Below are 57,671 nucleotides of genomic sequence, written 5' to 3'. Positions count from 1 at the left end.
CTTGACTGCGGTCTTGACACCGGACTTGATGGCTTTGTTTCTTGCGTTTCTGACCTCAGCAATCAGAACGCGCTTTTTTGCGGACTTGATGTTTGCCAAAACGTACACCTCCAGACAAATGTCTACATTGTAATAGATAAATAGATAATCAAAAATGAAACCACGTGTGCGCGAGAGAACGGACACGGACGTATCGGCACACATTCGAAGTTATTCTAATCCGCGGGGATTGCCTTGTCAACAGATAGGCCGGCTTTTGATTGCATTTTCATGACCTTTAGGCTACTATTAACCGGATAAGACAAAAAGAACGATGCCCGGCGGCCTGTATGCAGGCCCGCGCAGATCCATTCTGAAGAAGAGCCGGGCAGATTACGATCTTGTAGATGGTTAACCGGGGGGATCAATTTGGCTGAAATCAATATGAATCAGATTCGCAATTTCTGCATCATCGCGCATATCGATCACGGAAAAAGCACGCTCGCAGACCGGATCATTGAAAAGACAGGGGTACTGACGAAGCGTGAGATGCAGGATCAGGTTCTGGACAATATGGACATTGAGCGGGAACGGGGCATCACGATCAAGTCTCAGACCGTTCGTGCAGTCTACCACGCGAAGGATGGGAAGGAGTATGTCTTCAACCTGATCGATACACCGGGCCATGTGGATTTCAACTACGAGGTTTCCAGGGCGCTTGCCGCCTGCGATGGGGCTGTCCTTGTGGTGGACAGTACGCAGGGAATCGAAGCGCAGACGCTTGGCAATGTCTATCTTGCGCTTGACCATGATCTCGAGATCCTCCCGGTGATCAACAAGATTGATCTTCCAAGCGCGGATCCGGAGGGGACTGCGAAGGAAATCGAGGATGTCATCGGGCTTGACTGTTCCGACTGTCCGCGGATATCGGCAAAAACAGGTCTGAACGTAGAGGATGTCCTGGAGCAGATCGTTCAGAAGCTCCCCGCGCCGAAGGGTGACCGGGAGGCGCCACTCAAGGCGCTGATCTTCGATTCCCTGTACGACGCCTACCGAGGCGTCATTGTCTTCTGCCGGATCCGGGACGGAAGGCTGAAAAAGGGCATGAAGGTCCGGATGATGGGGACAAAGACGGAGGCGGAGGTGGTCGAGGTCGGCTATTTCGGTCCGGGGCAATTCATCCCCTGTGATGAGCTTCAGGCCGGGATGGTCGGTTACTTCACGGCATTTCTGAAGAATGTTGGCGATACGCGGGTCGGCGACACGGTGACGGATGCAGAGCATCCGACCGCCGAAGCGTATCCGGGCTACCGCAGGCCGCTTCCGATGGTTTACTGCGGGATCTATCCGGCGGACAGTGCAAGATATGGTGATCTCAGGGATGCGCTTGAAAAGCTCCAGCTTAATGATGCATCTCTCGAATTTGAGCCGGAGACCAGCGCTGCGCTCGGCTTCGGCTTCCGATGCGGCTTTCTCGGGCTTCTGCACCTGGAGGTTGTTACAGAGCGGCTGGAGAGGGAATACAACCTTGACCTCGTGACGACAGCCCCCGGCGTCGTCTACAAGGTTCACAAGACGGACGGAGAGGTCTTTGACCTGACGAATCCTGCAAATCTACCGGACCCTTCCTCGATTGAGTACATGGAAGAGCCGATTGTCTCAGCGGAGATCATCGTGACGACGGAGTTCATTGGTCCGATCATGCAGCTTTGTCAGGAGAGGAGAGGAATCTACAAGGAAACAGAGTATCTGGAGGCAAACCGTGCTGTGCTCCGCTATGATATGCCTCTCAATGAGATCATCTACGATTTCTTTGATGCCCTGAAGTCCAGATCAAGAGGCTATGCTTCATTTGACTATGAGATGAAGGGGTATGTGCAGTCAAAGCTGTGCAGGCTGGACATTCTGGTCAATAAAGAGCCGGTCGATGCGCTTTCTTTCATTGTATTTGAGGACAACGCATATGACAGAGGGCGCCGGATGTGTGAGAAGCTGAAGAATGAAATACCGAGACAGCTGTTCGATATTCCGATCCAGGCTGCGGTGAATGGACGTGTGATCGCCCGTGAGACCGTCAGGGCTCTTCGGAAGGATGTCCTGGCAAAGTGCTATGGAGGCGATATCTCCAGAAAGAAGAAGCTGCTCGAAAAGCAGAAGGAAGGAAAGAAGAAAATGCGCCAGATCGGATCGGTCGAGATTCCGCAGAAGGCGTTCCTCAATGTACTGAAACTGGATGATCAGAGCTGAAACGCTGAAACGAAAAAGAAGACCGGGTGCATGGGCACTCAGTCTTCTTTTTTTGTGTTGATCGGGCTGCCTTCAGCCTGGCAGCCTGCCAGTGCCTGTATCAGGCCGCCGCTTTCTATTTTTAATCCCGGTTTCCGGGCTGTATACGGGTTATGAGCCGAACAGCTCGTCGACAACGAACCGGTGGATCCGAAGGTAGGTCTGACCTGTAAAGTGCAGGCCGTCGACTGTCCGGAACCCTTCAAGCTTCAGAATGGTGGAGGAGTCGAGGTAGTGGTCCGGAAAGGCCTGCTGGATCGCCAGGTTCAGCTTTGTGATGTTCGTGTTTGTCACCAGATCGAGCGCGTCCTCGCTTGCGCCATACTCAATCATCCTGGCACGCTGCACGGGGTTGACGGATAAAAACCAGAAGGTTGTGTCAGGATATTCCGCCACCATATCCCTGTAGGCGGAGAGATACTCGTCAATCTGGTCCGGATCATTGACGCCGAAGTTCAGGACGACCGGCGCATCCGGATTCTGGCTGATTGCGTCCGCCATCAGGCTCTTTCCCTCAGACAAAAACCAGCTGCAGCCTTCTCCAACCTTCCCGACGAACACACAGTCGTCATCCGGCAGATACTTTTTCAGCGCATTCTGCATGCCAATGGTTCTGGAATCTCCCACGAATATGATTTTATGGGCGGGCAGAGTTCTTTCCTGTTCTGGCATCTCTGTCTCTGTTTCTGCAGCTTTGCCAGATCCTTCCTGGAGGTTGATTCCGGCTTCCTGTGCAGCGTTCATACCGGACGTTTCACTGGAAGCGCCGGAGGATGCGGACGGGCGCGGGCTTTCGGAGAACGCGGAGTCTGTATTTTGCTGAATGGTCTCCGGGACATCTGACTCGAGCGGGTTATTGAGACGGGGGTGGCGGCTGTCAAACTCGTCGGTCGCCTTCTTCATATAGAAAGCCAGAAGAACAAGGGCTGTAAGGGCGGCGGCTGCGCTCAGCAGCAGGATCAGAAGTCGTCTCTTCATGATTCAAAGCTCCTTCTATAATTCAGATTCAATCGCGCTTCGGCCAGGCACATTCGGGCTGCGCAGGAAGCCGGAAGGCGCACAATAAGGTCATTTTATCACAGTTCAAAAAGTTTTTTGAAAGGTATTGACAAAGGTATCCGGCAGAACTATTATAGTGCCATGGATGTTAGCACTCCACAACAACGAGTGCTAACAAGAAAAGGAAAGGAGGATTCAGATGCAGCTTGATGACAGAAAGTGGACCATTTTGAAAGCGATCATCAAGACCTATCTGGAGACAGGCGAGCCGGTTGGATCGAGAACCATCTCAAAGTTTCCGGATCTGAATCTCAGTTCCGCCACGATCCGCAATGAGATGTCCGATCTGGAAGATATGGGCCTGATCATTCAGCCTCATACATCGTCCGGACGTATTCCTTCGGATGCCGGATACCGGCTTTATGTAGACCGGCTGATGGACGAGAAGGAGGCGGAAGTCTCTCAGATGAAGAACATGATGATCCAGAGGCAGGATAAGCTGGAGATGCTTCTGAAGCAGCTTGTTCGCTATCTGGCGGTGAATACCAATTATGCCACGATGATCACCAGCCCGCAGTATCACAGAACCAGGCTGAAGTTCATTCAGCTCTCGATCATAGATGAGGGACAGATCCTGGCAACGGTGGTGACAGAAGGCAATGTGGTGAAGAACCGTGTGATCCATATCCAGCATGGTCTCACGCATGATGAAGTGCTGCAGCTCAATATTCAGCTGAACAGCAGGCTGAACGGGCTGACGATCGAGCAGATTAATCTGGATACAATCCAGAAGCTGAAAGCGGAGGCCGGTATTCATTCAAACCTGATCTCGGAAGTGCTCGATGCGGTTGCGGACGCGATCTCAAAGGAGGAGGATCTGGAGGTTTACACCTCCGGCGCGACGAATATTTTCAAATATCCGGAGCTTTCCTCTGATACGGACAAGGCGAGCGGCCTGATTGAGGCGTTTGAGGAAAAAAAGCCGCTTCTGTCACTGCTCAGCCAGAATGGCTGTGATGAGCAGGAGCATGGCATCCAGATCTCGATTGGCCGGGAGCTGAAGAACGAGAATATGGAGGATTGCAGCGTGGTCACAGCCAGCTACGATCTGGGAGACGGTGTCTTCGGAAAGATCGGCATTGTAGGCCCTAAGCGGATGGATTACGATAAGGTGGTCGGGATCCTGAAGAGTGTGACGGCGCAGCTGGATGAGACGTATGGCAGGAAGGAAAGCCCCGCAGATGAGAATGGGCTTTCTCCCGGGTCAAAAACCGATGACGGGGGCCCGGAGCAGGATGAATAGCAGAAGCAATGCGGAGGCGATAAGATGACAGAGAAGGAAAGACAGGAAAACAGCCCTGGAGGAGAAGACAGGGGCGTCCGGATTGAGATACATGGCGAAGAGCCGGATGTGAAAGAAAAGAAGCAGGAAGAGAGCAGAAGGCCGGATCAGAACCCGGAGAAAGAACATGCGGCGGAAGGTCCCGACGGACAGGAAGACGCTGCAAAGACCGATCAGAACCGTAACCCGGATGCGGAGGCGGACAAGCCCGCGGACGCATCTGATGCCGGAGAGGATTCTCCCTCTGAAAGCGGCACAGGTGGGGGAAAAGGGTTCTTCGGTTTCAAAGGAAGGAAAGAGAAGGACCAGAGAGATCAGAAGATCGAGGAGCTGACCGATCAGGTCAGGCGCCAGATGGCGGAATTCGATAACTTCCGGAAGCGGACAGACCGCGAGAAGGCGACGATGTTCGACATGGGGAAGCGAGATGTGATCGAGCAGATTCTTCCGGTTGTGGACAGCTTCGAGAGAGGCCTTGGAGACATGAAGGAAGAGAGCGAGGATCCGTTCCGCCAGGGCATGCAGAAGATTTACAGGCAGCTGACTAAGGCACTCGAGGAACTGGGCGTCAGGCCGATTGAGGCGGTCGGAAAACCATTTGATCCGAACTTCCACAATGCGGTCATGCATTGTGAGGATGAGTCAGCCGGTGAGAACATCATCGTGCAGGAGTTCCAGAGAGGCTACATGCTGAACGATGTGGTCATCCGGCACAGCATGGTGAAGGTTGCCAACTGATCTTTGTTTTCTAATTACAAAAACCGGGACGGAAGCGTTATTCTTCCGCAATCCTGTTGACAATATCGGAACTACAGACATGTGCCGCGGATCTCCGGAGAGGAAGAGGCGGCAGAAGGACAGCAAGACCGAACAGCAGAACACCAGGAGGTTTCATTATGGGAAAGATTATAGGAATTGACCTTGGTACAACAAACAGCTGCGTGGCAGTCATGGAAGGCGGCAAGCCGACTGTCATCGCAAACAGCGAAGGAGAGCGCACAACGCCGTCCATCGTTGCATTTACAAAGAACGGCGACCGTCTGGTCGGCGAGCCGGCTAAGCGCCAGGCTGTGACGAACTCTGACAGAACCGTGTCTTCGATCAAGAGACACATGGGCTCCGATTACAGAGTTACAATTGACGATAAGAAGTATTCTCCGCAGGAGATTTCCGCGATGATTCTTCAGAAGCTGAAGGCAGATGCGGAGGGATACCTGGGCGAGAAGGTGACAGAGGCTGTCATTACCTGCCCTGCATACTTCAACGATGCACAGAGACAGGCAACAAAGGATGCCGGAAAGATCGCAGGCCTTGATGTCAAGCGGATTATCAACGAGCCGACTGCAGCCGCACTGGCATATGGCCTTGACAACGAGAAAGAGCAGAAGATCATGGTGTATGACCTCGGCGGCGGCACCTTCGATGTGTCTGTCATCGAGATCGGTGACGGTGTCATCGAGGTTCTGGCAACCAACGGCAACAACCATCTGGGCGGCGATGATTTCGATAAGAGAATCGTCGACTACATGCTGAAGGATTTCAAGGCAAAGGAAGGCATTGACCTCTCCGGCGATAAGATGGCGATGCAGAGACTGAAGGAGGCTGCCGAGAAGGCAAAGAAGGAGCTGTCCTCCTCCACGACAACCAACATCAACCTGCCGTTCATTACGGCTAATGAGACCGGACCGAAGCACTTCGAGATGGATCTCACAAAGGCAAAGTTTGACGAGCTGACCGCAGATCTGGTTGATGCAACTGCTGAGCCTGTCAGAAAGGCACTTGCAGATGCAGGCATTACAGCCGCAGATCTTGGAAAGGTTCTGCTGGTCGGCGGTTCGACCCGTATCCCGGCTGTGCAGGACAAGGTCAGGGAACTGACCGGCAAGGAGCCGAGCAAGAATCTGAACCCGGATGAGTGCGTGGCAATCGGTGCAGCCATTCAGGGCGGCAAGCTGGCAGGGGATGCCGGCGCAGGCGATATCCTTCTGCTGGATGTCACTCCGCTGTCTCTTGCAATCGAGACGCTGGGCGGTGTGTCGACGGTCCTGATCCCGAGAAACACGACCATTCCGACCAGAAAGAGCCAGGTCTTCTCAACTGCTGAGGATAATCAGACCGCTGTCGATATCCATGTTGTACAGGGCGAGCGTCAGTTTGCCCGTGACAACAAGACCCTCGGACAGTTCCGTCTCGATGGTATCCCGCCAGCAAGAAGAGGTGTGCCGCAGATCGAGGTCACGTTTGATATCGATGCGAATGGCATCGTGAACGTTTCCGCAAAGGATCTGGGTACCGGAAAAGAGCAGCACATCACGATTACTTCCGGCTCCAACATGTCCGATGATGAGATCAACAAGGCTGTCAAAGAGGCGGCTGAGTATGAGGCACAGGACAAGAAGAAGAAGGAAGCCATCGATACGAAGAACGATGCAGATGCCATGGTCTTCCAGACGGAGAAGGCAATGCAGGAGGTCGGTGACAAGATTGATGCGGCAGACAAGGCTGCAGTTGAAGCAGATCTCAAGTCTCTGAAGGACACCATCGCAAAGTGCGGGGATGATATTACCGATGAGCAGGTCAATGAGCTGAAGGCCGGAAGAGAGAAGCTGATGAACAGTGCGCAGAAGCTGTTCGAGAAGGTATATCAGCAGACGCAGACTCAGGCAGGGCCTGGCGCAGGCGCAGGCCCGCAGGCGGGCCCGCAGAATGCAGGCGGCAGCCAGGGCGGCAAGGATGACGATGTCGTCGATGGCGACTACCGTGAGGTCTGATAGGCATTAACAGATATCTGAAACAGGAAGCTGCCGTCACGAAGTGTGTGACGGCGGCTTAAACCATGTCCGGATACGGCGGAACAGGAAAGAGTGTTCTGCGGGCAGCCGGAACAATCGGGAGATTATATGGCAGAGAAGAGAGATTACTACGAAGTGCTGGGCGTCAGCAGGAATGCCAGTGAAGAGGAGATCAAGAAGGCGTATCGCCAGCTGGCGAAGAAATATCATCCGGATATGAATCCCGGCAATGCCGAAGCGGCGGACAAGTTCAAAGAAGCTTCCGAGGCGTATGCGGTTCTCGGCAATGAAGAGAAGAGAAGACAGTATGACCAGTTCGGGATGTCGGCATTCGACGGCTCGGCCGGCGGCGGTGGGTTTGATTTTAACTCTGCTGATTTCCAGGATATCTTCAGCGACCTGGGACTTGGAGGGATTTTCGGCGATTTGTTCGGGGGCGGAAGACGAAGTGCAAATCCGAACCGCCCGATGCAGGGCGCGAATGTCCGGACGCACGTCAGCATTACGTTCATGGAGTCGATCGAAGGCTGTTCCAAGACGATCGATGTGATGATCAAGGATGAGTGCCCGAATTGCCATGGGACAGGTGCAAAGCCCGGGACTGCTCCGAAGATCTGCCCGAAGTGCAAGGGCAGAGGGCAGGTTGTGTATACGCAGCAGACCATGTTCGGGATGATGCAGAATGTTCAGCCCTGCCCGGACTGCCGCGGAACCGGCAAGGTGATCGAGGACAAGTGCCCGAACTGCCATGGAACAGGTTATGTCATGAGCAAGAAGACCATAGAGGTCCGGATACCAGCGGGAATTGACGACGGACAGGCAATCCGTATCCGGGAAAAGGGTGAGCCAGGCGTCAATGGAGGACCAAGAGGAGACCTTCTGGTGGAGGTATCCGTTGCACGTGACCCGCAGTTTGTGCGCCAGGATCTCGATCTGTTCTCAAATAAAGATATCTCGTTCGCACAGGCAGCGCTGGGGGCGGATATTATGATCCGCACGGTGGACGGAGATATTTCATATAGTGTCAAGCCGGGAACGCAGTCCGGCACAAGGGTTCGCCTGAAAGGAAAGGGTGTTCCGGACGTGCGCGGCAGGGCCGGCCGGGGGGATCAGTATGTAACGCTGATTGTCCGCACGCCGGTGAAGCTCAGCAGTGAGGCAAAGGAGCTTCTGGAGCAGTTTGACGCGGCATCGGACAGAAGTCTTTCCAGCAGTGAGGATGAAACAAAGGGAGCTTCTCCTGAGACAGGGAAGAAGAAAAAGAAAAAAAGTTTTGTTGATCGGATGAAGGATGCGCTGGATGGCTGAACCATCCGGCGGCAGAGACAGACCCCTCCATGTGGCGGAGCGGGTCTGTTTTTTTCGCCCGGAAACAACAGGACAAAAACAGGAATATTTCACAAAAACGGGTGCGGCACCGGTCTGTTCATGCTATAATGACGGCATCTGCGGGAACTGTGAGATGGAGTGCCTGTAAGGCACATCATCAGGCTGAAAGCTGGAAAGGAAAAGAACATGTACTGTTACAGAAAAGTGATGGACGACCTGTACTGGGTAGGAGCGAATGACAGGCGCCTGGCAATGTTCGAGGGAGTGTACTCTGTTCCGGATGGCGTTTCTTATAATTCTTATCTGCTCCTGGATGAGAAGACGGTTCTGTGCGACACGGTGGATGCCGCCGTCGCAACGGTGTTCTTTGAGAATGTGGAGAAGGTGCTGGACGGAAGGCATCTTGATTATGTGATTGTCCACCATATGGAACCGGATCACTCCGCAACGCTTGAGGAGCTGATCAGAAGATATCCGGATGTCCGGATCATCTGCAACAGCAAGACGAAGACGTTGATGAAGCAGTTTTTCACGTTCGATGTTGAGGACAGGGTCCATCTTGTGAAGGAAGGGGATGTCTTCTCTGCCGGCAGGCATGAGCTCACGTTTGTCAACGCGCCGATGGTTCACTGGCCGGAGGTCATGATGACCTATGACAAGACGAGCGGAACGCTGTTTTCGGCGGACGCATTCGGCACCTTCGGTGCGCTGAACGGTGCCCTGTTTGCGGATGAAGTAGACTTCATGAGGGATTACCTGGATGAAGCCAGAAGATACTACAGCAACATTGTCGGAAAATACGGAACACAGGTGACGGCTGCGCTGAAGAAGGCGTCAGGGCTTGACATCAAGTATCTGTGCCCGCTGCATGGTTTTGTATGGCGGAAGAGCATCGGAGATTATATTGACAAGTATCAGCACTGGGCAGCCTACAAGCCGGAGGAGACAGGTGTCGTCATCGCCTATGCCTCTGTCTATCATCACACCGAGAATGCTGCAGAGTGCCTGGCAGTCCGTCTGCGGGAGAAGGGCATTAAGACGGTGATGTTTGACACCTCCGTGACACCGCCGTCGGAGATTATTTCTGCCGTCTTCAAGTACAGTCATCTGGTGCTGGCGTCGACAACGTACAATGCAGGCATCTTTGTTCAGATGGAAGCTTTCCTTTATGACCTGGTTGAGCATAACATCCAGAACCGCACGGTTGCTGTCATCGAGAATGGTTCCTGGGCCCCGACCAGCGGCAAGCTGATGCGGGAACTGCTCGAGAGGTGCAAGAATCTCAACGTGCTCAACGAGACGCTGACGATCAAGTCCGCGCTGAAGGAAGATCAGCTGTCACAGCTGGATGTGATTGCGGACGCCATTGATGCGACCATTCCGAAAAAAACAGAAGTCACAAAGACAGACGAGAAGGGCGGAGGAACAGACGTCGGCGCACCGGTGCTGGACCCCAAGGCGATGTTCAAGCTCAGCTATGGTCTTTTCATTCTGACAGCGAGGGATGGGGAGAAGGATAACGGGTGCATCGTCAATACGGTGATCCAGGTTACAGAGAAGCCGAACCGGATCCAGGTGGCGGTCAACCGGAACGGCTATACGCATGATATGATCAAGAAGGCCGGGGTGTTCAATGTTTCTATTCTGGCACAGGATGCAACCTTCGATCTGTTCAGGCAATTTGGCTTCCAGAGTGGAAAGTCTGCGGACAAGTTTGCTGATTTCACGGATTACAGCCGGTCTGCGAATGGACTGACCTATGTGACAAGGGGAACGAATGCGCTCCTTTCCGCGAAGGTTGTTCAGGAAGTCGAATTTGAGACGCATACCGTCTTTATCGCAGAGGTCACGGAGTGCAGAGTTCTTTCGGATGTCCCGTCTGTGACGTATGAGTATTACTTTGCCCACATCAAGCCGAAGCCACAGCCTGTGGAAGAGAAGAAGGTGGGCTGGGTCTGCAGAATCTGCGGATATGTCTATGAGGGGGAGGTCCTTCCGCCAGACTTTATCTGCCCGATCTGCAAGCATCCGGCGAGTGATTTCGAAAAACTGCAGTGACGGCTTCAGGATTGTTTTACTTGACAAATGCTGCGCTTTAGGCAACTATACCATTATCTGAAGACAAATATGATCCAGAGTCATTCATGACCTGGAACTCAAAGATGGAACAGGAGGATCACAACATGAAAAAGGTTTGCGATGTCTGCGGCTGGGAGTATGACGAGGCAGAAGGGTATCCGGAGGGCGGAATCGCTCCTGGAACAAAGTGGGAGGATATCCCGGATGATTTTGTCTGCCCGATCTGCGGCGCAGGCAAGGATGAGTTCAGCGACGCTGACTGAGAGCTGGGCAAGAAGCAAGAGATGAAGGACCGCCGGAATTCATTTCCGGCGGCCTTTCTTGAAATGGAGGAGAAACAGAAGAATATGGACATACCCACCCGATTGCAGACGCTAGACTGGGAACGTTATACAAAGTGTGCGCGGCAGGCCGCGGCAGACGGCATCGTTCTGCTGCGCAATGAGAAGGCAGTCCTTCCGCTTCCGGAAGGGGAGACGGTGGCGCTTTTCGGGGTCAGCCAGCTGTGCTATTACAAGAGCGGGACAGGCTCAGGCGGAATGGTGAATGTCTCCCATGTGGTATCCATTCGTGAGGCGCTTGAGCATGAGCCTTCGATCAGGCTGAATCGTTCTGTTCTGCATCTGTACGACCGTTACGTGGACGAACATCCATTTGAAGCAGGGGAAGGATGGGGAAAGGACCCGTGGTCTCAGGCAGAGATGCCGCTTGACAGGGAAACTGCGAAGCAGGCAGGCCAGGACAGCCGGACGGCGATCGTTGTGATTGGAAGGACAGCAGGGGAGGACAGAGACAACAGGGCAGAGCCCGGGTCGTTTCTGCTCACGGAGACGGAGCTGGACATGCTGAGAACGGTCCGTGGAGCATTTTCAAGGATGGTCGTTCTGCTGAATACCGGAAATGTCATCGATATGCGGTTTGCGGATGAAATCAAGCCGGATGCGGTTCTTTATGTCTGGCAGGGCGGCATGGTCGGCGGCCTTGGCGTCGTGGATGTTCTGACCGGCCGTGTCAGTCCTTCCGGCCACCTGACCGATACGGTCGCGGAACGGATTGAGGACTATCCGTCTTCCGGCAGCTTCGGCACAGGCGTGAGGGATGTCTATCAGGAAGATATCTACGTGGGATACCGCTTCTTTGAGACGGTCGCAAAGGATAAGGTACTGTATCCGTTCGGATACGGGCTTTCCTATACAACGTTCAGTATCCGCGCCCGGAAAAAGCAGAGCGAGCCGCTCGCAAGACTGTCTGTCGATCTGGAAGCAGAGGTGACGAATACAGGCCATGCTGCCGGGCGGGAAGTCGTGCAGGTATATGCGCAGGCGCCCCAGGGAACGCTTGGAAAACCGGCAAGAGTGCTGGTCGGGTTTGAAAAGACGAGGCTGTTGAAGCCGGGCGAGAGCCAGACGCTTCAGATCCAGATCCCGGTCAGAAGCTTCGCCTCCTTCGATGAAAGCGGAAAAACAGCCGAGATTTCAGCCTGGGTGCTGGAGGCAGGGCGTTACGACCTGTATGTAGGAGAGAATGTCCGGGATGCGGTGATTCTGGACTCCGAGGACGGCGCCTTTACACTGTCTGAAGACTGGATGGTTCTCCAGGAAGAGGAAGCGCTGGCGCCCGTCTGCAAATTTGACCGAATGGCGATGAGCGAAGAGAGCGGGGAAGTCCACCTTGTGTACGAGGAAACGCCGCTTCGAAGCATCGATGTGGAAAAACGGATTTATGAAAATCTTCCGGGAGAGACAGCCCAGACTGGAAACCGGGGGCTGAAGCTGTCGGATGTAGAGGATGGATCCTGCAGGATGGAAGACTTCATTGCACAGCTCTCGGATGAGGACTTGTGCGCCATCATCCGTGGAGAGGGAATGGGAAGTCCCCTTGTGACGCCAGGGACGGCAGCAGCCTTCGGCGGCGTCACAAAACGCCTTCGTGATTTCGGGATCCCCGCTGTGTGCTGCGATGATGGACCGAGCGGGATGCGTCTCGACTGCGGGGACCATGCGTTTTCTCTTCCGAATGGAACGATGCTGGCATGCACATTTGACCGGGAGCTGAATGAACAGCTGTTTTCCTTCCTTGGCCTGGAAATGGTTAAAAACCGGGTGGACTGTGTTCTGGGACCAGGTGTCAACATTCACAGAAATCCGCTGAACGGAAGAAACTTCGAATATTTTTCGGAGGACCCTTATCTGGCAGGAGAGATGGCGGCTGCTCAGCTGCGCGGGCTGCATCAGAGCGGAGTAACCGGCGTTCTGAAGCATTTCTGCGCAAACAACCGTGAGACCAGGCGTCATGAGCTTGACAGTGTCGTATCCGGAAGAGCGCTGCGGGAAATCTACCTGAGACCTTTTGAGATTGCGGTCAGGGAAGGCGGAGCAGATGCGCTGATGACGACCTACGGGAAGGTAAACGGTATCCATACAGCCTCGCTCTATGATCTGACCACGACCATTCTGCGCAATGAATGGGGATTTGACGGCATTGTCATGACGGACTGGTGGGCTGCAATGAGCGAAGATCCGTCAGAGATGGATCCTTATGAGACGTCTGAGCCGGGGACAGGAAAGGCAGAGGGGGAAGATGTGCGGCGGCTTAAGCGGAGCATCGCCGGAAAAACGTATGATTTCAGTCCGATGGTCCGCGCTCAGAATGACCTGTATATGGTCGTCCCGGACGGGGAGAAGATTGTACCGTCCGAGGATGAAGAAGCCGGTGAGCCGACCACGCTTTCAGCTCTGCGGGAAGGAAGGCTGACCCGGGCGGAGCTTCAGCGCTGCGCCATGAATATATGCCGGTTTGTAATGAAGACTGAAGCCATGAGGCGCCTGCTGGGCCATCCGACTGAAGTTACAGTGGAGAGTGTCCCGGAGGGGGAGGATCTTTCTGCGGTCGAGAGTGTGACGTTTCATCCGGTTCCGCCGGAAGGACTTGAGCTTGATCTGTCTGCGGTCCTTCCACAGCGCGGAGGAGACTATCTGTTCGGCCTGCAGGTCACACCAAGAACCCGCTACCAGATTGAGCTCAAGGCTGCGTCTGCGTCCGGTGTGCTTGCCCAGATCCCGGTAAGTCTGTTCTTTACGACCATTCCGGTTGCAGAGTGGATGTTCGGGGGCGGCGAAGGAAGTGAGGCTGTAAAGACAGCGACATTCTTTTCCACAACCAGAAACAGCGTCATGAGGCTTCATTTTGGCCAGAGCGGACTGATACTGAAGAGTCTGCGGGTTCAAAGAATCTGAAACTGAGAAGAAAGAGCAGCAGGAGGATATTTTGAAAGAAGGGATCATTCTTGATGTGGATGGAACTCTTTGGGATGCCGTGCGTGCAATCAGAGACTCGTGGAATCTGTACAGAGAAGAACAGATTCCAGAGATGCCGGGACATTACACGGACGCGGACATTGAGGGAGTCCTCGGGCTGACGATGACTCAGATCGGGGACCGCCTTCTGGCGCCGCTCTCTGAGAAGCGGCGGCATCAGGCGCTTGAGGGAATGATGGATGCAGAAGTGACGTATATGTGGGAACACGGCGGCAGTGTATATCCGTCTGTCGGGCAGACGCTGACGCGTTTAAAGAAAGCAGGGTTTCACCTGTATATTGTCAGCAACTGCCAGAAGGGGTATATCGAGGATTTCCTGCATACGTCGGGGACAGGCAGCCTGATCGAGGATCACGTGTGTTTCGGGGATACTGGGAAACCGAAGGACTTCAGCATCCGCCTGTGCATGGAGAGAAATGAGCTTCAGCGTGCGCTTTATGTGGGTGACACAGCCGGTGACCTGGATGCTGCAAGAAAGGCGGGCATTCCGTTCATCTACGCAGCCTATGGATTCGGACAGGTCGACGCGGAGAAAGAGAAGGTGCCTTCGATCGACGCCTTTGCACAGCTTCCGGAGATGGTGACAGCATTGTGGGAGAAAGCAGGTAACAGAAGATGATAACGGCATCAAACTGGACAGACTATGAGATCCTCGATACCTCCTGCGGGGAGAAGCTGGAGCGCTGGGGATCTTATCTCCTCATCAGACCGGATCCGCAGGTGGTCTGGCAGACGGACAAAAAGGACCCGGGCTGGAGAAGGTGCAATGCGCACTATCACAGGTCCAGCCGGGGCGGCGGAGAATGGGAATTCTTTGATCTGCCGCAGCAGTGGACGATCGGCTACCAGGGCGGCGGACTGGATCTGAAGTTTAACCTGAAGCCTTTTTCATTCAAGCATACCGGACTCTTTCCGGAGCAGGCAGCAAACTGGGACTGGTTTGCGGAGAAAATCCGTCAGCGGATCCGTCAGGGAAAGGAAGTGAGGGTTCTGAACCTATTCGCCTACACCGGCGGGGCGACGGTTGCAGCGGCTCAGGCAGGGGCAGTCGTGACGCACGTGGACGCTTCAAAAGGGATGGTCGGCTGGGCGAAGGAGAATGCCCAGGCGTCCGGAATCGACCACTCGTCTGTCCGCTGGCTGGTGGATGACTGCAGAAAGTTTGTCGAGCGCGAGATCCGCCGCGGCAACCATTATGATGCAATCATCATGGATCCTCCCTCATACGGAAGAGGACCGAAAGGTGAGATCTGGAAGATGGAGGACTGCATCCACGAGCTTCTGAAGCTGACAACACAGATTCTCTCAAAAAAACCGCTGTTTTTCCTGCTGAATTCCTATACGACAGGACTGTCTCCATCCGTACTGACATATCTCATGAGCGTGACGCTCGTTCCCATTTTCGGGGGAACCGTATCAGCGGAGGAGATCGGACTTCCGGTCAGAGACAGCGGCCTGGTACTGCCCTGCGGTGCAGCCGGGCGCTGGGAACTGTAACGAGACTTTGTCCGAATGAGAAGACGATATCTGAAAGCGGAAGAGGCAGCGGCCGGATCGGAAGGCCGATGGCAACACGGCGGCTGCCGGGCGGGTGCTGCCTCAGGAGAGTACCTTGCTTCTGAACCAGTAGGTATAGAAGTCCTGAAATCCGAGCGACTGGTAGAGTTTTTTGGCAGCCGTGTTTCCCTTTACAACCTGCAGGTAAGCATAGCGGGCGCCCTGAAGGCGTGCTTCCTTCAGAATCGTGGAGCAGATTGCCCGGGCGTATCCGCGCCGCCAGCAGCTGGGCGATACATAGATGGCGTAGATTCCGATATAATCCCTGTCCCGGATTCCGAGACCGGTTGCCACGATCCGGCCGTCGATCTCAATGCTGGCTGCGATCGTTTCTTTCGGAATGGCCGCATACATGGAGGGGACAATCCGGCGCAGGTTCGGTTCCGAGGTCCCATTCAGATGGAAGAGCCCACGGATCCACTCGTCTGTGACGACAGCGTTCAGCTCGACAGTCAGTCCTCCTGCGTAGTGAACGAGGGTCGGCAGATTCAGACGGTTTTCAAAGATGTATTCCCGCCGTTCTTCCTTCAGCAGACTGACGTCTTTGAGATCAGCTGTCATCACTTCCGTAATGTGCCGGACTTCATAGCCGCGCTGGGAGAGCCGGTGATCAAATGAGGGATCCAGGAGAGGCTGAATCTTGAAGGAGCAGGGGCTGTTGAAGTGGTCGTAGACAGCCTCACAGTAGGCGATCTTCTCCTCGACGGGAATGGTCGAAATCCCGACCTGCTCGACGGAGTTTGTCCGGTAGGAGTAATTGTACGAGAAGCGGATCAGCCAGCCGTCATACAGCTCGATCATATAGGATGGCCAGGCATTCAGCGAGACCTCCTCCAGATATTGAATATCCTTCTCTCTTTTATCCCGCTCAGCTCTGCTCATCGGTTCCATAATGTATCGAATCCCCCTGCCTTTTATTCTTAAAGCCAGTCTCTATTGTACGAGTTCCCTGTGAATTAATCCAGTGCCCTTAAAGATTGTCAGCTTGCAAAGCTGACGCGTGTATGGTAGCATTCTTTCGATTTTGAACAGCTTAAGAAAGAGAGGCATCTCATGGGCAGTGCAGCGTATCTGATACTGGAGGACGGAACTCTACTGAAAGGAGAAAGCGTCGGTTCGAGGAGAGAGGTGATCTCGGAGATCGTGTTCAATACGTCGATGACGGGATACCTGGAGGTCCTGACAGATCCCTCCTATGCAGGCCAGGCTGTCGTTATGACCTATCCTCTTATTGGAAACTATGGCGTCAGTTTTGAGGACATGGAGTCTTCAAAGCCCTGGCTGTCTGCTTTCATCGTCCGGGAATTCTCCCGTATTCCTTCTAACTTCCGTTCGGAAGATACCATCCAGAATTTCCTCACAAGATATGATATTCCCGGGATTTCAGGCATCGATACAAGAGCGCTGACGAAGACGCTCCGGAATCGCGGAACCATGAACGGCATGATCACGACCAGAGAGTACTCTCAGGAGGAGATCCGGGACCTGCTGCCCCGGATCAAGGCATACCGGACAGGGGATGTCGTTTCGCGCGTCAGCTGCCGGGAAAGGTACGAGTTTACAGACAGCGGGATGAATGTACCGTGGCCGAACCTGGTTGGCTCCAGAGTGGAGCTGGAAGAGGAGGCAGGGAACGGACGCCGGACAGAGAAGAATCCGTCAGGCATGGCGGATGGAATCATCTCTGCGGATGATCCGGCACTTGCAGGAACGCCGATTGCCCAGAAAGCAGCGGACGAACGCGAGCAGGCTTATGTACGGCTTTCCGAGAAGGCGGCCCGCCAGCATCTTCATGTCGCGGTGATGGATTTTGGCATGAAGCGAAACATTGGCAGAAGCCTTGTACACCGGGGCTGCCGTGTCACGGTTTATCCGGCGTGGACAACCGCAGATGAGATTCTGGCGGATCAGCCGGACGGCATCATGCTGTCCAACGGTCCTGGTGATCCGAAGGACTGTGGAGAGATCATCCGTCAGGTACGCAGGCTGTATGAGAGTGATGTGCCCGTCTTTGCGATTTGTCTTGGCCATCAGCTGATGGCGCTGGCAGCAGGAGGGGATACCTACAAGCTGAAATACGGACACAGAGGCGGGAACCATCCGGTCAAGGATCTGAAGACAGGACGGGTATACATTTCCTCCCAGAACCATGGATATGCGGTAGATGAGAAAAGCCTGAGCGCAGATGTTGCGCGTCCGGCCTTCCGGAACGTGAACGATGGGACAAATGAGGGGATGGTTTACCTCGGGAAAAACATCTTTACTGTACAGTTTCACCCGGAAGCCTGCCCGGGACCGCAGGATTCCGGCTATCTGTTTGATCGTTTTGTGAGGATGATGGAGCGCGCGAAGAGCGAGAAGGAGGGAGACTGAACATGCCGAAGGATAACAGCATCAGGAAAGTGCTCGTCATAGGTTCCGGCCCGATTATCATCGGACAGGCGGCCGAGTTTGACTATGCAGGAACGCAGGCATGCAGAAGTCTGAAGGAGGAGGGCATCGAGGTTGTCCTGCTCAACAGCAATCCGGCAACCATCATGACCGACAAGGATATTGCGGATCATGTCTACATTGAACCGCTGACGACTGAGGTGGTGGAGGCGATTATCCGGAAGGAGAAGCCGGACAGCATTCTGCCGACGCTCGGGGGGCAGGCTGGGTTGAACCTGGCGATGGAGCTGGAGGAGAAGGGAATCCTGAAGAATCTGGATGTCCGCCTGATCGGAACGACTTCCCGGACAATCAGGAGGGCTGAGGACCGTCTCGAATTCAAGGAGGCCATGGAGAAGATCGGGGAGCCGGTGGCGCCCTCCCAGGTCGTCCGTAATCTCGAAGATGGAGAGAAGTTTGCACGCCGGATCGGATATCCGGTCGTGCTGCGGCCGGCTTACACCCTCGGTGGTTCCGGCGGCGGGATCGCAAACAACCAGGAGGAGCTTGACGAGATTCTCGAGAACGGTCTCCGCCTTTCACGTGTCGGCGAAGTTCTGGTCGAGAGAAGCATCGCCGGCTGGAAGGAAATTGAATATGAGGTTATGAGGGACGGTGCCGGCAATGTCATTACCGTCTGCAACATGGAAAACATTGATCCGGTCGGCGTCCACACAGGGGATTCCATCGTTGTAGCGCCGAGCCAGACGCTGGGCGACAAGGAATACCAGATGCTCCGCACCTCCGCGCTCAACATCATCACAGAGCTGGGAATTACCGGCGGCTGCAACGTCCAGTACGCCTTGAAGCCGGATTCATTTGAATACTGTGTCATCGAGGTCAACCCGCGTGTGTCAAGATCCTCGGCACTTGCATCGAAGGCGACCGGATATCCGATCGCAAAGGTTGCTGCCAAAATCGCCCTCGGGTACACGCTCGATGAGATTCGGAATGCGATTACGGGGAAAACCTATGCCAGCTTTGAGCCGATGCTGGACTACTGCGTTGTGAAGATGCCGAGGCTTCCGTTTGACAAATTCATCACAGCGAAGCGGAGCCTGTCCACACAGATGAAGGCAACTGGCGAAGTGATGAGCATCTGCACAAACTTTGAAGGTGCGCTGATGAAGGCGATCCGTTCCCTTGAGCAGCATGTCGACAGCCTCATGAGCTATGATTTCTCAGGACTCGATGACGAACAGCTTCATAAAAAGCTTCAGGACGTCGATGACCAGCGGATCTGGGTTATCGCGGAGGCCCTTCGGCGAGGGTTTACCAGGGAAGGCATCTACAAGGCGACGAAGATTGACCCCTGGTTTCTGGATAAGATCGCGCATCTGACGGAGATGGAGAAGGCGCTGAAAGAGCAGCCTCTGACGGAGGAGCTGCTGCTGGAAGCCAAGCGCATGGAATTCCCGGACAACGTGATCGCGTCTCTGGCCGGAAAGACGCAGGAGGAGATTCACCTGCTCCGGGAAAAGGCCGGTATCCATGCCTCATTCCGGATGGTGGACACCTGTGCTGCCGAGTTCGAGGCGCAGACCCCGTATTATTACTCCGTGTATGACGGCGGCGAGAATGAGGCTGCGGAGGCAGCCGGAAAACATGATAAGAAGAAGGTTCTGGTGCTGGGCTCCGGACCGATCCGGATCGGACAGGGAATCGAGTTCGATTTCTGCTCCGTCCACTGTACCTGGGCCTTCCAGAAAGCCGGCTTCGAGACCATCATCATCAACAACAATCCGGAAACGGTATCGACGGACTTCGATATTGCAGACAAGCTCTATTTTGAACCGCTGACGCCGGAGGATGTTGAGAACGTTGTCCGGCTGGAGAAGCCGGACGGTGCAGTCGTCCAGTTCGGCGGTCAGACGGCCATCAAGCTGACGAGCGCGCTCATGAAGATGGGCGTTAGGATTCTCGGCACGGATGCGGACGATGTCGATGCCGCGGAGGACAGGGAGCGGTTTGACGAGGTGCTGGAGCGGTGCGGCATCACAAGGCCGAAGGGGGAGACCGTCTTTACGGCAGACGAGGCCAAGGCTGTGGCAAACCGTCTGGGCTATCCGGTTCTTGTCCGCCCGTCCTATGTGCTGGGCGGTGCCGGGATGCGGATTGCGATCTCGGATGAGGACATTGATTCCTATATCGGGAACATCAACCGCTATGCTCAGGATCATCCGATCCTGGTTGACAAGTACATGATGGGACGTGAGATTGAGGTCGACGCGGTCTGTGACGGAACGGACATCCTGATCCCCGGTATCATGGAGCACATCGAGCGGGCGGGCATCCATTCCGGCGACTCCATCTCGGTCTACCCGGCGAAGGATCTGTCAAGGGAAGTCAAGACTGTCATTGAGTCCTACACAAGGAGCCTGGCTCAGAACCTGCATGTCATCGGGATGATGAATGTCCAGTTCATCGTTCGGGATGATGGCGTGTATATCATCGAAGTGAATCCCAGATCCTCGCGGACGGTACCCTATATCAGCAAGGTGACCGGAATTCCGATTGTTCCGCTTGCGACAAGGGTGATTCTGGGCGAAAAGATCAGAGACATGGGCTACACGCCCGGACTCCAGCCGGAGGCGGACTATTTTGCGGTCAAGATGCCAGTCTTTTCATTTGAGAAAATCCGGGATGCGGACGTTACACTCGGCCCGGAGATGAAATCGACCGGTGAATGCCTTGGCATCGCGAAGACGTTCGATGAGGCCCTGTACAAGGCATTTCTCGGTGCCGGTGTCAGGCTGCCCAGGTACAGCAACATGATCATCACGGTCTGTGACGAGGAGAAACCGGAGATGATCGACATTGCCAGACGGTTCTCCAGAATCGGGTATACGATCTACTCGACCCACGGGACGTGGAAGGCACTCCGCGCAGAAGGAATCCCGGCCCGCCAGGTCAATAAGCTGGAGAAGGATTCCCCGAACCTGATGGATCTGATCCTCGGTCATCGGATCGATCTGGTCATCGATATCCCGAACAGGGGCATCGAGCATCAGCAGGACGGATTTTTGATCCGCCGCGCGGCCATCGAGACCGGAGTCAATGTCATAACGGCTGTCGATACAGCACGGGCGCTGATCACCTCGCTCGAGGACAATTCAGTGACAAAGCTCAGTCTGGTCGATATCGCAGACATCGACAGGAGATAACGCTTGCAAAAAGACTGCTTTTCTGTACAATAGGAAAAGCGGTCTTTTTTTCACGGAAATGACCGGAATTGCCGGAGAAATACCGGGAGTGCCTCAGGCTTTGCTGTGGGGCGGCAAGGAGTTCAGGAGGATTCAGATACATGATAGCTGCAAATGATGTCACGCTGCGTCTCGGAAAGAGAGCATTGTTCGAAGATGTCAACATCAAATTCACCGAAGGCAACTGCTATGGCGTCATTGGCGCGAACGGGGCAGGAAAGTCCACATTTCTGAAAATACTGGCAGGAAAGCTGGAGACGACGTCCGGAAGTGTCACCATCACACCGGGGCAGAGACTGTCTTTCCTCGAGCAGGATCATTTCAAGTATGATGATCAGGTTGTGCTTGACACGGTTATCCAGGGCAACAGACGGCTGTACGAGATCGGCAAGGAGAAGGACGCCCTCTATGCGAAGCCGGATTTCTCGGATGAGGACGGCGTGCGGGCGTCTGAACTGGAGGCGGAGTTCGCTGAGATGAACGGCTGGGAGGCGGAGTCGGATGCGGAGTCCCTTCTGAACGGTCTGGGGATTCCGACAGAGCTCCATCAGGTGCTGATGAAGGAGCTGACCGGCTCCCAGAAGGTAAAAGTCCTTCTGGCGAGGGCTCTGTTCGGCAATCCGGACATCCTGCTTCTGGATGAGCCGACGAACCATCTGGACCTGGACGCAATCGGCTGGCTTGAGGAGTTTCTGATCAACTTCGAGAATACGGTTATCGTGGTCAGCCACGACCGGTATTTCCTGAACAAGGTCTGCACGTATATTGCGGATATTGACTATGGAAAGATTCAGCTCTACGCAGGCAACTATGACTTCTGGTACAAGTCTTCCCAGCTGCGCATCCGCCAGATGAAGGAAGCCAACAAGAAGAAGGAAGAGCAGATCAAGGAGCTGCAGGAATTCATCCAGCGCTTCTCGGCGAATGCTTCAAAGTCCAAGCAGGCGACCTCCAGGAAGCGGGCGCTGGAGAAGATTCAGCTGGACGATATCAGGCCAAGCTCGAGAAAGTATCCGTACATCGACTTCAGGCCGGAGCGGGAGATCGGGAATGAGATTCTGCAGGTTGAGAATCTGTCGAAGACGGTAAACGGCGTGAAGCTGCTGGATGATGTGACCTTCACGCTCCGCCATGATGACAAGGTTGCTTTCGTAGGCGGCAATGAGCAGGCCAAGACGATGTTCTTCCGGATTCTGATGGGGCTTGAGGAGCCGGATGAGGGCTCGTTCAAGTGGGGCGTCACGACAAAGCGGGCTTATTTCCCGAAGGATTATACCGATGAATTTGACAACGATCTGACCGTTGCCCAGTGGCTGACCCAGTATTCCGAGATCAAGGATCAGACCTATGTGAGAGGCTTTCTTGGCAGGATGCTCTTTGCGGGGGAGGATGGAGACAAGTATGTGAAGGTCCTTTCCGGAGGGGAGAAGGTACGCTGCCTGTTTTCAAAGATGATGATTTCCGCCGCGAATGTTCTGATCTTTGATGAACCGACCAACCACCTGGACATGGAATCGATCACTGCGCTCAACGACGGCATGATCAAGTTCCCCGGTGTGATGCTGTTCTCATCAAGAGACCATGAGATCGTGGAGACGACCGCGAACCGCATCATGGAAATCCTGCCGAACGGCAGGCTGATCGACAAGGTCACAACCTACGATGAGTATCTGGCATCTGATGAGATGGCGAGAAAGCGCACAGTCTACACCAGCGAGACGGATGATGAGGATTGAGAAAAAACCTGAGATACAGCATGTTAGAATTGTATAACTAATGATATAATATTAAAACATTAGTTTGTGTAAATAGAACAGATTGTCCGGTGAAAAGAACATAAAATAGTGTAATTTCACGGCGCTTCATGGACAATGCCTCCTCTGTATGCTATGATAGGTGCGAAATTCTGAGCATACAGCGGAGGCATTTTTCTTTGCTGAATTCCGCTCCGCCGGGCACCGGAGACTTCGGTGGCGGCCGGAAGAGAGCGGCAGCAGGGAAGGCTGCACATCCAACCTGCGCGCTTATAGAACGAACTTCAAGAAGGAGGAACTAAAATGGCAAGACAAATGAAGACCATGGATGGTAATCAGGCTGCCGCATATGCATCCTATGCATTTACCGATGTCGCAGCAATGTACCCGATTACCCCGTCGTCTGTTATGCCGGAGCATACAGATGAGTGGGCAACACAGGGCATGAAGAACATCTTTGGCCAGACCGTCAAGATTACTGAGATGCAGTCCGAGGCAGGTGCTTCCGGCGCCGTCCACGGCTCTCTTGCAGCAGGCGCCCTCACGACGACCTACACTGCTTCCCAGGGTCTGCTTCTGATGATCCCGAACCTTTACAAGATCGCGGGTGAAAGGCTTCCGGGCGTGTTCGATGTATCCGCGCGTGCAGTAGCTTCCCATGCACTTTCCATTTTCGGAGACCACTCCGATGTGTATGCCTGCCGTCAGACTGGCGCCTGCATGCTGTGTGAGTCTTCTGTGCAGGAGGTTATGGACCTGACACCGGTTGCGCACCTTGCAGCTATCGAGGGACGTCTTCCGTTCATCAACTTCTTCGACGGATTCCGCACATCTCATGAGATCCAGAAGATTGAGCAGTGGGATTTTGAAGACCTGAAGGAGATGTTCAACTTCAAGGCACTTCAGGAATGGAGAGACCAGTGCCTGAATCCGGATCATCCGGTAGAGAGAGGCTCCGCGCAGAACCCGGATATCTTCTTCCAGGTCCGCGAGGCGATCAACCCGTACTATGACGCGATGCCGGCCATTGTCCAGAAGTACATGGACAAGGTCAATGCAAAGCTCGGAACGGATTACAAGCTGTTCAACTACTACGGCGCACCGGATGCAGAGCACATCATCATCGCCATGGGCTCCGTCAACGATACGATCGAGGAGACCGTTGACTACCTGAACCAGGCCGGTGGCAAGTACGGTGTTGTGAAGGTCCGCCTTTACAGACCGTTCAGTGCAGAGGCACTGATCGAGGCAATTCCGGACAGCGTGAAGTATATCTCCGTGCTCGACCGCACGAAGGAGCCGGGTTCCCTCGGCGAGCCGCTGTATCTGGATGTTGTCGCAGCTCTGAGAGGATCAAAGTTCCAGAATGTTCCGATCTTCACAGGCCGTTACGGACTGGGCAGCAAGGATACGACACCTGCACAGATCATCGCCGTTTACAAGAACACCACAAAGGAAAAGTTCACCATCGGTATTGTCGATGATGTCACAGGCCTGTCTCTCGAGGAAGGCCCGGCGATTGTCACGACACCGGAGGGAACCATCAACTGCAAGTTCTGGGGACTTGGCGCAGACGGAACGGTCGGTGCAAACAAGAACTCCATCAAGATCATCGGCGACAACACCGACATGTATGCGCAGGCATACTTTGATTACGATTCCAAGAAGTCCGGCGGCGTGACGATGTCTCACCTCCGCTTCGGAAAGAAGCCGATCAAGTCCACCTACCTGATTCATCAGGCGAACTTCGTTGCATGCCACAATCCGGCATACATCCGCAAGTTCAACATGGTTCAGGAGCTGGTTGACGGCGGAACCTTCCTGCTGAACTGCCCGTGGTCCGATGAGGAACTGGAGCAGCATATCCCGGGACAGGTGAAGGCTTACATCGCAAAGCATCACATCAAGTTCTACACGATCGACGGTGTCAAGATCGGTATCGAAGTTGGCATGGGCCCGACCCGTATCAACACCATTCTTCAGTCCGCATTCTTCAAGCTGGCTGCCATCATCCCGGAGGAGAGGGCAATCGAGCTGATGAAGGCTGCAGCGAAGGCTACCTACGGCCGCAAGGGCGATGATGTCGTCAAGAAGAACTGGGCAGCCATCGATGAAGGCGCAAAGCAGGTTCATGAGGTCGCTGTGCCGGCATCCTGGGCTGACGCTGCGGATGAGGGACTTGATTTCCATAAGGTATCTGAGGGCAAGAAAGAGGTTGTCGATTTCGTCAACAACATCCAGCTGGCTGTCAGTTCCCAGGAGGGCAACAAGCTTCCTGTCTCCGCGTTCAAGGATTACGTTGACGGCACGACACCGTCCGGAACAGCTGCATATGAGAAGCGCGGCGTCGCGGTTATGGTGCCTGTCTGGAATCCGGACAACTGCATCCAGTGCACACGCTGCTCGTATGTATGCCCGCATGCCGTGATCCGTCCGTTCGCGCTGAATGCCGATGAGGCGGCCGCTCTTCCGGAGAGCCAGAAGACGCTTCCGATGCTCGGTATGAAGGACTACAAGTATGCGATCGCTGTCTCTGCTTATGACTGCACAGGCTGCGGAAGCTGCGCGAATGTCTGCCCGGGCAAGAAGGGCGAGAAGGCACTGACCATGATGCCGTTCGCAGAGCATACGGACGAGCAGGAAGGGTTCGACTACTGCGTCAAGCTGGATCCGAAGCAGGATGTTGTCGACAAGTTTAAGGAAAACACGGTCAAGGGCTCCCAGTTCAAACAGCCGCTGCTTGAATTCTCCGGCGCCTGCGGCGGATGCGGTGAGACACCGTATGCAAAGCTTGTCACACAGCTCTTCGGCGACAGAATGTACATCGCGAACGCAACCGGATGCTCCTCCATCTGGGGCAACTCCTCACCGTCCACACCGTACACGGTCAACAAGAAGGGACATGGCCCGGCATGGTCGAACTCCCTGTTCGAGGATGCGGCTGAGTTCGGGTTCGGTATGTTCCTGGCAGCTGACGCTCTCAGACAGAGCCTGAAGAGCAAGGTTGAGGCGATGATGGCCGAGGGCAAGGTTACAGCCGAGGGCCAGGCATGGCTTGATACCTATCTGGATGGAAAGACCAACGGAGCGGCAACCGATGAACTCGTGAAAGCTCTTGAGGCTGACGGCAGTGCCGAGGCTCAGGAAATCCTGAAGGACAAGGATTATCTGGCAAAGAAGTCCAACTGGATCTTCGGCGGCGACGGATGGTCCTATGATATCGGATTCGGCGGCGTTGACCATGTACTGGCATCCGGCAAGGATATCAATATCTGCGTCTTTGATACAGAGGTGTACTCCAACACAGGCGGACAGTCCTCCAAGGCTACCCCGACCGGTGCAGTCGCACAGTTTGCGGCAGCCGGCAAGGAGACCAAGAAGAAGGATCTGGCTTCCATGATGATGAGCTATGGCTATGTCTACGTCGCACAGGTTGCGATGGGCGCTGACTTCAATCAGTGCGTCAAGGCATTCGCTGAGGCTGAGGCATATCACGGACCTTCCATCGTCCTGTGCTATGCGCCTTGCATCAACCATGGTATCAAGAAGGGCATGGCAAAGGCTCAGACTGAGGAAGAGCTGGCTGTCAAGTCCGGATACTGGCATCTGTTCCGCTACAACCCGGATCTGAAGAAGGAAGGAAAGCCGGCATTCACGCTGGATTCCAAGGCTCCGACAGATGATTACAAGGAGTTCCTGAACGGAGAGGTTCGTTACAATTCTCTGAAGAGATCGAATCCGGAACGCGCCGCAAAGCTCTGGGATAAGTCCGAGAGTGAGGCGAAGGAACGCTACGACTATCTGAACAGACTGGTGAAGCTGTACAGCCCGGAAGAAGAGTAATGTTCTGAGTCAGGCGAATCGTCTGGCTGAAGAGAGAGGCCGCTGCCTGAAAAGGCAGCGGCCTTTTGCTGTCCTGTCCGGGGCTCCCGGAGGGAATGTGGGAGAAGGCTTTGAGAAGAACGCAGGAAGAGAACAGGCGGAGGATCAGGATCTTGAGCGGTACTCACTGGGAGAGATACCGAAGTAATTCCGGAAGGCTTTTGAAAAGTAGGTATTGTCAGGATAACCGACTCTGGAAGCGATCTCCGTGATCCGGATCGCCGGATCCTTCAGAAGACTGGCGGCCCGTTCCATCCGGACGGATGTGAGATATTCGGAGATACCCAGGTGATAGGTTGATTTGAACAGCCTTGACAGGTATTCATGCGAGAAAAAGTATCGATCCGCAAATTCTGAAAGCCTGATGTTGTGTGTGTAGTCCCGGTCAATTGTATCATGCAGAAGGGTGACAACCTGCTGGGCAGTGAGACTTGAACCAGAGTCTTCCCCGGAGAAGTCTTCGTCCGGGAACAGCATTTTCATGGCATGTCCGATGGCTTTGTTCAACTCATCTGCGACAACCGGCTTGAGAAGGTAGTCTGACACATGAAAGTGAATGGCCTGCTGTGCATAGCGAAAGTCATCGTAGCCGCTGATCACGATAAAGGAACATCTTTCGCATTCCTGTGTAGCCTGCTTCAGAAACTCAACACCGTCCATAACGGGCATCGACATGTCAACAAAGACAATCGAAGGTGACAGCTCCCGCATCAGCGTGAGCCCCTGTCTTCCATTCTCCGCGAACGATGGGGGTTCCAGGTGAAAACGGCTCCAGGCACCGAGCCTGCTGATCGCGATACGGACCGGCTTTTCATCATCAATGATCAATGCTTTATACATTCTTTCTGCTCCTTTGGAGGTTCATGACCATAGACACCCTGGTGCCGGTACCTTCCACGCTGTCTATCTGGAGATATGAGGCCTCAGGGGCCATCAGCTTCAGACGGCTGCTGAGATTCACAAGACCGATGCTTCCTGCATTGGTCTGGGAAAGCGGTGCTTTCAGCGAGCGGCGGATTTCCTGCAGCTTGTCTTTGGGGATACCGGCACCATCATCTGATACGGTCAGATTGAAACAGGAAGTTCCGCCGGGCGTGTCATCCTGTGCTGTTTCTCCGGCTTCGATCTGAATATGGATGGAGCTTCTGTCGCCGGTGATTCCATGGAGAATGGCGTTTTCAACCAGCAGCTGGACACAGCATTTCGGGACGGTTACATCCAGGAGATCCTCTGTGATACTGACCCTGACATCAAGTCTGTCATTCATCCGGAGTTTCTGCAGGTCAATGTAATTCTGAGTGAAGGTCATTTCCTCGCGGAGCGGGACCTGGTTTTTCGCTTTCAGCGCGTATCGGAAGATCTGCGCAAGCTTAGTCACCATATCATAGATTTCAATCTGATCACACATCAATGCCTCTGAACCGATCGCCTGGAGCGTATTGTTCAGGAAATGAGGATTCAACTGGGCTTCGAGGGCGGTCAGCTGGGCAGTTTTCTCGTTCAGGCTTGCGATGAGATTTTCGCGGATCAGCTTTTCAATCTGTGCGGACATCTGGTTGAAACTGTCACTGAGCCTTGAAACTTCCAGGGAACGCCCCAGGCGGATCTGGAGAAACTGGCCTTTTCCAAGCTTCTTCTGACTGGCAGAAAGCTGCGCGAGCGGCGCGGTCAGGAAGCGGAAGGAGAAGTAGGTCAGAAACAGAGAAACCATCAGAAACAGAAAACCTTCCAGCAGGGAGAAAGACCTGGCACGGCGAAAGCTTTCTTCTATCGAGGAGATGGGCTGAAGAGAGACGAGTCTGAACCCATAGGTTTCGTCCTGTGCAGCGCTGCAGAGGTACTGTTCATCTCCGATCTGGACCAGACCATCTTTCGGGAGGGGGCCACGGGCAAGAACGGAATCAGGTGCGTCCGGGTTTTTCAGCACCGATCCGAGCGCTCCCTTTGCGGCAGTATAAAGAAGCGTTCCTCCGCTGTACATCGTGATGTTTGTCCCCTCCATGCCGGAAAGCAGGGCGGACGGTGTAACCTCGATGACGGCAGCTGCAAGAGGGGTTCTGTCTGAAACCCGGATGATGGTATGGCTGAAGACGAACAGAGAGTCGTCGGAGGCAGGGGAGATGGAAGTGCCGCTCTTTGCTTTCAGGCACATCTCCAGTGGCTGACTTCCATCCATGTTCGGAGCAGTCTGCACCTTCATTCGCTGATCACCGTTGCTGCGCCCGATCACGAGATCCTGGTTCAGCAGGTAAAGGTGATAGGCGTTCAGATCGGTTCTGGTATAATAATAAATCTGAACCTTCTTCAGAATGTCCTGCTGTTCAGCCTCAGAAAGCGAAACGGTCTGATGAAGCTGCTGGTAGAAGGTGTTGTCAGTGACCGGAAGGACACAGAACTCGGACAGATTGTCCAGATAGGACTTCAGATTCTGTGCTTTCAGATTCAGCAGCCGTTCAGACTGCGTGTTATATTCCCTGATCGAACCGGAACGGCTGTAGTTGTAATTGAATAACGACAGCAGCAGGGTGCTTGCCAGAAGCAGCAGGCTGGTCATCAGCATGAACGAGACCCAGAGGGGCGTTCTGGCGAGACGTGCCGACAATTTTGCCTTCAGATGGGCAGTGATCTTTTTCATGGTCTTTCCTTTGCATCCGAACCTCTCAGGTTCTTTCGTTACCTTTCCTCTGTATCATACAACAACAATACGGGATGTCAAAGAGACAGGCGGATGTGCGGAATCATGATGTCAAAATAGTACAGATATCATATCAATTCTTTCCATATTATTGACAATATAACGAAGATATAATCTTGTCAGAACAAGTAATTCAGGCGTTTAGCCTGGCTGGTAAGGAGCGTGGAATGAAACGAAGCAGCATGAAAAAAAAGAAAGGGTTCGAAAATATCCTGTTCACGATTCCTGCTGTCATCCTGGTGTGCATGGTCATGTACATTCCGTTCGTGATGAGCGGGTACTATTCGCTGACCAGATGGAATGGAATCGCGAAACAGCCCGTCTTCATCGGCCTGGAAAATTTCAAAACCATCCTGAGCGGAAGCGACAGCTTCCTTTCGGCGATGTGGTTCACGATTCGCTATACATTCTTCTTTGTTATCGTCTCGAATATCGCAGCGCTGGCGCTGGCTGTTGCCCTGACGAAACGATTCCGGCTGGCGAATCTTTACAGAGGTTTGTTTTTTATTCCCTATATCATGTCGATGACCATCGTCGGCTTCATCTGGAAATTCATCTTCACGTCGGGATTCAAGAAGTTCTTTGAACTGACCGGCTGGGGATTCTGGAATCTGTCCTGGCTTGGGAATCCGGACATGGCGTTCTGGTCCGTCACAATTGTCGGAATCTGGCAGTCTCTGGGATTTTACATTGTCCTCTATATCGCCGGCCTGCAGGCAGTGCCGAAAGATATCATTGAAGCAGCCTATGTGGACGGCGCATCGAGAAGACAGACTTTCTTCAAAGTGACGGTTCCGCTGCTCGGGCCCTCGATGACGACCTGTGTATTTATGTCCCTCACGAACGGGCTGAAGGTTTTTGACATCATCCTGGCGCTGACAAAAGGTGGACCGGGGCAGTCGACGTATTCTGCGACCCTGTCCATCTACAATGAGGCGTTCACGCGGAACAATTACGGCCTTGGATCCGCACAGGCCATCCTGTACTTTGTCTTTGTCCTCGTGATCACGCAGCTGACCTTGAAAATGATGTCCAGAAAGGAGGTCGCACTCTGATGAGACGGAAAACCAGACAGAGGCTGTCACATGTCATCCTTGTGGTGATCCTGACCGTGATCGCACTGCTCTATATCTATCCGGTTGTACTGATGTTCATGAATTCAGTCAAGCCGTTCGGGGAGGTCATCGCGACGCCGGTCTCGCTTCCGAAGAAGCCGACATTCGGAAATTATCTGTATGTCGGAGAGAAGATCCAGTATTTCAGGCTTCTGTGGAACAATGTGATGATCACAGCCATCGGCATCGCCGGAATCGTGTTTTTTTCCTCTCTTTCGGCATACATCTGTGACCGAAGGAGGACAAAATACACAAAGTTCATCTATACGCTGCTGATCACACCGATGCTGATTCCGTTCCAGACCATCATGATTACCCTGCTCAAGGCGATGAACATCATCCACCTGAACAATTCGAGAATCGGTCTGGGCATCCAGTACTGGGGATTCGGCATTCCGATGGCGACCTTTATCTTCTATAACTTCATGGCGACCATTCCGAGAGATCTCGATGAAGCGGCGACAGTCGATGGCGCAACAACCTGGCAGACATACAGGATGGTGATTTTTCCGCTTCTGAAGTCGGTGACGGTGACAGTCATCGTGCTGGATGTCATGTGGATCTGGAATGATTTCCTGCTTCCGCTGCTGATGGTCAACTCGAACAACAAGACGAAGACACTGGTGCTGGCGGCATATACCTTCGTCGGACAGATGAACACCCAGTGGCAGTACGCGATGGCAGGCATGGTCATGGCTGTCTTTCCGTCCATTCTTGTCTTCATATTTCTTCAGAAATACATCGTCGAGGGCGTTGTGGCAGGTGCGGTGAAGGGCTGAAAAGCAGAAAAGCAGAAAAACGATGCGGACGGGGAAAACAGGCAGAGAGATCTGTCTTGATCAATCATATATAAACCGGGTCTGAGGACCCCAAAGCAGAAAGGAGTGTCTTTATGAAAAAGAAACTTGTATCTCTGGTCATGGCAGCAGCCATGGCGGCGTCTGTCGCCGCGCTTCCTGCATTCGCGGGGGAGACAGAGGCAGCCGGAGGAACAGAGGCGGCAGTGGACCCGTCACAGGACTCCGGAGAGATTTATATGTTCATCGCTTCGCCGGAGTATGCGGATGCCATCAACACGCTGATCGACGATTACAAGAAGGTGGCACCGAATGTCACGATCAATTATGAGACGACCCAGAATGATTATCCGACCCTTCTGAAGGCGAAGATCAACTCAGGAGATGTTCCGGACATCTTTTCCTCCACATCCGGAAAGGAGATCGATACCTATCTGGAGTATTCACTTGATCTGTCTGATCAGCCGCTGATGAAGACGATCGATCCTGGTGTTGCGTCCGCGATGGCTTCCGCGAAGGAAGGCGGCGGAATGTACGGCATCGCCATCAAGGGCAACTATTTTGGCATGATCTATAATGAGGATGTTCTCAAGGATGCCGGTGTTGACAAGGTTCCGGAAACAACGGAGGAGCTGAAGGCAGCATGCGACAAGATCAAGAGCGCAGGCTACACCCCGTTCACGACAGGGTTCATGGAATGGTGGGTTTACAAGCATGTCGCACAGCACTTTGTCGACGCTGCGGCAAAGGCGGCCGGAATCAGTGCGGCTGACCTGGTCTCCTCGATCCAGAAGGGAGAGAAGTCCCTCAAGGATTATCCGATCGCCTGCGATAATTTCTTTGACTTCATTGACTATGCAGTCAAGAACGGGGATGACAAGCCGCTTGAGACGGATCTTGCCGGTGAAGAGCAGGCATTTGCTTCCGGAAAAGTCGCCTTTATGCTCGGGCAGGGCGCATGGGTCGAAGCGGACCTGAAAAAGATCAATCCGGATCTGAAGATCGGATTTGCAGGGTATCCGGTAGATGACAAGGCAGAAGATGCGCAGGTAATCTCCGGATCCGACCAGGCACTGAGAATCAACAAGGATTCCAAGAATCTTCAGGCTGTCCTGAATTTCATCAACTGGTGGTATACTTCTGATGAAGGCCAGGCATGGTTCACGGACGTGGCAGGGGTCGTCCCGCCTGTCAAGTCAGACAAGGCATCCGATTTTGTGATCATCGAGCAGGGCAAGAAGCTTGCTGAGGAGAAGGGCTCCGGTGAGCTGGCAATTGTCGATTCCACGGATTCCTTCCACCAGGTATTCGGTGAAGCGATGCAGTCCTACATAGCAGGAACGACATCGAAGGAAGACACCATCAAGACGATCGACGAGCAGTGCGCGGCGATCGACGGACCAGACGCACAGTAAAGACAGAAAGCATTTTAATAGCCGCAGACAGGGATTTGGCCTGTCTGCGGCATAACAGACTCATCTATGAGAATGTGAGACTGCCAGACAGCCGATGACAGAACTGCAGCAGACACCACCAGAAGGCGGCCCGTGCGGAGTAATATGTGGGCGTGGCGGATCGGACAGAGCCATTCAGCAGACAGTGACAGATTAGAGGAGAAGACAACATGAAGTTTACCGAAGGGTACTGGCTCCGCAAGGAGTGTGTACAGGCAAGCTATGCATCGCAGGCATATACAATCGAACGAATTCCGCATGGAATCCGGATTGCGGCGCCGGAGCGGCCGATCAGAAGCCGGGCAGATTCACTGGACATTACCGTGCTGTATGTCGATATTGTCAGCAGCTCCCACAACGACATCGAGGTGAGGGCCTCTCATTTCATGGCGTATGATGAGAAGGAGCCGCGCTTCGAACTCCATACAGAACCGGACGACGTCGAGGTGGAAGAGCTTCAGGATGAAACGGTTCTGACGGCAGGGGACATGAAGGTCAGGGTGAGCCGGAAGGACTGGAATGTCCGGTTTGAGGCAGATGGACGGCTGCTGACCTCATGTGGTTTCCGTAATCTCGCTTACTTCAGGGTGAACAAACAGCCGACGAAGCTGAGCATGGTTCCGGATTATTTTGCGCAGGATTATGCGCCGTATATGGAAGCAGAATTGTCGGTCAAGCCGGGAGAGACCGTCTATGGTCTCGGTGAGCGCTTTACACCATTTGTCAAGAACGGGCAGGTGGTGGATATGTGGAATGAGGACGGCGGAACCTCCAGCTCTGTCAGCTATAAGAATATCCCATTCTACATGACGTCCGAGCACTATGGCGTGTTTGTGGACCATGCAGGTCAGGTCTCCTATGAGATTAATTCTGAAAAAGTGGAATATGTCGGTTTTTCTGTTCCGGGAGAGCAGCTTCGCTTTCACGTGATCTACGGCAGGACACCTGCGGATATCATTGATGTCTATACAAAACTGACGGGGCGTCCGGCGCTTCCGCCTGAGTGGAGCTTCGGGCTGTGGCTCTCGACCTCCTTCAAGCCGAGCTATGACGAGAAGACCACGGATGCTCTGGTGGAGGGCATGCAGCAGCGGGATATTCCATTTTCCGTATTTCACTTTGACTGTTACTGGCTCAGAGGGCTTCACTGGTGCGACTTTGTCTGGGATCCGGTGGCGTTTCCGGATCCGAAGCGGATCATCGACAAGTACCATAAAAAGGGACTGAAGGTCTGCTGCTGGACAAACCCTTATGTCGCTCAGAACACGGACATGTTCCGTGAAGGCGTAGAGAAGGGGTATTTCCTGATGCGTGCAGACGGGAAGGGCGTCAAGCAGGTGGACAACTGGCAGCCGGGAATGGCAATTGTAGACTTTACAAACCCGGATGCTGCGGCTTGGTTTGCCGGAAAGATCAGGGAGCTTCTTCAGACAGGCGTCGATGCGATCAAGACAGACTTCGGTGAGCGGATTCCGGTGGATGTCGTATACCACGACGGAAGCAATCCGGTCGATATGCACAACTACTATACCTTCCTCTACAATCGCACGGTGTTCCGGACAATCGAGGAGGAAAGAGGCAAGAACCAGGCCGTTCTGTTTGCCCGCTCCGCAACGGCCGGAAGCCAGCAGTTCCCGGTCCACTGGGGAGGAGACTGCTTTGCCTCATACGCCTCGATGGCGGAGACGCTCCATGCCGGACTGTCTTTCGCAATGTCCGGGTTCGCATTCTGGAGCCACGATATCTCCGGGTTTGAATCGACGGCAACGCCGGACCTGTACAAGCGCTGGGTGCAGTTTGGCATGTTCTCTACCCATTCACGTCTTCATGGCTCTGACACCTACCGCGTCCCGTGGATTTTTGATGAGGAGTCGGTCGATGTTGTGCGCACATTCAGCAGGCTGAAGTGCAGGCTGATGCCGTATATCTACCGGATGGCGGCGATTGCACATGAGAAGGGAACACCGGTCTGCAGGCCGATGCCGTTTGCGTATCCGGATGACCGTGCCTGCCAGTATCTGGATCTCCAGTACATGTTCGGTGAGAGCATCCTGGTTGCGCCGATCTTCAATGACCAGAGCATTGGAGAATGCTATCTCCCTGACGGGAAATGGATCTCTCTTCTCGACTCCGAGGTGCTCGAGGGCGGAAAGTGGCACCGGAAAAAGTACAGCTACCTGGATTTCCCGGTCTTCGTGCGGGAGAACAGCCTTCTTGCAATCGGCAGCCATGACGATCGTCCGGACTATGACTATACAGACGGTGTGACGTTCCGTTATTATCTGCCGAAGGATGGAGCCATTGCTTTCTGCGAGGTGCCGGATGAGAGCGGAAAGACAGTTCTGAGCGCAAAAGCCATTCTGGAGAATGGCGAAGTGCGGCTCGAACTGGACAGGGAAATGGAAGGTGCGGCTTTTGAGGCTGTCCTTCCGGACGGCAGCAGAAAGCATGCAAAGATAGAAGGAAAGACAGCCTTCATCCGTCTGTGAGCGCAAGGCGCCGAAAGCGGATCTGAGAGGATACCTGCAAAAATACGGAAGGCAGCTAAATTTAAAATGAAACAGCAAGAAGGGTTCCGGGAGTCCGGAGCCCTTCTTGCTGTTTTCCGGCAGTTTTCCTACAGTTTTCCGGCAGCTTTCCCGCATATTCCCGTCTTCATGGAGAGGGGATGGGTTCCGATGATGCTGTTTCCATCGTTGCCGTGCGGGAGGTGTTTTGCTATAATGAGTCTATTTCAGTAGAGAAGGCGAGGCTGGTCTGTGAGAACGAAAGAGGAACGTTTTTTTACAATCAGAGATGTGCAGCGGATATTCGTCTGTATTGCCGCTGGAACTGTGATGGCAGTGAATCTGCGGACATTTGTACATACGGGCGGGCTTCTGCCGGGCGGTATCGCAGGGCTGACGGTGCTGGTTCAGGGAATTTTTCAGCGGTTTTTCGGAATGGATGTTCCCTATGGCCGACTGTACCTTGCCCTGAATGCATTTCCAATCCTGCTGGCAGTCCGGAAGATCGGGAAAAAGTTCACAGCCTATTCCTGCATCACAATCGGAGTTGTCACAATCCTGACGGAACTTCTGCCGACGACAACGATTACCTATGATACCCTCCTGATTTCCATCTTCGGCGGGATTATCAACGGGGCTGCAATCTCGATGGCGCTGCTGGCCGGAGCGACGACAGGCGGAACGGACTTTGTCGCCATTTACCTGTCAGAGCGGTATTCGATGGACGGGTTCAATTATGTTCTGGGATTTAACGCGGTGATTTTGTGCTGTGCGGGCCTGCTGTTCGGCTGGGACAAGGCGCTGTATTCGATTATCTTCCAGTTCGCGTCCACCCAGGTCATCCATACACTGAACAACCGATACAAAAAGAACACGCTCTTCATTGTGACGGATAAGCCGGATGAGGTCGTCCGGTGCCTGAATTCAGATGTCCGGCACGGCGTGACGGAGATGCATGTCTTCGGTACCTACCGGAAGCAGGAGCGCACCATGATCTACTCGGTCATCTCGACCCCTGAGCTGAAGATGGTTCTGAAGGATCTGAAGGAGGTCGACCCGGCCGCCTTCATCAATGTCATCAAGACAGATCAGGTATCCGGCAGATTCTATATCAAACCGAATGATTGATCAGGGAAAGAAGGATATGAGACAAGAACGCAAGGCAATATTTCTGAAGGGACTCTTCTGGACACTGGTTCTGACATTGTTTCTGATCAGCTTCTCGGTTGTCTTTACCCTCTACATGGAGCCGCTTTACTGGGCGGATATCCGGCTGATGGGGCTGGAGAAGGTTTCCGGAAAAAGCGCGGAAGTCATCCGGAAGAATTACCACGCAATGGTTTCCTATATGTACCTGTGGAACCGCACACCGGTTCTGTCGCTGCCCGACTTTGCGATGTCACAGGGCGGAAAGATCCATTTTGCGGACTGCAAGCGTATCTTTGATGCAGTGCAGGTGCTCTGTGCTGTGAGCGGTTTTCTGACGATCCTCTCCGCGGTTGTACACAGGCACAGCCTGAGATACCGGTATCTCAGGGCCGCCGGGACCTTGACCATCCTCATCCCGGTCCTCCTCGGAGGGCTGGCCTATATGAACTGGAGCAAGGTCTTTCTCACCTTCCACAAGATCTTTTTCAGAAACAATTACTGGATGTTTGATCCTGCCAGTGATCCGGTGATTCTGATCCTTCCGGATGGATTCTTTCTCCAGTGCGTGATTGTGATCGCTGCTGTGCTTGTGGTCGGAGCGGCGATTCTGTTTGGAAAAGCGCACAGACGAAGCAGGAAGCTGAGAGACAGGATCGCCAGATCCAGGGCAAGAGGCAGGAGACGATAAAAGAAGAAAGCAGACTCCGGATGGCGGCTGGATGAACCATTAAAAGCAGTACAAATGATATTTCAGAAAGGACTTAACAGATCAGATGAGGTTCCAGATCCCAGATACATATCGATTGATCAGAAAGGAGACGCTCTCCGATATCGGGTCGGAGGGGTATATCCTTGAGCATGTAAAAAGCGGTGCACGGGTGATGCTCATTGCGAACAGCGATGACAACAAGGTATTTAACATCGTGTTCCGTACAACGCCGAAGGATTCCTGCGGTGAGGCACACATCATTGAGCATACGGTTCTGTGCGGAAGCCGGAAATATCCGTCCAAGGACCCGTTTGTCGAGCTTGTGAAGGGATCCATGAACACATTTCTGAATGCGATGACCTATCCGGACAAGACGATGTTCCCGGTGGCCAGCACGAATGACACCGACTTCAAAAATCTGATGGATGTCTACCTGGACGCGGTATTCTATCCGAATATTTACAAAAATGAGAACATCTTCCGGCAGGAGGGCTGGAGCTTCCAGATCGAAAAGCCGGAGGATCCGATCGTCTACAACGGGGTTGTCTACAATGAGATGAAGGGCGCCTATTCGTCGCCGGATGATGTCTGCGACCGGCTTGTCATGAACTCCCTTTTCCCGGATACAACCTACGGAGTGGATTCGGGCGGCATGCCGGAACATATTCCGGAGCTCACATACGAGCAGTTCCTGAATTTCCACAGGACGTATTATCATCCGTCCAACTCGTACATCTACCTGTACGGCGATATGGATTTTGAGGAAAGGCTGAACTACCTGGACGAGGCCTATCTGTCCCGCTTTGAACGGACAGAGGTATCGTCGGAGGTGATGCTTCAGAAGCCGTTCACGGCCCCCATCCATCTGACAGAAGCATATCCGGTCGGGGCGGAGGAGCCACTGGAAAAGCACACTTATCTGACGCGCAATACGGTGATCGGCCAGAGCACCGACTCGATGCTTTGCGTCGCGATGGATGTCCTGGAGGATGTTCTGCTGGAGGCTCCGGGCGCACCGCTGAAAATGGCGCTCCTGGATGCAGGGATCGGAACGGATGTCTACGGCTCCTTCGACTCCTCGATCCGGCAGCCTGTCTTCTCCATCACGGCGAAGAATGCCGATGAGTCCGACAGTGTACGCTTTGAGGAGATGATTGCCAGCACGCTGGAGACGATTTCGAAGAAAGGTCTGAGCCCGAAGGAGATCGAGGCTTCCATCAATTCCATGGAGTTCCGGTATCGCGAGGCGGACTATGGCGGATTCCCGAAGGGCCTCATCTACTCGATCAATGTCTTTGACAGCTGGCTGTACGATGAGGAGAAGCCGTTTGAGTATCTCAGACAGCAGGCGGTCTTCAAAGCGCTGCGCGAGCGGATCGGGACCGGTTATTTTGAAGAGCTGATCCGGAGGTATCTCATGGATAATCCGCATACCAGCTATGTCTCGATGAAGCCTGAGCGCGGCCTGACGCAGAAGGTGGAGGAAACGACTGAGAAAAAACTCGCGGAACTGAAGGCTTCATTGTCCGGAGATCAGATAGAAGACCTGATCCGGGGAACGAAGGCGCTCAGAACGTTCCAGGAGACGCCTTCGACCCAGGAGGAGCTGGAGAAAATTCCGATCCTGAAGAGGTCGGATCTGGGCAGAAGCGCCAGACCCTTCTCCAACATCGATGAGAGCAGAGATGGCATCCGGCTCATCCGCCATGACTATCAGACGAATGGGATTGTGTATGTCACGGTTCTGTTTGATCTGGCCGGGATCCGGCAGGAGGATCTTCCATATCTTGGAATCCTTCGAAATGTGCTGGGTGAGGTTGATACAGAGCACTATTCCTACAAGGAGCTGGCAACAGAAATCGGACGGAGAACGGGCGGTGTCACGCCAGGCGTATCGCTGTTCACCGATCCGGTTGATGCCGATCTGATCAAGGGTGCATTTGGCATGCAGATTGCCACTCTTCCGGATGAGATCGATTTTGCGCTCGAAATAACCGGCGAGATTCTTCTGACATCGAAGTTCAGCGATCGGAAACGGATGCGCGAAATCATTCAGAAACTGCGGTCCCGTCTGTCTGTCCAGCTGACTTCGTCGGGACATGCGACGGCGGCGCAGAGATGCCTCTCCTATTTCTCGCCTGCAGGTGTTTTCAATGACGGGATAGGCGGCATCAGCCTCTATCATGTTGTCTGTGACCTGGAAGAGCATTTTGACGAACGCTATCCGGGGCTTTGTCAGACACTTGAGCGTCTGCTGGGGAGCATTCTGAAAAAGGACAGGATGCTGACGAGCTATACCGGAAGAGACGTCTACACAAGTCAGATTCTGGCGGGATTGCGGAAACTGTCGGGGCAGCTTGGGGATGGAGAATGCACCGGGAAGCCGGCAGGCCAGAGCATGCCGTTCAGCTGTCTGGAAGGATTTGAGACGGAGAAAAAGAATGAAGGTTTCCGGACGCCCGGAAAAATTCAGTATGTGGCCGAGGGCGGACGCTTCTCCGCTGACAAGGCAACCGGAGCGCTCAGTGTTCTGAAAGTGATCATGAACTACGACTACCTGTGGCAGAATCTGAGAGTCGTTGGCGGCGCTTATGGCTGCGGCGGTTCCTTCACCAGGAGCGGGACAGCGGTCTTCTATTCCTACAGGGATCCGCACCTGCGCAATACGCTTCGCATCTATGAGGGGATCCCGGAATACCTGGAGACATTCTATGCGTCAGAGCGCGATATGACAAAGTTTGTGATCGGAACCATATCGGATTTTGACACACCGCTGACCCCGCGGATTGCCGGGACCCGTTCCATGAACGCGTTCATTTCCGGGCTGACGTATGAACAGGTGCAGCAGGAGAGAAATGAGGTTCTGGCCGCACAGCCATCGGATATCCGGGCGCTGGCACCGCTGATGAGGGAGGCTCTCTCAGGAGGAGCGCTGTGTGTGATCGGGTCTGAGAGCAAGATTGACGAAAGCAAGGCGCTTTTCAAAAGTACGGAGACGCTTTCGTGAAATGCCGCCGGGCGGCCCTGACAGAGGCTGATCTGCGGCGCGGGGTATTTTGCTGAGACAGCAGGCTGGCGCAGAATAGCGGAGGAACATGAGCGGAATAGATCTTCAGGGGATGGTGCTCCTCGCGGCGCCATCCGGGGAATATGACAGGCGGATCGTTCTGCTGACAAAAGAGCGTGGAAAAATCACGGCCTTTGCGCGATCTGCACGAAAACCAAACAGCAGTCTGCTTGCAGCGACAGTCCCGTTTTCCTTCGGAACCTTTCATCTGTATGAGGGCAGGAGTGCGTACACCTGTGTCGGAGCAGACATCACGAACTACTTTGATGAACTGAAGACGGACTTTGAAGGGGCTTACTACGGACTCTACTTCATGGAGTTCGCTGCGTATTATGCGCAGGAAAACATGGACGGAACACAGATGCTGAACCTGCTGTATGCGGCGCTCCTTGCCCTGGAGAACCCGGCGCTTGACAACCGGGCGGTGCGCTACGCCTATGAAGTCCGCCTGATGGTGCAGGGAGGAGAGTTCCCACAGGACGTGGTGAAGGATGAGAGTCTTTCAAAGGGCGCCCGGTATGCGTTCTGGTACATGATCTCCGCGCCTCTTCAGAGGCTCTTTGCATTCAGGGTCTCTGATGAGGTCCTGGGAGAGATTGAAAAAAAGCAGGATAACATCAGGGGAAAGCTGATCGACAGGACGTTCCGTTCCCTCGAAATTCTGGATTCTGTGACAAACATTCATTAAGATGGAGGGCCTCATGGCAGAGAAAAAGTTCCGGTCAGGATTTGTGGCAATTGTCGGAAGACCGAATGTCGGAAAATCCACGCTGATGAACCATCTGGTCGGACAAAAGATTGCGATCACATCCGGAAAGCCGCAGACAACCCGCAATCAGATCCGGACGATCTATACGTCCGAAACCGGTCAGATTGTCTTTCTTGATACGCCGGGCATTCACCGCGCAAAGAACCGGCTCGGCGAGTTTATGGATGACGTGGCACTTCAGACGCTGACGGAGGCTGATGTTATCCTCTGGCTGGTGGATGCGAGTGATTTTTCCGGGGAGGGTGAGCGGTACATCGCCGGGAAGCTGAAGGCAGTCCACAGACCGGTGATTCTGGTCATGAACAAGATTGACACGGTTGAGAAGAAGGATCTTGCCGTCTTTATGGAGAAGTACAGGAAGCTCTATCCGTTCGAGGAGATTATTCCGGTCTCCGCGATGAAGAGCATGAATCTGGATTCCCTGCTGGATGAGATCTTCCGGCATCTTCCGGAAGGTCCGAAATACTTTGACGAGGATGAAGTCACAGACCAGACGATGCGGCAGATTGCCGCGGAGATGATCAGGGAGAAGGCACTGAGGTGTCTGAGCGATGAGGTTCCGCATGGCATCGCTGTCCAGATTCTGTCCATGAAGGAGCGTACACGCAGAAACGCGCCGAAGGATCCGGAGAAGGTCTATGAGAATCCGGACACGATCTGGGATATCGAGGCGGCCGTGATCACCGAGAAGGAATCTCACAAGGGGATGATTATCGGGAAAGGCGGCTCAATGCTGAAGCGGATCGGCACAGGAGCCAGGATTGCAATCGAGGACATGGTCGGGGCGCAGGTCAATCTGAAGCTGTTTGTGAAAGTGAGAAAGGACTGGAGGGACAATCCGCTGATTCTGAAGAATCTGGGATATGACAAGTCAAGCCTGAAATCCTGATGCTTTATTGAAAATTTAACCGCCGCACTGTATAATGCAGAAGACTATTCGGGGAAGGAGTCTGTGAATGAAAGCAAAAAGCCTGATGGCAGGCGCTCTTGTGCTGGGTGTGACATTGGCTGTGACTGGATGCAGCGTGCTGGATCAGGTCGTGGGGCGGGATGACTGGAAGAACTGGAAGCCGACACAGACTTCTCTTCAGATATCGGCAGGCGGGAGTGTGACGGAGTCCATTTTCGACACGCTGGATCAGAATTATTACAATGCAGATGAGCTGCAGGATCTGGTTGCACGGTCGGTCAAGTCCTACAATGCGGAACATGGAGACCATGCGATCAGTGTACCGGTTTACTCGGCTGAGAACGGGAAGGTCACCCTGACGCTGGTATACCGGACACCGGAGGACTACGCATCCTACAACCAGGTTTCATTCGCGGACGGCTCGATGCTGGACGTTCAGATGAGTGGAATCACATTTCCAGATACGTTTCTGAAGGTGAATGGCTCGAGCCTGTCAGATCAGGGCGTCCCGTCGGATGAAGCGCTCTCCCATAAGGAGTACAGCGCCGCGGTGACAGTGGCCGATCATGTTGTCCAGGTTCCCGGTCAGATCCGGTATCTGAGTGTGAATGCGGAGATGGTCAATTCTCATGTAGCGCAGCCGAGGCAGCAGGAGGAGTCAGATGCGGCAGCCGAGACCGGTCTTGTGCTTCCCTCAAACGCGGTCTACTATGGGACGGAGGGCGAGACGGAGGAAGCGGAGCCGGCGGCAAAGACGCAGCAGCTGATGTACATCATTTATGAAGAAGATGCCGAGCAGTCAACCTGAACGGCTTCTTTTCCGGGTTTCCGGGAATTATAAAACCAACAATAAGGAGCACAAGACGATGGAAAAGACGATGGACAAAATCGTTGCACTGGCGAAAAACAGAGGCTTTGTTTATCCGGGCTCTGAGATTTACGGCGGACTGGCAAACACCTGGGATTACGGAAACCTCGGTGTTGAGCTGAAGAACAATGTCAAGAGAGCCTGGTGGAGAAAGTTCATCCAGGAGAGCGAGTACAACGTTGGTGTCGACTGCGCGATCCTGATGAATCCTCAGACCTGGGTGGCGTCGGGCCATCTTGGCGGGTTTTCAGATCCGCTGATGGACTGCAAGGAATGCCACGAGCGTTTCCGCGCAGATCAGCTGATCGAGGATTTCTGCAAAAAGGAAGGCATCACGCTTCAGAAGAGCGTGGACGCAATGAGCCAGGCGGAGATGAAGCAGTTCATCGATGATCACAATGTCCCGTGCCCGTCCTGCGGCAAGCACAACTTCACAGATATCCGTCAGTTCAACCTGATGTTCAAGACATTCCAGGGCGTGACGGAGGATGCGAAGAATACGGTTTATCTGCGCCCGGAGACTGCTCAGGGAATCTTCGTCAACTTCAAGAATGTTCAGCGGACGTCCAGAAAGAAGATCCCGTTTGGAATCGGCCAGATCGGGAAGTCTTTCAGAAATGAAATCACGCCGGGCAACTTCACATTCCGTACCCGTGAATTCGAGCAGATGGAGATGGAGTTCTTCTGCGAACCAGGGACGGATCTGGAGTGGTTTGAGTACTGGAGATCGTTCTGCAAGAACTGGCTGACCACCCTCGGAATTCCGGAGGATGAGCTTCGTCTGCGCGATCATGACAAGGCAGAGCTGGCCTTTTATTCAAAGGGCACGACCGACATCGAGTTCCTGTTCCCGTTCGGCTGGGGCGAGCTGTGGGGTATTGCTGACAGAACCGATTATGATCTGGGACGTCATCAGGAGGTTTCCGGCCAGGATATGACCTATTTTGATGAGAAGAGCGGCAAGAAGTACCTGCCGTATGTCATCGAACCGTCCCTCGGCGCAGACCGTGTTGTTCTGGCATTCCTCTGCGCAGCGTACGATGAGGAGGTGCTCGATGCGGAGAAGAACGATGTGAGAACAGTTCTTCATTTCCACCCGGCGCTGGCTCCGGTCAAGATCGGTGTGCTTCCGCTTTCCAAGAAACTTTCCGAACCGGCGATGAAGCTTCGGGATCAGCTGGCAAGGAAGTACAACTGTGAGTTTGACGACCGCGGGGCGATCGGGAAGCGTTACAGAAGACAGGATGAGATCGGAACGCCGTTCTGCATCACATACGATTTCGATTCAGAGACGGATCAGTCCGTCACGATCCGTGACAGGGACAGCATGGAGCAGGTCCGGGTACCGATCAGTGAGCTGGAATCCTGGTTCGGCGGTAAGTTTGACTTCTGACAGAGGACTGGATTTCTAAATATTGAGACACGAAAGAGCCGGAGACAGACCTCCGGCTCTTTTTTTCATGCGGAAAGGCGAATATTGTCAAATATGATGATGTGAATAGACAAAAACAAACCATAATTGTATAATATGCCTGATGAGCAGCGGAATGAAAGATACAATCTGCGCATATACACATCTGTTTCAAACCTGTATTCGGCAGAATGAATTTCAGCTGCATGGCAGTCTCATCATTTGTCCCGGCCTCAGGGAAGCGCAGCACGGACAGAATTGTATTAGAGCTGGCGGCTTCGGAAGGAGCGGAGACAGCAGTCACAACAGGAGGAAGGTTGGTTATGGAGAAGAAGTATGTTTACATGTTCTCGGAAGGCAACGCAGGGATGCGGAACCTTCTCGGAGGCAAGGGAGCCGGGCTTGCGGAGATGACGGGCCTCGGACTGCCGGTGCCGCAGGGTTTCACGATCACGACGGAGGCCTGCACGCGCTACTATGATGACGGACGCCAGATCGGCGACGACATCATGGAGCAGATCAAGGGCGGCATCGCAAAGATGGAGGAGATCACCGGGAAGAAGTTCGGCGACCGGGAGAACCCGCTCCTTGTCTCTGTCCGTTCAGGAGCGCGTGCTTCCATGCCGGGCATGATGGACACGATCCTGAACCTGGGACTGAACGAGGATGTTGTAGGCGTTCTTTCGAAGAAAAGCGGGAATCCCAGATGGGCATGGGACTGCTACAGAAGATTCATCCAGATGTTCTCGGATGTGGTCATGGAGGTCGGCAAGAAGTATTTTGAGGAGCTGATCGACCAGATGAAGGCCAGAAAGGGCGTGACGCAGGACATCGAGCTGGACGCGGATGATCTGCACGAGCTGGCGGATGAGTTCAAGGCGGAGTACAGGGAAAAGCTCGGGAAGGACTTCCCGGATGACCCGAAGGAACAGCTGGTCGAGGCAATCAAGGCGGTCTTCCGCTCCTGGGATAATCCGCGTGCGAATGTATACAGAAGGGACAACGACATTCCGTACTCCTGGGGGACGGCTGTCAACGTCCAGATGATGGCGTTCGGAAACATGGGCGACACCTCCGGAACGGGCGTCGCCTTCACGAGGGACCCGGCGACCGGCGAGAAGCGTCTGATGGGCGAGTTCCTCCTGAATGCGCAGGGCGAGGATGTCGTCGCAGGCATCCGGACTCCTCAGAAGATCGACCGGCTGAAGGAGCTGATGCCGGAGGTCTACGATCAGTTCACAGGAATCTGCAGAACCCTTGAGAATCATTACAAGGACATGCAGGACATGGAGTTCACAATCGAGGACAAGCATCTGTACATGCTGCAGACCCGCAATGGAAAGCGCACGGCAAAGGCTGCCCTGAAGATTGCCTGCGACCTTGTGGACGAGGGCATGATCGATGAGAAGCAGGCTGTGCTGATGATCGATCCGAGGAACCTGGACTCCCTGCTCCATCCGCAGTTCGACCCGGCTTACCTGGCGAAGGCGGATCCGATCGCAACCGGTCTCCCGGCTTCCCCGGGCGCTGCCTGCGGGCAGATCGTCTTCACGGCGGAGGACGCAAAGACCTGGAAGAGCAGGGGCAAGAAGGTCGTGCTTGTCCGCCTTGAGACCTCCCCGGAGGATATCGAGGGCATGAAGAGCGCGCAGGGCATCATCACGGTCCGGGGCGGGATGACCTCCCATGCGGCTGTCGTCGCGAGAGGCATGGGCACCTGCTGTGTCTCGGGTGTCTCCGCAATCGACATGGATGAGGACAACCGCTGCTTCACGATCGACGGCCATACCTTCCATGAAGGAGACTGGATTTCCGCAAACGGCTCCACGGGAAAGATCTATGAGGGCGTCATCCCGACTGTGGAGGCACAGATTGTCGGAGAGTTCGGCCGTATCATGGGCTGGGCGGACAAGTACAGGAGGATGAAGGTCCGCACGAATGCGGACACGCCGGCCGACGCAAAGCGTGCGCATGAGCTTGGCGCCGAGGGCATCGGTCTGTGCAGGACCGAGCATATGTTCTTTGAGAAGGACCGGATCGAGGCATTCCGCGAGATGATCTGCTCCGACACGGTGGAGGAGAGAGAGCAGGCACTGGCGAAGATCCTGCCTGTCCAGCAGAGCGATTTCGAGAAGCTCTACGAGGCGCTGGAGGGTGCGCCGGTCACGATCCGCTTCCTGGATCCGCCGCTGCATGAGTTTGTGCCGACCGAGGAGGCGGATATCCGAAAGCTGGCGGATGCCAAGCACAAGACTGTGGACGAGATCAAGTCTCTGATCAATTCGCTGCATGAGTTCAACCCGATGATGGGACACAGAGGGGTGCGTCTGGATGTCACCTACCCGGAGATCTCCAAGATGCAGACACTCGCGGTGATCCGCGCGGCGATCGCCGTCCAGAAGCGCCATCCGGACTGGACCGTGAAGCCGGAGATCATGATCCCGCTTGTCGGAGACAACAAGGAGTTCCTTTATGTCAAGAGGATCGTGGTGAAGACGGCTGACGAGGAGATCGCGAAGAGCGGAATTGCCATGCAGTACGAGGTCGGAACGATGATCGAGATTCCGCGTGCGGCGCTGACCGCGGACGAGATCGCGAAGGACGCGGACTTCTTCTGCTTCGGGACGAACGACCTGACGCAGATGACCTACGGCTTCTCGCGCGATGACGCCGGAAAGTTCCTCCAGGCCTACTACGACGCGAAGATCTTCGAGAACGACCCGTTCGCGAAGCTGGACCAGAATGGTGTCGGCAAGCTGATGGAGATGGCGATGAAGCTCGGAAAGGATGTAAACCCGAATCTGCACTGCGGAATCTGCGGGGAGCATGGCGGGGATCCGTCCTCCATCGAGTTCTGCGACCGGATCGGGCTGGACTATGTGTCGTGCTCGCCGTTCCGCGTGCCGATCGCACGGCTGTCGGCGGCGCAGGCATCCATCCGGACCGGAGAGGTCTGAGGACAGGCGGGTTTGAAGAGCTGAGGACACAGGAATGATCGGTACCTCTGGCGGCTTATGGTTTTTGTATTCAGATGCCGCCAGGGGTTCTTTGCTGATTGGAGAAGAATAAGAATATGCAGTCCATACGTGAAATCTATAAAATCGGAAAAGGGCCCTCCAGCTCTCATACGATGGGTCCGGAGAGAGCTGCCAGAATATTCAAGGCGGAGCATCCGGATGCGGATCAGTACAGGGTTAATCTGTATGGATCGCTGAGCAAAACCGGAAAAGGACATGGGACAGACCGGGTCCTTTACGAGGTGCTTGCGCCGGCGAAGGTTGAGGTCCTCTTTTCTGATGAAATCCCGGAGGGAATGACACACCCAAATACGCTCGACTTTTTTGCCTTGAAAGAGGGAAAGGAGATCGGCCGGATGCGTGCGGCATCGATCGGCGGCGGTGATATCCGGATCGAGGGCAGGCAGGAGCCGGAGGAAGAGGAGGTGTATCCGGAGAATTCATTTGCGGAAGTGGAGGAATTCTGCCGGTTCAGGAGTCTCGATCTGGCTGAGTATGTATTTCTCACAGAGAAACCCGGAATCAGGGAATTTCTTGCAGGCGTCTGGAACCAGATGAAACAGACGATCAAGGAAGGCCTTGAGACAGAAGGGTATCTTCCGGGACCGCTCAAGGTTGAACGGAAGGCCATGAAGCTGTATGATTTCGAGATGGAACACTTTCATCCCCAGGTAGAGGAATGCCGTCTGATCTCTGCCTATGCCTACGCGACGGCAGAACAGAATGCGGACTGCGGGACGGTTGTGACGGCACCAACCTGCGGAGCCTGCGGGGTTGTACCGGCAGCATTTCTGTATGTCCAGAAGCGCCGGAATCTTTCGGATGAAGAGATGGTGAAGGGACTTGCGGTGGCCGGACTGATCGGAAACCTGATCAAGCACAATGCCTCCATTTCCGGGGCAGAATGCGGCTGTCAGGCGGAGATTGGTTCCGCCTGCGCGATGGCGGCGGCCGGTCTTGATTACCTGTATGGTCTGTCCACGAACCAGATCCAGTATGCCGCTGAGATTGCACTCGAGCATCATCTGGGGCTGACCTGCGACCCGATTCTCGGCCTTGTCCAGGTGCCCTGCATTGAGCGGAATGCGGTCGCGGCCATGCGGGCGATGAACTGCTGCAATCTGTCCTTCTTCCTGTCCGATACCCAGCGGATTTCGTTTGACATCGCGGTCAGAACCATGTATGAGACAGGAAAGAGCATCAACCGGCGTTTCCGCGAAACCTCCGAGGGCGGACTTGCAAAGATGTACGGACGAAGAAACCAGCTGTAAGAAAGGAAAGGGAACATGAAACTGCTTGTAGCATCAGACATCCACGGTTCGGCCTATTACTGCAGAAAGCTGCTGGAAGCCAGGGAGCGGGAAGGGGCCCCGCGCATGCTTCTTCTCGGCGACATTCTCTATCATGGGCCAAGAAATGATCTTCCGAGGGACTATGCGCCGAAGGATGTCATCGCCATGCTGAATCCGCTGAAGGATGAGCTGTACTGTGTCCGCGGAAACTGTGAGGCAGAGGTGGATCAGATGGTGCTGGAATTTCCGGTGCTTGCTGATTATTGCCTGATCCCGCTCGGCAGCCAGATGATCTTCTGTACCCACGGACATATCTTCAACGAGAAACACCTTCCGCCGATGAAGAACGGGGATATCCTTCTGCATGGGCACACCCACGTGCCGAGGACAGATTATATAGATGGACACTGGATCCTGAACCCCGGTTCAGTCTCGATCCCGAAGGGAGGCAGCGTGCAGGGATATGCCACGCTCAAGGACGATGTTTTTACGCTGAAGGAGATTGACGGAACCGTGATCCGGAGCGTTCAGCTGACAGAGGACGGTGCCGGTGCGGCAATCTGACCGAAGCGGGATGAACGATGGCGGGCAAAGCTGGAGGAAAGGTGGAAAGGGATGGCTGCAGATACGAAGACCGCTGGAGGCAGGGATATCATTGTGATCGGGATTGCCGGCGGGACAGGGAGCGGCAAGACGACGATCACCCGAAAGATCGCCGAACGCTTTGGAAGTGAAGTCACGGTCCTGTACCACGATAATTACTACAAAGCACATCATGACCTGACATATGACGAGCGGGTACGGCTGAATTATGACCACCCTGATGCATTTGACACGGACCGGATGATTGAGGATCTTGCCAGACTGAAGCGCGGCGAGACGATCGAGTGCCCGCTTTACGACTACACGATTTATGACCGGTCTGATCAGACCCTGATTGTCCGGCCGACTAGAGTCATCATTGTGGAGGGCATCCTGATTTTTCATTCAAAGGCGCTCAGAGATCTGATGGATATCAAGCTGTTTGTGGATGCAGACGCGGATGAACGAATCCTCAGACGAATCGTCCGGGATGTCAAGGAGAGAGGGAGAAGTCTTGACAGTGTCATCAGTCAGTACCTTCAGACCGTCAAGCCGATGCACGAGGCCTTTGTGGAGCCTTCCAAGCGTTATGCGGATGTGATCATTCCGGAGGGCGGTATGAACCAGGTGGCGGTTGACATGGTCATGAACCGGGTCCAGTATCATCTGGAGGGACGAGACAGGTAAAAATGGGCATGTCAGGGTGACCTATTCATGCTATACTCTTTAGTAACCATTGACGGACATATCGTTGAGGAAAGTACATTTCCGGAAAGGCTTGAGATTATGGGGAAAACACAGTTTTACCGCTGCGGCGGATGCGGAAACTTCGTGGCATTCATCGGCGAGAAGACAGCCTGCACACCGAAGTGCTGCGGGGAGCCGATGACGCTTCTTGAACCGAATACGACAGATGCGGCGGTTGAGAAGCATGTTCCGGCGGTGACAGTCGACGGAAACAAGGTCACCGTTCAGGTCGGAAGCACACTTCACCCGATGACGGAAGAGCACCATATTGCGTTTATCTGTCTTGAGACAAGCTTTGGCAGACAGCTTCGTTATCTGAATCCGGGAGACGAACCGAAGGCTGTATTTCTGATGGCGGAAGGGGACGAAGCGGTTTCTGTCTATGCGTACTGCAATCTGCACGGTCTCTGGGAGAAGAATCTGACAGAACCGGAAAAGGCGCCAACGAAAGTCCTGGTTTCCTATTTTTCAACGGATGGCGGAACAAAGCAGGTGGCAGAGACGGTTGCGGAGGTGACCGGCGGCGACCTGTTCGAGATTGCTCCGAAGGTTCCGTATACCGACGATGACCTTGACTGGACGGACAGAAGCTCCAGGTCAAACCAGGAGATGCACGACGACAGCGCACGTCCGGCACTTGCAAAGAGCCTTGAGGATGCAGGAAAGTATGACGTTGTCTTTGTCGGGTTCCCGATCTGGTGGGGGATGACGCCCAAGGCAGTCTTCACCTTCTTTGACGGACTGGATCTGGCCGGCAAGACGATCATTCCGTTCTGCACATCCGGCGGCTCCAAGGCTTCGATGGTGGACAAGGACTTTGACCAGAACGTCAAAGGCGCAGCGAAGATCCTTCCTGCAAAGCTTCTGAACGGAAAGCCGGACAAGGAAGACATCGAGAAGTGGGTGCGCGAACTCGGACTGTAAAGGCGGGACCGGCAGGACTCATAAGATCAGCAGCATCAAGTGCCCCGGAGCATGGAAAACATCCATGCTTCCGGGGCGTTTTTTGCCTGAAATGATCGTTTGCCTTCATTGACCGCCCATTGACCGATAGAAATCTGTATGGTAAAGTCATGCCATGCAGGTTCTTCCTGATGGAGCACAGGCTTCGGGGGAAGACCAACAGGGAACAAGGTGCGAATCCTTGACAGTGCCGCTACTGTGTGGAGCGAAGGCTCCGAGCCAGATACCTGCCTGCATGCTGGCACAGCGTTTCTTCGGGATCAAAGAAAACGTGCTTTATGATTCTGGAGAACTGCCATCCGGCGGGGACGTTCGTTCCCGTCGGGTGGTTTTTTATGTCCTGACACGGACAGGAAAGGAGATTTATGAAAAAGAAATGGTCTGTATTTGCTTTATCGGCGATGATGATGGCAGCCGCCGCAATGTGCTGCGAGGCAAGTCCGAGGCAGACGGAGAATACGGAGGCTGTGGCAGCGGGGGCTGCTGAAACGGAAGCTGCAAAGGCAGATACCGTACTCCCTTCAAAGGATCCTGCGGGAAATGATATCACGGTGCCGGAAGAAGTCGGCAAGATTGTATCAATGGCGCCTTCTGTCACGAGGCTTTTGATCGATCTGGGGATTTCCGACAAGCTGGTCGGTGTGGATACCTATTCCGAGCAGTACTATGGTGATGAGCTGCCTGCAGACCTGCCTGCCTACGATATGATGCATCCTGACAATGAGTCGATCGTGGCCCTGAAGCCTGACATTGTGTTTACGACAGGGATGAGCAGCTCGGGTGGTGATGATGTCTATGCCGCAGTCCGGGCAGCAGGCATCTGCACCGCGGACATCCCAAGTGCCTCTTCGCTTGACGAAATCGGGGAAACCATCACATTTGTTGGGGACTGCACCGGCACACAGGACAAGGCAGAAGCGATCAATCGCGACTATTCATCTGCTGTGTCCGACATCAAAAAGATTGGCGATGGCATTCCGAAGGAGGAGAAGAAGTCTGTTCTCTACGAGATCTCCACACCGACATCAGATTCTCCGTCGATTTACTCCGCCGGAAAGGATACCTACATCACAGAGGCCATCACCGATATCGGAGCGGAAAGCCTGACGGCGGATCAGAAGGATGCCTGGCCGTCCATCTCCGAGGAGGCTGCAATTGCCATGAACCCGGATGTCATTCTGACAACAGATAATTACACAAAGGATGTCGTCAATACGCTTCTCTCGCTGACCGGCTGGGAGAATGTCACCGCAGTTAAGAACAAGGATGTCTATTATATTGACGCCAATCTGCTGAATCAGCCGAATCACCATGTTGTGAGTGCGATGATCGATATGGCAAAGGACATCTACCCGGAGGCATATGCCGGGATGGAGGATCCTTTTGCACAGTGAGCGCAGGCTGACAGAAAAGGGGAGGAGAGGACAGAGCGCGGCGGTCACGGTCACAGGGATTGCCGCATTCCTCATCTGTGTGTTTTCCCTGTGTGTGGGCGTAGGAAGTGTTGCCATCACGCCTGCGGATTGCCTGCGGATTATCTGGGGAAAGCTGACAGGAAGAGGGGATTTTTCAGACATGAATCCTTCTCTGGTCTCGATCCTCTGGGATATTCGTATGCCGCGGGTGGCGATGGCCTTTCTTTCGGGTGGTGCGCTGTCCCTCTCGGGGGCAGTGATGCAGACCATCCTGCAGAACCCCCTGGCGTCTTCCTACACACTTGGAGTTTCCAGCGGGGCTTCTCTCGGCGCGGCAATCGTGATTGCGTCCGGGATCTCACTGCCGGTACTGGGAACGTTCCTGCTGCCGGTTACCGCTTTTGGCATGGGGTTTCTTGTGATCGCGGCGGTTCTTTTCATTTCCTCCGGCATCAGCAGTTCTCTGCAGACACACACGGTGATTCTGATGGGAATGTCGGTATCTCTGTTTGTGAATGCGCTCCTGACGCTGCTCTCCTCGTTTGCGGGAAATCGGCTGCAGCAGCTGATTCTCTGGCAGATGGGATCCTTCTCGGGAATGAGATGGTATCATGTGGAAATACTGGCCCCTGTCTGTCTGTCAGGCCTGATTCTTCTTGTCCTCCATGCAAGGGAACTGGATATCCTGTCCTTCGGGGATGAGCATGCACTCTCTCTGGGCGTGAGTGTAAAAGGGGGAAAGCTTTTTGCGCTTGTCCTCTCCACGCTTCTAACGGGAGCTGTGGTTTGCTTTACCGGAACCATCGGTTTTGTAGACCTTGTGGCGCCTCACGCAGTGCGCAGGGTTTTCGGAACCGAGAATCAGAAGGTGCTTCCGTTGTCCTTTCTTTTTGGCGGAGCGTTCCTTGCTCTGTGCGACATGCTCTCACGGTCGCTTCTTGCGCCCAGGGAGATTCCGGTCGGGGCAGTGACTGCTCTGGCAGGCACACCTTTTTTTATCTGGCTCTATGTGCAGGGAGGAAAGAATGGATAAGACAACGAAAGTCCGGCCTGCCGGGGCTGACATGAATGCGGCTTTCGAAGTCCGGAATCTCTGTGCCTTTTATGGGAAGAAGCGGCCAAAGGATCCCGGGAAAATGGTACTGCGGGATGTGAACCTTGTGATCCCTGCAGGAAGCGCTCTCGGGATTATCGGCCCGAACGGTGCCGGGAAAAGCACCCTTCTCCGTGCGCTTGCGGGAATCATCCCATCAGAAGGGGAGATCCGGATGTTAGGAGAACCGCTTGCCGGAAAGAAACGCCGGGAGATCGCCTGCTGCTGTGCGCTGATGAGTCAGTTCTTTCCGACAGGTTTTGCCTATTCGGTGAGGAAAACCGTGGAGATGGCGCGGTACGCAAGAGGAAAGAGCGGCATGAGGGACCGGGTGGTGGTACAGAAGAGTCTGGAAGAGGCAGGCCTTCAGGAGCTTGCAGACCGTCCGATAACCGAGCTGTCCGGCGGGCAGCTTCAGCGTGTATTCTTTGCCCGGGCGCTCGCTCAGGAAACACCGATTCTGCTGCTGGATGAACCTGCCAGCAGCCTGGATCTGCAATACCAGGCAGAGCTCGCAGAGCTGTTGATCCGCTGGAAAAAGCGAAAAACGACGCTGCCGGACGGCAGGATTGTTCCCAACACACTGATCAGCGTCTGCCACGATCTTTCACTGGCCCTGGATCTTTCAGATGACCTGGTCCTTTTGCAGGATGGGAGAGTGCTCGCGGCAGGACCAGGAGATCAAGTGCTGAGCCGGAAGCTGCTGCAGAGGGTTTACGGAATGGATGTTCCCGCCTATATGCTCCGGCGGGAAGACTTCTGGAGGTCGCTGCTTTCGAAAGAGGCCTGAGACAGTACATGAAAAACCGGGAGCCTGGAGAGATCCAGGCTCCCGGTTTTTATGATGGCGGCGATACCGGACGATGTGCCGATCAGCTCTGGGCGCTGAAGTGCATTCCGGAGATGTCACGAATGGTCAGACTGCTGTTTTCCGGAATCGACCCTACGGCCTCGAGATTCAGCATGCCGCGGAAGAAGGTTGCACGGATATTGACCGATTCGATCATCTCCGTGTTCCGGACATTGATGTCAAAGGTTGACGGACTGGTGAAGGTACCAGATGCCGTGAAGTGATAACGCGTCAGATGGCTTGTACGCACTTTTCCATCCATTCCGACTGCGAGTGTCTGTGTGACCGCATCAGCCGGATCATCATCATGGCAGATCAGATGTTCATTACCCTTCGGGACCGTGCGGCCGGCAGGACTGAATGGATCAAATGCGAAAGCCGGTGCTGCATGTCCGGCCTTTTTGTTGAGCTCAAAGTCAAGATAGGCGACATTGTCCTCGAACCGGAAGGTGACGGCTTTCACCGAAAGGCCATCTTTTTCAAAGTATCCGGGGCCTGCAATAAAGTCCTCGACAGAAGGATATGCATCGGAATCTGCAGCATAACGGATTTTTCCGTATTGTTTCTCAAGCAGAGGTGCCCGTATGCCCCAGAGGACAGGAAGCTCCCAGCCTTCCAGATAAGAGCGAAGGGAGGAAAGCGATGCCGGATTCTCCGGAAGAGGTTCAGCCGCACCATCCCCCTTTATGGCAGGGAGCAGCGTATCAAAGACAATATTCAACTCTGCTTCTGTGTTCAGCGCGCAGGAGGTCAGCACAATAACCGCATTTTTCTGCGGAATGACCAGACCAAACTGTCCGAACGCCCCGTCGGCACGCCAGATTCCGGGGACGTCGCACTGCCAGTTCTGAAAACCGTAGCCCTTCAGCCAGTTCGATGCGATGTCCCCATTGTTGTAAATCGCATTGTCGGTTTCAATCTGGCGGGCGGACATCTGCGCAATATAGTCATGATTGAGCAGACGCTTTCCGTCCCAGACCCCGTCCTGTTCCAGAAACCAGATGAACTTTGCCATGTCGAGCGTGGTCAGCTTCATGCCCCAGCCGCCGCCCTGCACGGTTTTTGTGAAATCATCCCCCATGTTTCTCGAAGCGCAGTCGGCGTCTGTGATGCCGAGGGGTTCAAAAAGCCTGGGTGTCAGGTATTCAATCAGTGTCTGACCAGATTTCTTCTGGAGGGCTGCTGCCGCAAGATCGGTTCCCCAGGTGTTGTACTGAAACATCGTCCCTGGAGCGAAGTGGAAGGGATGCGCGAGAAATGCGCGAATCCAGTTTCCGTCAAAGCGTTCTGCCTCTGCCATGGTCATCTCGCTTTTGTGACCGCAGCTCATTGTCAGGAGACTGCGCAGATCAGCCTTTGCAAGATAGTCGGAAATGACAGGAGGGCAGTATTCCGGAAACAGATCGGTCAGCTTGTCATCAAGTGACAGGATCCCCTCCTGAACTGCAAAGCCGACTGCGGCTGCAGTCAGTGTCTTTGAGAATGAGTACATCGGATGCCGCAGGTCTTTTTTATATGGAGAAGCCCAGCCTTCGGCGGCGATTTTTCCGTCTCTGACAATCATAAAGCTGTGAAGTTCCACGCCGGCTTTCTTTTCTTCCCGAAGGAAGGTTTCAATCGCGGAAGAGTCGATCCCGGCTTCCTCCGGCGTAACGTGTTCAAATTCTGACATCTTCGTTTCCTCCTTTTGCGCCATTATAGCATGATCACATCGTAAGAAGCCATCACGCATGAACAGAACAGGGGTATATATACCTAGGAAAATCAATGTGCACACAGGTGAAAGCTGTAACGGAAACGTGCCATGGCGTTTTGATTGAAGCAAACCTGAAAAAAATCCCCCTTTTTCTGAAGTATATGTACTTTATGCACAATGCACGTCGAAATATACTTGTGACAGTGGTTGAAATAACAGTTCAAGAATACAGAAACATTCATTAGTACAAGAAACATGACGGAGATGGAGGAATATGAGTGATGTAATTGTGCGTATGGAACATATCTGCAAGTCGTTCCCCGGGGTCAAGGCACTTGACGACGTCAGTCTGGAACTTCGGTCAGGAGAAGTGCTTGCTCTGCTTGGAGAAAATGGCGCTGGAAAGTCAACACTGATGAAGATCCTGAGTGGGGTTTACACGAAAGACAGCGGGACGATGGAGATCTTCGGGAAACAGGTGGAATCACTGAACCCGAACAGTGCCCGGGACGCAGGCGTCGCGATTATCCATCAGGAAATGAATATGTGCAATGATCTGACGGTCGCAGAGAATATGTTCCTTGGCAGAGAATTATACAAGGGTGTTGTCCTTCAGAACGCGCAGATGAACGAAATCGCGAGAAAATATCTCGATGAGCTGGATGCCGACATTGAGCCGACAGAGGTGGTGAGAAATCTGCCTGTTTCCAAACAGCAGATGGTAGAGATTGCGACAGCGCTTTCAACCAATGCAAAGATCCTTGTGATGGATGAACCGACTTCTGCACTGACTTCGCGGGAGATTGAGAACCTGTTCCGCATTATCCGAAAGTTCAGGGACGAAGGAAAGGGCATTATCTACATCTCCCACAGACTGGAGGAGCTTCCGAGAATTGCAGACCGGGTCACCATTATGAGGGATGGAAAGTATATCACCTCCGGGAAATTCAGTGATTTTTCAATGGATGAAATTATCCGGAATATGGTTGGACGGGAGATCAAGGACAAGTTTCCGAGAGTTACCTGCAAACGAGGCAGGAAAATATTCGAGGTTCGCAATCTCAATGCAGGCCGTCAGGTGCGGGACATCAACTTTTCTCTCTATGAGGGGGAGATTGTCGGATTCGCAGGACTGATGGGAGCCGGAAGGACGGAGACGACAAGAGCCATATTTGGTGTTGACCCGAGAGAGAGCGGAGAGTTTTTCCTGGATGGAAAGCAGATTCGAATCAGAAAGCCGGAAGACGCGATCAAGGCGGGAATTGTCCTTGCCCCGGAAGACAGACGGAAAGACGGACTGTGTGTGAAGTTAAGTATCCGTGAAAACATTGCACTTCCAAATCTTGACATCATTGGTGGAAAGAGCGGTGTTCTCTCTTCCTCAAAGGAGGAGGAAATGTGCGCCAGGGCGATTAAAGATCTCTCCATCAAGACACCGAACGAGAATGTGAATGCCGATACGCTTTCAGGAGGAAATCAGCAGAAGGTGGTTGTCGGCAAATGGCTGGTAAGAGACTCAAGGGTTGTCATGTTTGACGAACCAACAAGGGGAATTGATGTTGGTGCAAAGGTGGAGATCTATAACCTGATGAACAAGCTCAAACAGCAGGGAATTG

General features: G+C 53.9%; 41 protein-coding genes, 1 pseudogene and 1 riboswitch (2 of these 43 only partly in view). Of the genes and pseudogenes, 36 read left to right on the top strand and 6 right to left on the bottom strand.

Annotation, left to right across the window (positions count from 1 at the left end):
- A protein-coding gene (gene rpsT, locus ACTQ1N_RS01120) for a 30S ribosomal protein S20 (protein WP_154527210.1) crosses the window boundary here: on the bottom strand, positions 1-99 show its start. It extends 165 nt beyond the left edge of the window; the window shows 99 of its 264 coding nt (coding positions 1-99); its start codon is at positions 97-99; its stop codon lies beyond the left edge, outside the window.
- 324 nt (positions 100-423) lie between these two features.
- Between rpsT and lepA the strand changes: the two genes are divergently transcribed.
- Positions 424-2,226, top strand: coding sequence for a translation elongation factor 4 (gene lepA, locus ACTQ1N_RS01115; RefSeq protein ID WP_441953837.1), 1,803 nt, complete (start codon positions 424-426; stop codon positions 2,224-2,226).
- Between the two features lie 150 nt (positions 2,227-2,376).
- Here the strand turns inward: lepA and ACTQ1N_RS01110 are convergent, their stop codons facing one another.
- The gene (locus ACTQ1N_RS01110) at positions 2,377-3,243 is read right to left on the bottom strand and encodes an SGNH/GDSL hydrolase family protein (protein WP_441953798.1); all 867 of its coding nucleotides are present in this window, start codon (positions 3,241-3,243) and stop codon (positions 2,377-2,379) included.
- Positions 3,244-3,463: 220 nt separating this feature from the next.
- Between ACTQ1N_RS01110 and hrcA the strand changes: the two genes are divergently transcribed.
- From hrcA to ACTQ1N_RS01060, 10 genes are all read left to right on the top strand, one after another.
- Entirely contained in the window at positions 3,464-4,567 is a 1,104-nt protein-coding gene (gene hrcA / locus ACTQ1N_RS01105; protein WP_441953796.1) for a heat-inducible transcriptional repressor HrcA, read from the top strand.
- A 24-nt stretch (positions 4,568-4,591) separates the two neighbouring features.
- Entirely contained in the window at positions 4,592-5,344 is a 753-nt protein-coding gene (grpE, locus tag ACTQ1N_RS01100; RefSeq protein ID WP_441953794.1) for a nucleotide exchange factor GrpE, read from the top strand.
- Between the two features lie 158 nt (positions 5,345-5,502).
- On the top strand, positions 5,503-7,377 hold the full coding sequence (dnaK, locus tag ACTQ1N_RS01095; protein WP_441953792.1) for a molecular chaperone DnaK: 1,875 nt from the start codon (positions 5,503-5,505) through the stop codon (positions 7,375-7,377).
- A gap of 129 nt (positions 7,378-7,506) precedes the next feature.
- A complete protein-coding gene (dnaJ, locus tag ACTQ1N_RS01090) occupies positions 7,507-8,706 on the top strand; it encodes a molecular chaperone DnaJ (protein ID WP_441953790.1) in 1,200 nt (399 codons plus the stop codon).
- On the top strand, positions 8,699-8,875 hold the full coding sequence (locus ACTQ1N_RS01085) for a hypothetical protein (RefSeq protein ID WP_441953788.1): 177 nt from the start codon (positions 8,699-8,701) through the stop codon (positions 8,873-8,875). The genes dnaJ and ACTQ1N_RS01085 overlap by 8 nt, the downstream gene beginning before the upstream one ends.
- A gap of 38 nt (positions 8,876-8,913) precedes the next feature.
- A complete protein-coding gene (locus ACTQ1N_RS01080; RefSeq protein ID WP_441953786.1) occupies positions 8,914-10,785 on the top strand; it encodes a flavin reductase in 1,872 nt (623 codons plus the stop codon).
- A 125-nt stretch (positions 10,786-10,910) separates the two neighbouring features.
- Positions 10,911-11,069 (top strand): rubredoxin, encoded by a 159-nt coding sequence (locus tag ACTQ1N_RS01075; protein WP_154527226.1) that lies wholly within the window; start codon positions 10,911-10,913, stop codon positions 11,067-11,069.
- An 84-nt stretch (positions 11,070-11,153) separates the two neighbouring features.
- The gene (locus ACTQ1N_RS01070; protein ID WP_441953784.1) at positions 11,154-14,042 is read left to right on the top strand and encodes a glycoside hydrolase family 3 C-terminal domain-containing protein; all 2,889 of its coding nucleotides are present in this window, start codon (positions 11,154-11,156) and stop codon (positions 14,040-14,042) included.
- Between the two features lie 31 nt (positions 14,043-14,073).
- Positions 14,074-14,742, top strand: coding sequence for an HAD family hydrolase (locus ACTQ1N_RS01065; protein WP_441953782.1), 669 nt, complete (start codon positions 14,074-14,076; stop codon positions 14,740-14,742).
- On the top strand, positions 14,739-15,620 hold the full coding sequence (locus ACTQ1N_RS01060) for a class I SAM-dependent methyltransferase (protein ID WP_441953780.1): 882 nt from the start codon (positions 14,739-14,741) through the stop codon (positions 15,618-15,620). Before ACTQ1N_RS01065 ends, ACTQ1N_RS01060 begins: the two co-directional genes overlap by 4 nt.
- Before the next feature lie 102 nt (positions 15,621-15,722).
- Here ACTQ1N_RS01060 and ACTQ1N_RS01055 read toward each other — a convergent pair whose 3' ends face one another.
- Positions 15,723-16,571 (bottom strand): GNAT family N-acetyltransferase, encoded by an 849-nt coding sequence (locus ACTQ1N_RS01055; RefSeq protein ID WP_441953778.1) that lies wholly within the window; start codon positions 16,569-16,571, stop codon positions 15,723-15,725.
- Positions 16,572-16,733: 162 nt separating this feature from the next.
- Between ACTQ1N_RS01055 and ACTQ1N_RS01050 the strand changes: the two genes are divergently transcribed.
- The 4 genes from ACTQ1N_RS01050 (at position 16,734) to nifJ (ending at position 26,910) form a co-directional block, all read left to right on the top strand.
- Entirely contained in the window at positions 16,734-18,053 is a 1,320-nt protein-coding gene (locus ACTQ1N_RS01050; RefSeq protein WP_441953776.1) for a carbamoyl phosphate synthase small subunit, read from the top strand.
- Positions 18,054-18,055: 2 nt separating this feature from the next.
- Complete coding sequence (gene carB, locus ACTQ1N_RS01045) at positions 18,056-21,274, top strand: carbamoyl-phosphate synthase large subunit (RefSeq protein WP_441953774.1); 3,219 nt, start codon at positions 18,056-18,058, stop codon at positions 21,272-21,274.
- Positions 21,275-21,414: 140 nt separating this feature from the next.
- Positions 21,415-23,049 carry an ABC-F family ATP-binding cassette domain-containing protein gene (locus ACTQ1N_RS01040; RefSeq protein ID WP_441953772.1) on the top strand — a complete coding sequence of 545 codons (1,635 nt, stop codon included), beginning with the start codon at positions 21,415-21,417 and terminating at the stop codon, positions 23,047-23,049.
- 321 nt (positions 23,050-23,370) lie between these two features.
- Positions 23,371-26,910 (top strand): pyruvate:ferredoxin (flavodoxin) oxidoreductase, encoded by a 3,540-nt coding sequence (gene nifJ / locus ACTQ1N_RS01035; protein ID WP_441953770.1) that lies wholly within the window; start codon positions 23,371-23,373, stop codon positions 26,908-26,910.
- A 144-nt stretch (positions 26,911-27,054) separates the two neighbouring features.
- On the opposite strand, the gene ACTQ1N_RS01030 is transcribed toward nifJ, so the two are convergent.
- Positions 27,055-27,789 carry a response regulator transcription factor gene (locus ACTQ1N_RS01030; protein ID WP_441953768.1) on the bottom strand — a complete coding sequence of 245 codons (735 nt, stop codon included), beginning with the start codon at positions 27,787-27,789 and terminating at the stop codon, positions 27,055-27,057.
- Positions 27,782-29,584, bottom strand: a complete 1,803-nt coding sequence (locus tag ACTQ1N_RS01025; RefSeq protein ID WP_441953766.1) for a sensor histidine kinase — start codon at positions 29,582-29,584, stop codon at positions 27,782-27,784. The genes ACTQ1N_RS01030 and ACTQ1N_RS01025 overlap by 8 nt, the downstream gene beginning before the upstream one ends.
- 227 nt (positions 29,585-29,811) lie before the next feature.
- Here ACTQ1N_RS01025 and ACTQ1N_RS01020 point away from each other — a divergent pair, with 227 nt between their 5' ends.
- The 20 genes and pseudogenes from ACTQ1N_RS01020 (at position 29,812) to ACTQ1N_RS00925 (ending at position 54,299) form a co-directional block, all read left to right on the top strand.
- Complete coding sequence (locus ACTQ1N_RS01020; protein ID WP_441953764.1) at positions 29,812-30,699, top strand: carbohydrate ABC transporter permease; 888 nt, start codon at positions 29,812-29,814, stop codon at positions 30,697-30,699.
- Positions 30,699-31,538 (top strand): carbohydrate ABC transporter permease, encoded by an 840-nt coding sequence (locus tag ACTQ1N_RS01015; RefSeq protein ID WP_441953762.1) that lies wholly within the window; start codon positions 30,699-30,701, stop codon positions 31,536-31,538. Before ACTQ1N_RS01020 ends, ACTQ1N_RS01015 begins: the two co-directional genes overlap by 1 nt.
- A gap of 113 nt (positions 31,539-31,651) precedes the next feature.
- Positions 31,652-32,971, top strand: a complete 1,320-nt coding sequence (locus ACTQ1N_RS01010) for an ABC transporter substrate-binding protein (RefSeq protein ID WP_441953760.1) — start codon at positions 31,652-31,654, stop codon at positions 32,969-32,971.
- Between the two features lie 209 nt (positions 32,972-33,180).
- Positions 33,181-35,499, top strand: coding sequence for an alpha-xylosidase (gene yicI / locus ACTQ1N_RS01005; RefSeq protein WP_441953758.1), 2,319 nt, complete (start codon positions 33,181-33,183; stop codon positions 35,497-35,499).
- A 270-nt stretch (positions 35,500-35,769) separates the two neighbouring features.
- A complete protein-coding gene (locus tag ACTQ1N_RS01000) occupies positions 35,770-36,645 on the top strand; it encodes a YitT family protein (RefSeq protein ID WP_441953756.1) in 876 nt (291 codons plus the stop codon).
- A 16-nt stretch (positions 36,646-36,661) separates the two neighbouring features.
- Positions 36,662-37,354, top strand: a complete 693-nt coding sequence (locus ACTQ1N_RS00995; RefSeq protein ID WP_441953754.1) for a TIGR01906 family membrane protein — start codon at positions 36,662-36,664, stop codon at positions 37,352-37,354.
- 85 nt (positions 37,355-37,439) lie between these two features.
- Positions 37,440-40,382: an insulinase family protein gene (locus tag ACTQ1N_RS00990; protein ID WP_441953753.1), complete on the top strand. Its 2,943-nt coding sequence runs from the start codon at positions 37,440-37,442 to the stop codon at positions 40,380-40,382.
- A gap of 88 nt (positions 40,383-40,470) precedes the next feature.
- The gene (recO, locus tag ACTQ1N_RS00985; RefSeq protein WP_441953751.1) at positions 40,471-41,130 is read left to right on the top strand and encodes a DNA repair protein RecO; all 660 of its coding nucleotides are present in this window, start codon (positions 40,471-40,473) and stop codon (positions 41,128-41,130) included.
- A gap of 13 nt (positions 41,131-41,143) precedes the next feature.
- Positions 41,144-42,100, top strand: coding sequence for a GTPase Era (gene era, locus ACTQ1N_RS00980; RefSeq protein WP_441953749.1), 957 nt, complete (start codon positions 41,144-41,146; stop codon positions 42,098-42,100).
- Positions 42,101-42,167: 67 nt separating this feature from the next.
- Positions 42,168-42,929: a hypothetical protein gene (locus ACTQ1N_RS00975; RefSeq protein WP_441953747.1), complete on the top strand. Its 762-nt coding sequence runs from the start codon at positions 42,168-42,170 to the stop codon at positions 42,927-42,929.
- 58 nt (positions 42,930-42,987) lie between these two features.
- Positions 42,988-44,382, top strand: a complete 1,395-nt coding sequence (locus ACTQ1N_RS00970; RefSeq protein ID WP_441953746.1) for a glycine--tRNA ligase — start codon at positions 42,988-42,990, stop codon at positions 44,380-44,382.
- 341 nt (positions 44,383-44,723) lie between these two features.
- Positions 44,724-47,357, top strand: coding sequence for a pyruvate, phosphate dikinase (ppdK, locus tag ACTQ1N_RS00965; RefSeq protein WP_441953744.1), 2,634 nt, complete (start codon positions 44,724-44,726; stop codon positions 47,355-47,357).
- A 116-nt stretch (positions 47,358-47,473) separates the two neighbouring features.
- Positions 47,474-48,688, top strand: a complete 1,215-nt coding sequence (locus ACTQ1N_RS00960) for an L-serine ammonia-lyase, iron-sulfur-dependent, subunit alpha (protein ID WP_441953742.1) — start codon at positions 47,474-47,476, stop codon at positions 48,686-48,688.
- 15 nt (positions 48,689-48,703) lie between these two features.
- Positions 48,704-49,273 (top strand): phosphodiesterase, encoded by a 570-nt coding sequence (yfcE, locus tag ACTQ1N_RS00955; protein WP_441953740.1) that lies wholly within the window; start codon positions 48,704-48,706, stop codon positions 49,271-49,273.
- A gap of 51 nt (positions 49,274-49,324) precedes the next feature.
- Positions 49,325-49,978 carry a uridine kinase gene (gene udk / locus ACTQ1N_RS00950; protein WP_441953738.1) on the top strand — a complete coding sequence of 218 codons (654 nt, stop codon included), beginning with the start codon at positions 49,325-49,327 and terminating at the stop codon, positions 49,976-49,978.
- 99 nt (positions 49,979-50,077) lie between these two features.
- Positions 50,078-50,452 (top strand): annotated as a pseudogene (locus ACTQ1N_RS00945) (desulfoferrodoxin family protein); the annotation flags it as partial.
- Complete coding sequence (locus tag ACTQ1N_RS00940) at positions 50,435-50,962, top strand: flavodoxin (RefSeq protein ID WP_441953835.1); 528 nt, start codon at positions 50,435-50,437, stop codon at positions 50,960-50,962. The pseudogene ACTQ1N_RS00945 and the gene ACTQ1N_RS00940, both read left to right, overlap by 18 nt.
- A 141-nt stretch (positions 50,963-51,103) precedes the next feature.
- Positions 51,104-51,250, top strand: a riboswitch (cobalamin riboswitch).
- A gap of 116 nt (positions 51,251-51,366) precedes the next feature.
- Complete coding sequence (locus ACTQ1N_RS00935) at positions 51,367-52,395, top strand: ABC transporter substrate-binding protein (protein ID WP_441953736.1); 1,029 nt, start codon at positions 51,367-51,369, stop codon at positions 52,393-52,395.
- Positions 52,385-53,449: a FecCD family ABC transporter permease gene (locus ACTQ1N_RS00930; protein ID WP_441953734.1), complete on the top strand. Its 1,065-nt coding sequence runs from the start codon at positions 52,385-52,387 to the stop codon at positions 53,447-53,449. Before ACTQ1N_RS00935 ends, ACTQ1N_RS00930 begins: the two co-directional genes overlap by 11 nt.
- The gene (locus tag ACTQ1N_RS00925; RefSeq protein WP_441953732.1) at positions 53,442-54,299 is read left to right on the top strand and encodes an ABC transporter ATP-binding protein; all 858 of its coding nucleotides are present in this window, start codon (positions 53,442-53,444) and stop codon (positions 54,297-54,299) included. The genes ACTQ1N_RS00930 and ACTQ1N_RS00925 overlap by 8 nt, the downstream gene beginning before the upstream one ends.
- Before the next feature lie 82 nt (positions 54,300-54,381).
- Here the strand turns inward: ACTQ1N_RS00925 and ACTQ1N_RS00920 are convergent, their stop codons facing one another.
- Positions 54,382-56,031 (bottom strand): serine hydrolase domain-containing protein, encoded by a 1,650-nt coding sequence (locus tag ACTQ1N_RS00920; protein ID WP_441953730.1) that lies wholly within the window; start codon positions 56,029-56,031, stop codon positions 54,382-54,384.
- A gap of 298 nt (positions 56,032-56,329) precedes the next feature.
- On the opposite strand from ACTQ1N_RS00920, the gene ACTQ1N_RS00915 reads away from it, so the two are divergent.
- Positions 56,330-57,671, top strand: partial view of a sugar ABC transporter ATP-binding protein gene (locus tag ACTQ1N_RS00915; protein WP_441953728.1) — the 5' portion only. 158 nt of this gene lie beyond the right edge of the window; only the first 1,342 of its 1,500 coding nucleotides appear in the window; the start codon lies at positions 56,330-56,332; the stop codon falls past the right edge of the window.

Origin of the sequence: Porcincola sp. LCP21S3_C12 (assembly GCF_052118625.1) — a bacterium.
Classification (GTDB): Bacteria; Bacillota; Clostridia; order Lachnospirales; family Lachnospiraceae; genus Porcincola.
Note: the sequence above shows the minus strand (reverse complement) of the source record. Positions and strands in the feature narration are given on the sequence as shown.

What these genes read in the sequence shown, in the direction of transcription:
- lepA (WP_441953837.1), top strand. Translation starts at nt 424, where the DNA reads ATGAATCAGATTCGCAATTTCTGCATCATCGCGCATATCGATCACGGA.
- ACTQ1N_RS01110 (WP_441953798.1), bottom strand. Translation starts at nt 3,243, where the DNA reads ATGAAGAGACGACTTCTGATCCTGCTGCTGAGCGCAGCCGCCGCCCTT.
- hrcA (WP_441953796.1), top strand. Translation starts at nt 3,464, where the DNA reads ATGCAGCTTGATGACAGAAAGTGGACCATTTTGAAAGCGATCATCAAG.
- grpE (WP_441953794.1), top strand. Translation starts at nt 4,592, where the DNA reads ATGACAGAGAAGGAAAGACAGGAAAACAGCCCTGGAGGAGAAGACAGG.
- dnaK (WP_441953792.1), top strand. Translation starts at nt 5,503, where the DNA reads ATGGGAAAGATTATAGGAATTGACCTTGGTACAACAAACAGCTGCGTG.
- dnaJ (WP_441953790.1), top strand. Translation starts at nt 7,507, where the DNA reads ATGGCAGAGAAGAGAGATTACTACGAAGTGCTGGGCGTCAGCAGGAAT.
- ACTQ1N_RS01085 (WP_441953788.1), top strand. Translation starts at nt 8,699, where the DNA reads ATGGCTGAACCATCCGGCGGCAGAGACAGACCCCTCCATGTGGCGGAG.
- ACTQ1N_RS01080 (WP_441953786.1), top strand. Translation starts at nt 8,914, where the DNA reads ATGTACTGTTACAGAAAAGTGATGGACGACCTGTACTGGGTAGGAGCG.
- ACTQ1N_RS01075 (WP_154527226.1), top strand. Translation starts at nt 10,911, where the DNA reads ATGAAAAAGGTTTGCGATGTCTGCGGCTGGGAGTATGACGAGGCAGAA.
- ACTQ1N_RS01070 (WP_441953784.1), top strand. Translation starts at nt 11,154, where the DNA reads ATGGACATACCCACCCGATTGCAGACGCTAGACTGGGAACGTTATACA.
- ACTQ1N_RS01060 (WP_441953780.1), top strand. Translation starts at nt 14,739, where the DNA reads ATGATAACGGCATCAAACTGGACAGACTATGAGATCCTCGATACCTCC.
- ACTQ1N_RS01055 (WP_441953778.1), bottom strand. Translation starts at nt 16,571, where the DNA reads ATGGAACCGATGAGCAGAGCTGAGCGGGATAAAAGAGAGAAGGATATT.
- ACTQ1N_RS01050 (WP_441953776.1), top strand. Translation starts at nt 16,734, where the DNA reads ATGGGCAGTGCAGCGTATCTGATACTGGAGGACGGAACTCTACTGAAA.
- carB (WP_441953774.1), top strand. Translation starts at nt 18,056, where the DNA reads ATGCCGAAGGATAACAGCATCAGGAAAGTGCTCGTCATAGGTTCCGGC.
- ACTQ1N_RS01040 (WP_441953772.1), top strand. Translation starts at nt 21,415, where the DNA reads ATGATAGCTGCAAATGATGTCACGCTGCGTCTCGGAAAGAGAGCATTG.
- nifJ (WP_441953770.1), top strand. Translation starts at nt 23,371, where the DNA reads ATGGCAAGACAAATGAAGACCATGGATGGTAATCAGGCTGCCGCATAT.
- ACTQ1N_RS01030 (WP_441953768.1), bottom strand. Translation starts at nt 27,789, where the DNA reads ATGTATAAAGCATTGATCATTGATGATGAAAAGCCGGTCCGTATCGCG.
- ACTQ1N_RS01025 (WP_441953766.1), bottom strand. Translation starts at nt 29,584, where the DNA reads ATGAAAAAGATCACTGCCCATCTGAAGGCAAAATTGTCGGCACGTCTC.
- ACTQ1N_RS01020 (WP_441953764.1), top strand. Translation starts at nt 29,812, where the DNA reads ATGAAACGAAGCAGCATGAAAAAAAAGAAAGGGTTCGAAAATATCCTG.
- ACTQ1N_RS01015 (WP_441953762.1), top strand. Translation starts at nt 30,699, where the DNA reads ATGAGACGGAAAACCAGACAGAGGCTGTCACATGTCATCCTTGTGGTG.
- ACTQ1N_RS01010 (WP_441953760.1), top strand. Translation starts at nt 31,652, where the DNA reads ATGAAAAAGAAACTTGTATCTCTGGTCATGGCAGCAGCCATGGCGGCG.
- yicI (WP_441953758.1), top strand. Translation starts at nt 33,181, where the DNA reads ATGAAGTTTACCGAAGGGTACTGGCTCCGCAAGGAGTGTGTACAGGCA.
- ACTQ1N_RS00995 (WP_441953754.1), top strand. Translation starts at nt 36,662, where the DNA reads ATGAGACAAGAACGCAAGGCAATATTTCTGAAGGGACTCTTCTGGACA.
- ACTQ1N_RS00990 (WP_441953753.1), top strand. Translation starts at nt 37,440, where the DNA reads ATGAGGTTCCAGATCCCAGATACATATCGATTGATCAGAAAGGAGACG.
- recO (WP_441953751.1), top strand. Translation starts at nt 40,471, where the DNA reads ATGAGCGGAATAGATCTTCAGGGGATGGTGCTCCTCGCGGCGCCATCC.
- era (WP_441953749.1), top strand. Translation starts at nt 41,144, where the DNA reads ATGGCAGAGAAAAAGTTCCGGTCAGGATTTGTGGCAATTGTCGGAAGA.
- ACTQ1N_RS00975 (WP_441953747.1), top strand. Translation starts at nt 42,168, where the DNA reads ATGAAAGCAAAAAGCCTGATGGCAGGCGCTCTTGTGCTGGGTGTGACA.
- ACTQ1N_RS00970 (WP_441953746.1), top strand. Translation starts at nt 42,988, where the DNA reads ATGGAAAAGACGATGGACAAAATCGTTGCACTGGCGAAAAACAGAGGC.
- ppdK (WP_441953744.1), top strand. Translation starts at nt 44,724, where the DNA reads ATGGAGAAGAAGTATGTTTACATGTTCTCGGAAGGCAACGCAGGGATG.
- ACTQ1N_RS00960 (WP_441953742.1), top strand. Translation starts at nt 47,474, where the DNA reads ATGCAGTCCATACGTGAAATCTATAAAATCGGAAAAGGGCCCTCCAGC.
- yfcE (WP_441953740.1), top strand. Translation starts at nt 48,704, where the DNA reads ATGAAACTGCTTGTAGCATCAGACATCCACGGTTCGGCCTATTACTGC.
- udk (WP_441953738.1), top strand. Translation starts at nt 49,325, where the DNA reads ATGGCTGCAGATACGAAGACCGCTGGAGGCAGGGATATCATTGTGATC.
- ACTQ1N_RS00935 (WP_441953736.1), top strand. Translation starts at nt 51,367, where the DNA reads ATGAAAAAGAAATGGTCTGTATTTGCTTTATCGGCGATGATGATGGCA.
- ACTQ1N_RS00925 (WP_441953732.1), top strand. Translation starts at nt 53,442, where the DNA reads ATGGATAAGACAACGAAAGTCCGGCCTGCCGGGGCTGACATGAATGCG.
- ACTQ1N_RS00920 (WP_441953730.1), bottom strand. Translation starts at nt 56,031, where the DNA reads ATGTCAGAATTTGAACACGTTACGCCGGAGGAAGCCGGGATCGACTCT.